The organism is Ruminococcus sp. AF20-12LB (assembly GCF_003478985.1).
GTDB lineage: Bacteria > Bacillota > Clostridia > Lachnospirales > Lachnospiraceae > Blautia_A.
This window is the reverse complement of sequence record NZ_QUGH01000003.1, coordinates 19,323-76,993: the sequence shown is the minus strand read 5'-3', so window position 1 is coordinate 76,993 and position 57,671 is coordinate 19,323. Positions and strand designations below refer to the sequence as shown.

The following is a 57,671-nucleotide window of genomic DNA, read 5'->3' as shown; positions in this document are numbered from 1 at the left end:
CTGTAAAAGCAAAGGAAGTCTGGTTCAGGACCGCTGCCAGCTGGGTATAGACCGGATCGGAAAGATCGATATCCCTGTTATCAAACAATGACTGAATAAAGCCCGGACCATAGGACATCAGTGCAAGGCAGGGATGAGATTCCAGTGCAAAATTTGTTGAGATCTTTGTCTGCATGATAGAATCAAAGATATTAAGGATCCTGTCCGGAGAATCCGATTGCAGGAAGAATTGACTGGAATTCTCAAGAACCCGCCGGAATTCCTGCTGATATGCGTGGATCGCTTCTGGATTTTCGGTAAAAATACAGGTCATCATATCTGAGGATAACAGCAGCAGTTTTTTTTCAGTGAGTAAGAAAAAAGGAAACAGTTCATAGCTGGAAAACTCTCGGCCTGCCTGAGTATAGTAATAATATGGCTGGTAGCCCGCAAAACCTGACAGGATCGGAAGGAGTGTGCAGAGAAAGGTTTCCAGATTCATGTTGTAATCCGGTGAGGCGGACGGGTTCTGGTGAAGCGGCAGGATCTGGATCACCGGTGGCAGTTTCTCATATTTGGGATAAAGATGGGAAAAAATCTGTACAAGAAGCCGGCAGTTGGCCGGAAGGTTGGTACGGATCGTTTCGGAAGAACCGGAAGACAGGATGTCCTCAAAAAGGCTCAGGACCTTCTTTTCCACATCAAGAGAAAAAGTTCCACGGTAAAAGGGAAAGGATGGAAGCCTGAGAAAACCTTCCCGGGAAATGACCTGCCGGGAGCTGATAACACCCAGAAGTTCCTGTATATATTTGCGGTTGTAATAAATTTCTTTTCCGATTTTTTCTATTTTATATAATTCCATCAGTTCCCGGCGTTGGGAAGGGTTGATCCGGAGGGAATCGCAGAACTGGCGCACAAAATCAATACCGGGAAGACGTTTCCCTGTGATCATACGCTGCAGAGAGGTACGGTCAAGTCCCGAATAAGCAGATAACTGATAAACGTTTTCTCCTGTATCCTTTAGGTATTCCCGGCATTTGCTGCTGAAATCAGACATGATAGTACTCCTTTTTGTGCTTATATGGCATTATTATACGAAAACAGATCATGAATTGCAATAATTTGTAAAAAAACAAGGCACAATTAGAAGCACATATTGCGCAGGTCTTTCTTTGAAAATAAAATGTTAAATATCAGAAAGAGCATGATGGAGGAAAACTCGGCAATGGCAGTGATGACGATCGCGATATGTGATGAAATACGAAAGGATGCACAGAGGCTGTACAGGCAGCTTTCCACACTGGTTCCTGATGCAGAGCTCCTTCTGTATCGGACCAGGGAGAGTCTTCTGAAAGGACTGGCAGAGGGACATAAGATCTGCGATCTGATATTTTTGGGACTGGATGGTGATCAGGGCAGGAGTCTGGAAACTGTACGGACAATGCGTCTGAAAGGACATTATATCCCGGTTGTACTGGTGGCAGAGAATGAGAAATTCTATAAAGAAGCATTTGAAGTGTTTGCCTATAACTATCTGGTCAAACCGGTTGAAAGTGGAGAACTGGAACATGTTCTGGAACATATCCTGGAGGTATGCAGGCGTGAAGACGGAAGAGCGCTGTATTTTCGTTACAGGACACAGGTTTATACACTGCAGCACGATCATCTGGCGTATATATCCAGTAGTCTTCACAGTGTGACATTTCATCTTACCGATGGAAAAAAGATCAGCTGCAGAGCCAGGCTGGGGGATTTTTCAGGACAGCTGTCAGACAGCAGCTTTCTGAGATGCCATCAGAGCTTTTGTATCAACATGGAGAAGGTAACTTCACTTAAGAAGAACAGTTTTGTGGTCGGACAGACGGAAATCCCAATTTCCAGAACATATTTGAAAACGGCCAGAAAGAAATACAAAGATTATTTGGCGGAGCAGAAGGTTTGCTCTTGACAGCTCCTTTTGGGTATGTTACTATAACCATACACTTTCACGTGGTAGAGTGACCATGTGATAAAGAGATAGCCGAAAAAAGGAGAATGACCATGAAGAAGAGAACAGTTGCAGTAGTAATGGCGGCAGCGATGACAATAGGAATGATGGTAACAGGAGTGAGTGTACAGGCAGGTGTTGAGGATAAGAACCTGATCGTAGGATTTGATGCTGAATATCCTCCATTCGGATATAAGGATGATAATGGAGAATATGTAGGATTTGACCTTGACCTTGCCCAGGAAGTATGTAATAATCTTGGCTGGGAACTTGTTAAGAAGCCTATCAACTGGGATTCCAAAGATATGGAGCTGAACTCCGGAACGATCGACTGTATCTGGAATGGATTTACTATCAACGGACGTGAGGATGACTATACATGGAGTGATCCATACATTAACAATGAGCAGGTGATCGTAGTTGCCAAGGATTCCGGAATTGAGAAGCTTGCGGATCTTAAGGGCAAGAACGTAGTTGTACAGGCTGCATCCGCTGCGCTGGACGCACTGAACAACGATGACAATAAGGAACTGAAGGACAGCTTTGCATCTCTTACAGAGAATCCGGACTACAACACTGCATTTATGAATATTGATTCCGGAGCTGCAGACGCTGTCGCTGTTGATATCGGTGTTGCTAATTATCAGCTTTCCCAGAGAGGCAAGGATAAATATGTGATCCTTGACGAGCCGATCCAGAACGAACAGTATGGCATCGGATTCAAGAAGGGAAATGATGAACTGAAGGATCTCGTATGGGATGAGGTCAAGAAGCTTGACGAGTCCGGCGAGGTTGACAAGCTTGCAGATAAGTATGAATTGGATAAGAGCATGCTCTGCATCAGTGAGGATAAGGATAAGACAGAGGATTCTGATTCTGCAGAAGCTGAAACAGAAGAAAATGCAGACAGCACAGAGAAAGAAACCGATTCTGAATCCAAATGATCCGGTGCAGATCCGGCACAGTAAAAACTGTGAAGATGTTTTTTTAGCTATCCAACAGCAGTAGAAATAAGAAACATAGCAGAAGCTTTTGAAGCTTCCGCATAAAAAGGAAATGAGGGTGCTTCGGCGCAGAAAGAGCTGCCGTGCACGCTCATTTCCTGTTGTTTACAGGAATTACAGGTATCAGTCCGATAAATAGGACTGATACTCCGAACCAGGAGGAAAAAAATGAGTTTTAGTGTAATGCTCCAGCAGCTGGCAGGAGGAATGCTGGTCTCTATTGAGATCTTTTTTATAACCTTGCTGTTTTCTCTGCCGCTGGGACTTCTGATCTGTTTTGGCAGAATGTCCAGAAACAAAGTAATCCGTACCATTGTATCCGGGTACATATCCATCATGAGAGGAACGCCGCTGATGCTGCAGCTGATGGTTGTATATTTCGGTCCGTATTTTATCTTCGGGATCCGTATTTCCATGGGATATAGTCTGATCGCTGTATTTATCGCATTTGCTATCAACTATGCAGCTTACTTTGCAGAAATCTACCGTGGCGGCATTGAATCCATGCCGGTGGGACAGTATGAAGCTGCAAAGATCCTTGGATACAATAAGGTACAGACATTTTTCCGCATCATCCTTCCACAGGTGATCAAGAGGATTTTGCCGTCTATTACAAATGAGGTCATTACGCTGGTCAAGGATACTTCTCTTGCGTTTGTTGTGGCAGTTGCGGAGATGTTTACCATTGCCAAGCAGATCGCAAGTGCACAGACAACAATGATGCCACTTGTGATCGCTGCGATATTTTATTATGTGTTCAACCTGATCGTGGCTGTTGTGATGCAGAAGGTTGAGAAAAGCATGAATTACTACCGCTGACCGAAATGGAGAGTATAAAATATGAAATTATTTGAAATGAAACACATCAAAAAAAACTTTGACGGACTGGAAGTTCTCAAAGATATCTCTCTTGACGTGGAAGAGGGAGAGGTTTTAAGTATCATCGGTCCTTCCGGTTCCGGCAAGTCAACCATCCTGCGTTGTGCCACAGGACTTGAGACGCCGGACAGCGGCGAGATCATCAAAAATGGTGATGTGGGACTGGTGTTCCAGCAGTTCAATCTGTTTCCGCATTTTTCTGTACTGAAAAATATAGTGGATGCACCTCTGAAGGTGCAGAAGAGAAAGAAAGATGAGGTTTACGCCCAGGCAAGAAGCCTTCTTAAGAAAATGGGCCTTGCAGACAAGGAGAAGGCATATCCTTTTCAGCTTTCCGGAGGACAGCAGCAGCGAGTTTCCATTGCCCGTGCGCTCTGTATGAATCCGAAGATCCTGTTTTTTGATGAACCTACATCTGCACTTGATCCGGAACTGACCGGTGAGATCCTGAAGGTTATCAAGGATCTTGCTCAGGAGCATATCACCATGGTGATCGTTACTCATGAAATGAATTTTGCAAGAGATATTTCCGACCGTATCATCTTTATGGATAAGGGTGTGATCGCAGTGGAGGGAACGCCACAGGAGGTATTTTCTTCCGAAAATGGCAGAATGAAGGAATTTTTGGGAAAATTCCATCAGGGTATGGAGTAACAAACGGTTGCTTTTAAAGAGGCAATGTTATATAATTTCAAGAGGCGTGAATTAACCAGAACCGGGCAGATAACGGATCTTTCGCCATTCCGGCCCGGAGGTATGTGATCAGGAGGTAGTAATGAATACAGACAGATATGTAAGCCCGCTGTCAGAGCGGTATGCAAGTAAAGAGATGCAGTATATTTTTTCTCCGGACATGAAGTTCCGCACATGGAGAAAGCTGTGGATCGCACTTGCTGAGACGGAACGTGAGCTTGGCCTTAACATTACCCAAGAGCAGATCGACGAAATGAAGGCTCATGCGGATGATATCAATTATGATGTGGCTAAGGAGCGTGAGCGTCAGGTTCGCCATGATGTAATGTCTCACGTGTATGCGTTTGGCGTACAGTGCCCGAAGGCAAAAGGCATCATCCATCTGGGAGCAACCTCCTGTTATGTAGGAGATAATACGGATATCATCGTTATGACAGAGGCACTGAAGCTTGTCCGCAAGAAACTTGTGAACGTGATCGCAGAGCTTTCCAAGTTTGCAGCGCAGTATAAGGATCAGCCAACTCTGGCGTTTACTCATTTCCAGCCGGCACAGCCGACAACCGTAGGCAAGAGGGCAACTCTCTGGACTCAGGAATTCCTGATGGATCTTGAGGACCTTGAGTATGTATTAAGCACTATGAAGCTTCTTGGCTCAAAGGGAACAACCGGTACACAGGCCAGCTTCCTGGAACTTTTTGACGGGGATCAGGAGACCATCGACAAGATCGATCCGATGATCGCAGAGAAGATGGGATTCAGATCCTGCTATCCGGTTTCCGGACAGACCTATTCCAGAAAGGTTGATACCCGTGTGCTGAATATCCTTGCGGGAATCGCTGCAAGTGCACATAAGATGTCTAACGATATTCGTCTTCTTCAGCATCTGAAGGAAGTGGAGGAGCCATTTGAGAAATCCCAGATCGGATCTTCTGCTATGGCATATAAGAGAAATCCGATGAGAAGTGAGAGAATCGCTTCCCTGTCCAGATATGTGATGATCGATGCACTGAACCCGGCGATCACATCTGCAACACAGTGGTTTGAGAGAACTCTGGACGACTCTGCAAATAAGCGTCTCAGCGTTCCGGAAGGATTCCTTGCGATCGACGGAATCCTGGATCTCTGCCTCAATGTTGTAGACGGACTGGTTGTTTATCCGAAGGTTATCGAGAAGAGACTGATGTCTGAACTTCCGTTTATGGCAACTGAGAATATCATGATGGATGCGGTTAAGGCAGGTGGAGACCGTCAGGAGCTTCATGAGCGTATCCGTGAGCTTTCCATGGAAGCAGGAAAGAACGTGAAGGTAGAGGGTAAGGATAACAATCTTCTTGAGCTGATCGCGGCAGATCCGGCGTTTAATCTGACTCTTGAGGATCTTCAGAAGGCCATGGAACCGTCCAGATATACAGGACGTGCCAAAGAGCAGACAGAAGCTTTCATTGCAAATGTGGTACAGCCGGTGCTGGATGCGCATAAAGATCTGCTTGGCGTTAAAGTTGAGATCAATGTATAATGCTGTAAGCATAAAAAGAACACAGACAGGAATGTCAGTCTTCTGTGGATGATATACAGATAACGTGGCATTCCGAATAATAGAGAAAGACACAAGGAGGAACTGTGTTATGGTAACTGCAGTAGTAGGAGCAAACTGGGGAGATGAAGGTAAAGGCAAGATCACAGATATGCTTGCTGAGAAAGCTGATATCATCGTGAGATTTCAGGGTGGAGCCAATGCGGGCCACACCATCGTAAATGATTACGGTAAATTCGCACTTCATACGCTTCCGTCAGGTGTGTTTTACGGACATACGACCAGTGTCATCGGAAACGGTGTTGCACTGAATATTCCTGTATTCTTTAAGGAGTACAATGAAGTGGTAAGCCGTGGAGTACCTGCACCGAAGATCCTGATCTCCAACAGAGCACAGATGGTAATGTCTTACCACATTCTGTTTGATCAGTACGAGGAGGAGCGTCTTGGCGGCAAGGCTTTCGGTTCCACAAAATCCGGAATCGCTCCGTTCTATTCTGACAAATATGCAAAGATCGGCTTCCAGGTAAGTGAGCTCTTTGATGAGGAAGCACTGAAAGAGAAGGTTGTACGTATCTGCGAGACCAAGAACGTAACACTTGAGCATCTCTATCATAAGCCTCTTCTGAAACCGGAAGACATTATGAATGAGCTGATGGAATACAAGAAGATGGTTGAGCCATACGTATGCGACGTATCTCTCTATCTCTGGAATGCACTGAAAGAGGGAAAACAGGTTCTTCTTGAGGGACAGCTTGGAACTCTGAAAGACCCGGATCACGGAATCTATCCGATGGTTACATCTTCTTCCACACTGGCTGCTTATGGTGCCATCGGTGCAGGCCTGCCTCCATATGAGATCAAGAAGGTCGTAACCGTATGCAAAGCTTACTCCAGTGCAGTTGGAGCAGGTGCATTCGTTTCTGAGATCTTCGGCGAGGAAGCAGATGAGCTGAGAAAACGTGGCGGTGACGGTGGTGAGTTCGGTGCTACTACAGGCCGTCCGAGACGTATGGGATGGTTTGACTGTGTTGCATCCAAATACGGATGCCGTCTCCAGGGAACTACAGACGTTGCTTTTACAGTACTGGATGTTCTGGGATATCTGGATGAGATCCCGGTTTGCACAGGCTATGAGATCGACGGAGAGGTAACAACAGAATTCCCGACAACTGTGCAGCTTGAGAAAGCAAAACCGGTTATTGAGAAGCTTCCGGGATGGAAATGCGATATCCGTGGAATCAAAAAATATGAGGATCTTCCGGAAAACTGCAGAAAATATGTAGAGTTCGTAGAAAAACATATTGGATTCCCGATCACAATGATCTCTAACGGACCAGGAAGAAGCGACATCATTTACAGATAATTATTTTTACAGTATCAGGATTATGCCAACAGGAAGCGCCGGGGAAGAATTTCTCCGGCGCCCTTTTGGTTCAAAGGGATATTCAGTTAAAATAACAGATAGAATAGCTGATGTATCATGTGAAAGGAAGTTCAATGAAAAATTTTAAAAGAATCGCGGCTCTTGCAGGTGTTATTATACTACTTCTTGTATTTTGCCTTCCCATGGTATTTGCCTGGGGAAGCAGTGAAGACGCCCAGACTTTGTTCAGGGGATCTTTTGCAGCAGCAGTTTTGGTACCGATCGTGGCATATGTTTTCTGGATGTCGTACCGGATCTGGGGAAATAAAAAGCCGAGGGAGGATAAAAACCGTATGATCGAGAATATTATTTTTGATGTGGGAAATGTGCTGATGGGCTATGACTGGGAAGAGTATCTTCGAAGCTATGACTTCCCGGAAGAAAAGTATCAGAAAATCGCAGATGCAGTATTTCGAAACCCGATCTGGGAGGAACAGGATCGTGGACAGCATGAGGAATCCTGGTATGTAGATAAATTTGTGGAAAGTGCACCGGAATATGAAGAAGATATCCGTGAGGTGGTACGACGTGATCCGGAATGTATGCATCTGTATGATTATGCGGAAACCTGGGTGAAATATCTCAAAAATCAGGGATATCATCTCTATGTCCTTTCCAACTACGGAACTTATATGCTGGATCGTACAAAGCAGGATATGTCTTTTCTGAAATATATGGACGGAGCGGTATTTTCCTGTGATGTGCAGCAGATTAAGCCGGAAGTGGATATTTACAAAACACTTCTGAAGCGTTACAGCCTGAAACCGGAGAAATCGGTATTTCTGGATGATCGTGCCGTGAATTGCGAGGGAGCCGGAAGAGCCGGTATCCATACCATCCGGTTTGAGAATCTGAAGCAGGCGGCGAAGGAGCTTGAGAAGCTTGGTGTGAAATGACCTTCAGTGTGAAAAGAGAAACGCAGAGGACCTGCACCATCGCGAAGCCCTCTGCATTCTAAAGGGGAGGATATGATAAGTATATCCCGGAACGGCATCTGTTATACAGAAAATATATAAGATTTATTCCCTGTTCTTCTTCCGATATTCACCAGGAGTCATTCCATATGCTTTTTTAAAAGTACGCATAAAATGTTCCGGACTTTCATATCCTACAAGTTCGCAGATCGCAAGATTGCTGAGAGATGTTTCACGCAGGGCGCGGCATGCCTGGTCCAGCTTGATATCCCGGATGATCTGCAAAAACGTGCGCCCGGTACTCTCTCTGATCAGAGTACTGAAGTGAGAAATACTGTAGCCAAAATGCCTCGCAGCGTCACGTAAAGTGACGCTTTGATAGTTGCAGTTCAGGTAGTTTAGGATTTCCGTCACAGATTTCCCGGTGCTGTTCTTTGTAAGGATGGATTCAATATCATTTTCGTGAAAACGCAGCAGCATGGCCCAGAACATGACCAGCATGGAGTTGAGAAAGGTGCAGCTGTATTTGGCGTGGCCGAGATATTCGATATAGAGATTTTCCAGCATGTCATGGATCTGTGCATCATTTCCACTGTGAAAGATCAGATAATTTCCCACGGTCTTGCGGTACAGCACATGGGCAAAAAACTGCGTCAGGGCACTGTCTGCCGTCAGTGACTGGAAGAATGTGGACTGAAAGGTGGAGCTACGTACCAGAATATTAAAAGCAACACTGTCATCAAAGATCCCCACACTGTGAGTGGTATGCGGTGGGATGATACAGATATCTCCGGTATGCAAAGTGTGTTCAATCCCCTGTATCGTAGTGTGGGCAGTTCCGTCATACAGACAGAGGATCTCAAAAAATTCATGTTCATGGGGAAAAACAGGGGTATAGCGGTAATGCTTGGAAAGCACGATATTGCCATTTATATCATGAAAAAGATCGGTTTCTTTCATATAGGGATACCAGGCTTCGGTCTGAAGCTCCGGTACATAAAGCCGGTGTTCATAAATCTTTTTACGGTCCAGTGTCAGGCAATATTCATGAAAAGTCTCCGGATGTTCCTTCTCCTGCAGATAAAGTGTCTTATAAAAAGTTTCATCGTCGTTGTAGGAATAAATATATTTCTGAAATTCTTCTCTGGTAAACTTCATGACTGTCCTCTTTCCATGTAACTTTTTCATAACAGGTGAGTAAAGTATATCATAATCACCCAAAAAAACATCAGTGTTTTATAAAAAAAATCACAATTGGAAGAAAAAGTGAAAAAGTGTATAGTGATGCAGAAAGAATCATCGAAGAACTGGATGAAAGGAGAATATCCATATAATGGCAGAGGTAAGTATTGATCTTAATATGGTCCGTGTGACCAATGAGGATTTTGTAAAAAAAGCAGAAGCATGTACACCGGAGTTACTGAAAACGGTAGTTCGTCCGGTTTCTATTGTAGACATCGTAAAAACAGAGGAGGTCTATCCGGAGGTTCACAAAAAGGATGAGATCAAAAATCTTTCAGGCTATCATCTTGCAAAGGGAGACAAGATCTGTCTGGATTTTGGAGATCATCAGGTAGGATACGTGACCCTGAAGCTGAACTCTGTAGGAAGTCCTCAGGACGCACCGGCATTTTTTAGATTGAAGTTCGGAGAGATCGCCAAGGAGATGACCGAGGATTCTGCAGACTATGACGGATGGATCAGCAGAAGCTGGATACAGGAAGAATTTATCCATATCGATGTTCTTCCGGCAGAGCTGAAGCTTCCGAGAAGATATGCCTTCCGTTATATGGAAATCGAAGCTATAGACACTTCCATGAAATGGCAGATGGTAGTGGAAGATGTATTCTGTACCAGTGTTTCTTCTGTCAGAATGGAAGATGTGAAGCCGGTGAAAAGTGAGGATGAAGTGATCCGCAGACTGGATCGTGTCAGTCTTCGTACCCTGCAAAACTGCATGCAGACCGTATTTGAGGACGGCCCCAAGAGAGACCGCCGTCTGTGGCTTGGAGATTTAAGACTTCAGGCGCTTGCAAATTATGAGACATTCCACAACATGGAGCTGGTAAAAAGATGCCTGTATCTGTTTGCAGGCCAGACAAAGGACAATGGACAGGTAAGTGCCTGCCTTTTCACAGAACCGAAATTTATTGTGGATGATACCTTCCTTCTGGATTACTCCATGTTCTTCGGAGCAACCCTCTGTGACTACTACGAAGCATCCGGTGACAAGGAGGCCTTAAAGGATTTAAGTGCCTGTGCATACCGTCAGATGGAGATCGCAAAAGAGCAGTTCGATGAAAACGGACTTATGAAAAACGGAGATGGTTTCTGGGGCTTTATCGACTGGACAGAGGGTCTGAACAAGCAGAGCGCAATGCAGGGTGTTTATATCTACTGTGCGAAGAAAGTACAGAAGATCGCAGAACTCCTCGGAGATATGGAAAAAGCAGAAGAACTGAAAAAAGAGGCTGAGGCAAAAACAGCATCTGCAAAAAAATATCTTTTTGATGAAGAGAGCGGGCTGTTCGTCAGTGGCGACGAAAAACAGATCAACTATGCAAGTCAGGTATGGATGGTCCTGGCGGAAGCAGTCAGCGGCGAAGAAGGAGCGGAAATACTGGATCGTCTGGTGGAACTGAAACCGGAAAAAGGAATGGTTTCTCCGTATATGAACCATCATTTTGTGGAAGCACTTCTGATGTGTGGTAAAAAAGACCAGGCAATGAAATATATGAAATATTACTGGGGCGGAATGATAAGCCACGGTGCGGATACATTCTGGGAGCTTTATAATCCTGAAAATCCTGCAGAATCTCCATATGGAAGCAGCATTGTCAACAGCTACTGCCACGCATGGAGCTGCACTCCGACTTATCTTCTCAGAAAATATTTTAACTGAAGCAGGTAAGTCCCCTGCGGGGGGGGCGCGAATTTATGCGATCAGCATAAATTCTGTGCATCGCGAAGCGTGTTATTGAGAACGGAGTGAACAGTAACTCAGTGTGATAAAATAACTCGGATATGAAACAGATATATTTGATTTCTTCGCCAAAAGATGATATAATAAGTAGAAATTGCGAAGCGGAATATAAATCTCCGTCTTATTTATCTAAAATTTTGGAAAAGAGGATCAGACAATGAGCGATATGACAATTCTTGAGCAGTGGCGTTCCATTGCTTATAATCAGAATGCAGATAAGAATAAGCTTCAGCGCTTCTGGGCAAATTATTTTAACATTGAAAAGAATATTTATGAGCAGCTTCTTGAGAACCCGGATGAGGTTGTTTCCGGAACTGTAAAAGAGCTTGCTGAGAAATACGGTCAGGATGTTATGACTATGGTTGGTTTCCTTGACGGAATCAATGACAGTCTGAAGGTTCCGAACCCGATCGAGACCATGGATGAGAATACCAAGGTAAACCTTGCATTTGATAAAGAGGCACTCTATAAGAACATGGTAGATGCCAAGGCTGACTGGCTTTACAACCTTCCTCAGTGGGACAAGATCTTCACAGAAGAGAAAAAGAAAACTCTCTACATGGAGCAGAAGAAATCCGGCACAGTTGTGAAACCGCACAAGGTCGGAAGAAACGATCCGTGCCCATGCGGAAGCGGCAAGAAATACAAACACTGCTGCGGAAGATAATGAGCGTAAAGAAGAATCTGGATTACATTATCGTGTTAGGTGCCCATGTGGACGGAACACGGATGACACTTGCCCTTCTGGAACGAGCCAGAAGGGCTCTTCTTTATCTTGAAGAAAATCCGGGGACGAAAGCAGTGCTCTCCGGAGGAAAAGGTGATGGAGAAAATATTTCCGAGGCAGAGGCTATGTATCGCTATCTTACCGGTCACGGAATAGACGGGGACAGACTGATACGGGAAGAGGAATCCACCAGTACGAAAGAGAATTTGGAATTCAGCTGCAGAAAGATTGGAAACACAGACTGTTCCGTAGGCGTGGTGACGAACAATTTTCATGTATGGAGGGGCGCGGCCATTGCGAGAAAATGTGGCTTTCGGGAAGTGATAATGGTACCTTCCCGGTATCGAAGCTGGCGTCTTTTTATCTACATTCCCCGTGAGATTCTGGCCATTATCAAAGATAAACTCATGGGAAATCTGTAGATCTGTGCGAGAAGAGAAATCTCAAAAATTTTGTCAACATGCGTTGACAAATAAAAATACTGCGCTTATAATGAACCACAGAAAAAGAAATAAAAAACACGCTGACGAGACGAGTAAGCTGTGAAACGTTACAGAGAGAGATGTGAAGTGCTGGAAACATCTTATCGGGAAACAGCCGAAGACTACCTCTGAGTGGCCCCAATCCGGTCCGGTGATTCCGTTATCATCATAATTGAGAGGCTTTGTATCCTGGCATGACCGGGCAGCAGAGCAAGCAGGGTGGAACCGCGAGAATGAATGAACTCGTCCCTTACAGTATGTGATGTACTGTGAGGGATTTTTTTATTGCAGAATCTCTTGCAAAAGCAGACACATGCTGTGTATCATAGAAACTTCATTTAAAATGAAAGGAGAAAAAAACAATGATCATTACATTAAAAGACGGCTCAAAAAAAGAATACGCAGAAGCAAAATCTGTGATCGATATCGCCTATGACATCAGCGAAGGTCTCGCACGTGCAGCATGTGCAGGAGAGGTAAACGGAGAGGTTGTAGATCTTCGTACCGTTCTTGACAGTGACTGTGAACTGAACATCCTCACAGCGAAAGACGAGAAGGGCCTTGCAGTTCTCCGCCATACAGCATCTCACGTAATGGCACAGGCTGTACAGAACTTATACCCGGAGGCAAAGGTTGCCATCGGACCATCCATTGATACAGGCTTCTACTATGATTTCGACCACGAGCCATTTTCCCGGGAGGATCTTGACGCCATCGAAAAAGAAATGAAAAAGATCATCAAAAAAGGCGCTAAGATCGAGCGTTTCACAAAATCCCGTGAAGATGCTATTGCATACTTTAAGGAGAAAAACGAGCCATATAAGGTTGAGCTTATCGAGGATCTTCCGGAGGGCGAAGAGATTTCCTTCTATTCCCAGGGAGACTGGACAGATCTTTGCGCAGGACCTCATCTGATGAGCGTAAAAGGTGTGAAAGCATTTAAGCTTCTTTCTTCTTCCAGCGCATACTGGAGAGGCAGCGAGAAGAATGCAATGCTCACACGTATCTACGGAACTGCCTATGCTACAAAGGATGAGCTGAAAGAGCATCTGGAGCAGATGGAAGAGGCAAAGAGACGTGACCATAACAAGCTTGGTCGTGAGATGAAGATCTTCACAACTGTAGATGTGATCGGACAGGGACTTCCGCTTATCATGCCAAACGGTGTGATCATGATGCAGGAGCTTCAGCGCTGGATCGAGGATGAGGAGACAAAGCGTGGATATGTAAGAACAAAAACTCCTCTTATGGCAAAGAGTGATCTTTACAAGATCTCCGGACACTGGGATCATTACAAGGACGGTATGTTCGTACTTGGTGATGAGGAGAAGGATAAAGAGGTTTACGCACTTCGTCCGATGACATGCCCGTTCCAGTACTATGTATACAAAGCAGAGCAGCACAGCTATCGTGATCTGCCAATCCGTCTTGGAGAGACCTCCACATTGTTCCGTAACGAGGATTCCGGTGAGATGCACGGCCTGACACGAGTTCGTCAGTTTACGATCTCTGAGGGACATCTGATCGTAAGACCGGATCAGATGGTAAAAGAGTTCAAGGATTGTATCGCACTTGCCCAGTACTGTCTCCAGGTACTTGGTGTTGAGGAGGATGTAACCTATCATCTTTCCAAATGGGATCCGAAAAATAAAGAGAAATACATCGGTGAGCCGGAAGTATGGGAGGAGACAGAAGGTCATATCCGCCAGATGCTGAACGAGCTGAATATTCCGTTTACAGAAGATGTAGGAGAAGCTGCTTTCTACGGACCGAAGGTTGATATCAACGCAAAGAACGTATACGGAAAAGAAGACACCATGATCACAATCCAGTGGGATGCACTTCTTGCAGAGCAGTTTGATATGTACTATATCGATGAGAATGGCGACAAACAGCGTCCGTACATCATCCACCGTACATCCATGGGATGCTATGAGAGAACACTGGCATGGCTCATTGAGAAATACGCAGGAATGTTCCCGACATGGCTGTGTCCGGAGCAGGTTCGTGTGATCCCAATCTCCGAGAAATTCAATGATTATGCGCAGAAGGTTGAGGCCGAGATGAAAGAAGCCGGAATCCGCTGCTCCGTTGACGGACGTTCCGAGAAAATGGGTTACAAGATCCGTGAGGCACGTCTTGAAAGAGTACCGTACATGCTCATTGTCGGTGCAAAAGAGGAAGAGGAAGGCAAGGTTTCCGTAAGAAGCCGTTATCTTGGAGATGAAGGCATGAAAGATCTCGGAGAGTTCATTACCTTTATCAAAGAGGAGATCAAGAATAAGACTATCCGTAAGATCGAGGTTCAGGAAGAAAAGAAATAAATCATAAACGAAAAAGATCCCGTCGGCAGATTGTTAAAACTGTCGGCGGGATTTTTGACGCAGCAAATTATTTTGTAATGTTGCGACATAAAACACAGTTGAAGAATGCGCCTGCTGTAAAAAGAACCCAGAGACCTACGGTAATGCTCCAATTGGTGTGCTCTGCCAAGATTCCGATTCCCAGAGTAGAAATGGCAGTTCCCATATACGCAACTGCATTCAGAAAACCGGAAATGGTAGCCACACGACCCTGCTTTTCATATCGCAACGGATAGATGCTGACATATAGGGTGTTAACTGCCATCATGGAAGTGGTAGTAAGGGCAAAAAGAACAGTGGTGAGAAAAATGGAAATATGTCCAAGCATCCACAGTAAAGTGAGGGAAAGAGTAGAAATTCCGAAAAAAACAGCAGCAGCAAGCGTTTCGTTTTTCTGACATTTAATATATACATATCTTGCAAGATAAGCGCCGGCAAGATTGAAAATAGGAAGTAATGTGGTAATTAGTACAGAAAAAGAAGGGGAAGTAAGAAAATTCTCGGAAATGTATGTGGGAACCCAGGTGGTAACTCCGTCTTTTAACATTCCATGGATCATGATAGGGAATAAAAGCAGGAAGATTCCACTGGTTCGGATCAATCCCAAGAATGGTGACTTTTCTGATACAGAAAAGTCGGAAATATTTTTGCCGACGATGTCTGTTTGTCTGCATACAGCGGAAAAACCCACTTTCCAGACCAGCGCAACGATAAAAAGAAGTATGGAAGCAACGGTAAATACAGATTTCCATCCGGACAGATGAAGGATGATAGCAGAAAGGAGATAGGAAGCCAGAGTTCCGGATGCTTGTGAAGAAACAATATCAATAGAGTATTTAAGCTTTCTGCGACTATCCAGCATTTCCGAGAAGATACGGATGATGGGAGGCCAGATCATAGCCTGAGCGTAACCGTTGATTCCCCAGACTGCGGCCATGAAAGGATAAAGAGAAATCAGAGGCATGAGAAAATTCATAACCGCAGCTAGAAAAAGACCGGTAAAGATCATTTTCTGAGGCGGCAGCCAATCTCCGAGAATGCCGTTGAGGAGCTGACCAAAGCCGTAGGAGAAAAAATAAAGCATACTGATAAAACCGGCATGACTTTGGGTAAGAATTCCGGTTTGAATCATATCGGACATTGCAGAGGAATAATTCAGTCTTCCGATATATGCTGTAAAATAGGCAATCCAGCACAGCAGGAAAAGAAAAAATGCTGTGCTGGAATTTTTTATTTTGCCAAGTTTGTTCATGAGATACCTCCGGAAAAATAAAGGAGTATTTAATGAAGGTGAAGAATATCTTCTTTTAAAATCTGGAGATGAAGGAGTTCGCCGGTCTTTCGCTGTCTGTTGGTTTCGAACAGGGCATCTGCGCGAAGCTCAATGCCGTTGCAGTCAATTGTATAGGAAATAGTGGTTCCGCGAAGCATTACGCCGGTGATTTTTCCTTGGAATCGAACTGCATCATCCAGAATTTCGGAAGTAATCAGAATAGCTTCCGGGCGGATGGCAACAAAATCACAATCTGAGGAACATCCGCATAGTTTCTGAAGATCAGTGCGGCTTAAAATGTTGTAATGCCCAATAAAGTTTGCGGCAAATTTTGTCTGAGGATGTGTATAAATATCTGCAGGAGAACCGGATTGTTCAATTTTTCCAACGTTAAAAAGATGGATAGTATCAGACATAACCATGGCTTCTTCCTGATCATGTGTAACAAAAATAGTAGTCATTTTCAGATTTTGCTGGATTTTTCGGATTTCTACCTGCAGATTTCTTCGAAGAAGCGCGTCAATGGCACTTAACGGTTCATCAAGTAGAAGAACTTTTGGTTCCATTATGATGGCACGTGCCAGTGCAACACGTTGCTGCTGCCCTCCGGAGAGCTGACGTGGATACTGATCCAGTTTATCGGATAGACCTACAGTACAAAGAACATCTTTTACTTTCTCGGCGATGAAACGTTTATCTTTTTTTTGCATTTGAAGACCAAAGGCAACATTCTGGCGTACGGTCATATTTGGAAAAAGGCTGTACTGCTGAAAGACCATACCGATTTTTCTCTGCTTTGGGGTGAAATCCGTAATGTTGGTTCCGTCAAGATAAATTTCTCCGTCTGTAACTGTTTCCAGTCCGGAAAAGCAGCGAAGAAGGGTGCTTTTTCCACAGCCGGAGGGTCCGAGAAGGGTAACAAATTCTCCCTCATCAATAGAAAAATCAATGCCCTTGAGGACTTCGTTATTTCCAAAACTTTTATGAATATTTCTGAATTCAATATATGCCATTTTATACCACCCTTATCTCTTTCTGTTTTGAAATTTAAAAACCAGCTGTGAAATGATCAGAGTAACTGTAAACATGATGATTACGATTACGCATTGATACTGAAGCACGATCAGTCGGCTGTTGTACAGTAACATCTGAACGGTTTCGTATTTGTTTCCTGCGATGATCTTAATGACGGCGAAATCACCGAAAACAGTAGAAAGTGCCAGAAGTGAGGAAACCAGAATACCGGCCAGCATATTTGGAAGAATAATACGGATAAAAGCATACAGCTTTCCGGCACCGAGAATCTCGGCTGCTTCCAGAAGGCGGGTAACATTGATTCCGTGAAGGTTGTTACGGATTCCCTGATAAACAAAAGGCAGAATAGAAATGCTGTAGATACATACAAGCATGACCATACGATTGGAAAAGAAGGTAACGCCACCGGCGTAAAGCGCCAGAACCGGAATCGCGATGGTTACACCTTTCAGGGAGTTGGGAATCATGCAGATCGTCTGGATGTACTTCTCAAGTTTTGGATAATAAACAACGGAGGTATACAGTGCCAGAATCACAACAATGTTGCAGATCAGGATTGGTGGAATACTGATCAGAATTCCGCGCAGGATAGCCGGCCACAGAGTGGGTTCTGTAAATGCCTGTATCCAGTATTTGAATGTCCAGCCTGCGGGAAACAGCTTTGTCCATCCTATGGTAAAGGAATAGATAAGCGTTGCTGCAAACGGAATCAGAAGGAAAATGCTGGCAAGGGTAATGATAACATAGGGCATTTTTTTCTTACGTTTCATACCTGTTCCCCTCCTTTACAAGCGAGTTTTTTCAGAAGATTACAGATACAGATAACAGCTAGCATGATCAGGATCATCCATATGGCAAGTGCAGATCCCATTTCTTTCTGCGGTGTCATTTCGCCGGTAAACATGGTTGTGATCTTTACCGGAAGAAGCGGGATGCTGGTAGTTACCAGAAGAAGAACAGTGGCGTAAGCTGTGATCGCATTTGCAAAAAGCAGGGCAAACGTATCGAGAAGACTTGGAAGCATTACAGGAATACCAATCCTTGTCCAAAAATGAAAAGGAGAGGCTTCCAAGATTTCGGCGGCTTCTTTCCAGGAAGAATCCACTGCTTGAAAAGCGGGAACCAGCATCAGACTGCCCAGGGGCAGCTGAAAGTAAATAAACATCAGCAAAAGCCCCTGAATAGAATACAGACGGAAAACCGTGGACAGCTGTATACCGATCGCACGCAGTGCAAGTACAAAAATTCCGGTATTTCCGAGAATAACGACAAATGAAAAATAAAGTGGTAATCCGGCAAAATTTGATACCATATTCAGCATGGATAACATCCGGCTCTGGCCATTTTTGCCTAGTTCATTAACTGCCCAGGCAATGAGAAAAGAGAGAACCAGACCGATAATCGTAGAAGTAAAGGACAAATACAGACTGTTGCTGGTTGCTACCTGATAAATGGAATCCGTAAAGATGTTTTTGTAATTATTTAATGTAAAAGCGCCCGTTTCCGGTGATAAAAAACTTTTCTGGATCATGCTTATAATTGGCAGAAAGATAAACAGTATGGCCAGCAAAAGCAGCGGAAGAAGCGGTATCAGCTTTTGAAGGTTACGAACTTTTTTCATTTGGCAGTCCTCCATATTACTGAACCAGAGGAAGAACTTCTCTTTCCCACAATTCAGCGATTTTTGCACAGGCATTGTTTAATGCATCCACATCAGAAATGTTTGTGCAGTTTTTATAAAGATCATCATCAAGAAGTTTGGATTTAACATCATTAGGAAGAGTTACATCCTGTTTAGTTGGGCGGGCATAGCCTTCTGCACGGTTGATGGCACCTTCATCACTACAGAGATATTCGATGGCAAGACCGGCTGCGTTTGGATGAGGAGCATATTTGTTGATGATCTGGGCGTAACCGTTTGTTACAGAGCCATCGGATGGAATCGTAATATCAAGCTCCATGGATGGATTTTCCGCAATGATATTATCTCTCCATGCAAGAACCGAGTAATCATAGTTTCCTACGCAGCATACCATTTCACCACTTGCCAGACGGGCAGAAGTTGTATCACCGGTGTCGAGACGTCCGGCTTTTGCAAGCTCTTTGAAATAATCAATGCCGGGCTGTACATTGTCCATGGATCCGCCATTTGCGATGGCGCAGGATAAAACTGCAACCTGTGATGCCGCGCCACCAAGAACATTTCCGACAGATACGAGATAATCTCCGCTCTTTACTTCTTCCCAGGATGTCGGGCATTTGCCATCGGTGAATTCTGTGTTTGCGATAAATGCAAGGGATCCTGTGTAAGTCATGATCCAGCGTCCGTCCGGGTCTTTTGCCCAGTCAGGGAAGGAATCCCATGTGGAAGCTTTGTAAGTACCGATGACATCCTGTTTGATGGCTTCCGGGGTCATGGAAAGACCGATGTCACCGATATCTTTGGTAGGGTCGTCCTTTTCAGCTGCAAACTGTGAAAGCTCTTCTGCAGAAGTCATATCCACATCTCCGTGAGAGATGCCATAAGTATCGGTGATCGCTTCCCAGGAACCTTTCCAGTTTGCCCAGTCATCAGGCATTCCGACAGACTGAAGATTTCCTTCTTTCTGCGCATTTTTGATCAGATCGTCAAGACTCATTTCCTCGCCGTTTAAAACAACTTTTGCGTTGTCAGCGGCGCTGACGGGAACGGCACAGATCAGCATGGACGCGGAAATAGCTGCGGTTAATGCGGTACTCAGTAAAGATAAAGTTCGTTTTTTCATGGGTAAACCTCCTTTGTTATGGTATGTGGTTATTTAAATGGTCTCGGCCATTCTGATCGGAATTTCAGTCATCATGTCCGGAGAGGACGGGATGTTCAGAAGCCGGCATAGAAGAGGTGCAATGGAAAGCTGGGAAATATAATTACTTTCAAAACGTCCGGAAACTACCTGATCACTGAAAATGTAAAGAGGTACATCCCGTTGAGGTGAATCTGTTCCACCGTGGATTCCAAATTCATTGATTCCGTGATCGGCAGTAATGACAATGTTATATCCTGAATCCAGCCAAAGAGGAAGCAGATTGGCAATCATATGTCCGGCAATAGCGACGGCTTCTTCGTATTCTCTGGAGCCTGCTCCATGTTTGTGCCCCTGATCATCAATGGCCATGGAATGGATCAGCAGAAAATCAGGATTCTGGTTCTGACGAAGAAATTCTCCGTCTGCAAAAAGGTGGGAATCCGGATAGCTGTCATCCCAGTAGTAAATTCCGGAATCGATGGTCTCAGAAGACTGAAGCTGTATTCTGTCATGCTCTATGCAGAATGGAATATGGTTATAGAGCTCTCCGAACCAGTGGTATGCGGCGGCGGCGGTTTTTCCTCCATGCTTTTTGCAGAGAGAAAACACATTGTCGCAGTTCAGGGTTTTTAGAACATCGTTGGTAGTTATGCCATGAGAATATACAGGAGTTCCGGTAAGCAATGTTGCATATATTGGCCGGGAAAGAGAAGGAAGCTCTCCTTTTACTTTGTATTTGGCACCTTTCTGATAATCAATCAGGTGTTCCAGATATCCGAGATTTCGTGTGCCGGCTTCGTACTGGCAGGCATCCAGAAGGATAAACACTGTTTTATTCATAGAGACCTCCTTTAACAGTCCTCAATCGTGGAAAATGAAGTGGTAGTTTCTCTGGAATCGTTGATTTCCCGTATTTTCTGAGGGTCAATTTTAAACTGATGATCTTCATTTAGAAGCCCGTTTTGTTCCTGCTGGATATCTGCCAGCTGTGTGTAACAGAAACCGCACAGCAGATCAGAAGAATAAATGGACTGAATTACGTGTCTGTAGGCAGTGAGAAAATCTTCTTCGCTGTCTGTGTCAGAATATCCCCAGCTGTCAGGGTTACATCTGGTACCAAGAGAAATCCCGCCTGCTTCCGTGAGCATGACCGGTTGATTTTCATACACAAATCCTTCTGCAAAAAGTGGTTTTTCCACCAGCTTTTCCAGACCGGAAAGAGATTTCAGGCCTGTAGAAAAAGCAAGCAGGGAATCAGAATCATTGGAGGAACCGTGTTTGTAGGAGTGAAAAGCACAGATATCATTTTCGGTCATTTCCCATCCGTCATTGGCGATTACAAGCCGGGTCGGATCAAGGCTGTGGGCCAGGTGATACAGGGAACGGGTAAAATGTTGTTGCTGAGGGTTGCTGTAAAGAGCGGGAACTCCCCAGCTTTCGTTCAGCATATTCCATAAGATAATACAGGGATGATTGTAATCCCTGTGAATGGTGCGAGCCCATTCCTGTGAAAAAATGGCGGCGGACTGTGTCGAAAAACTCCAGAAGCTGGCGGTGCTTTCCCATACAAGAAAACCAAGTTTGTCAGCCCAGTAAAGAAAAACGGGATCTTCTGTTTTTTCATGTTTACGGCAGCCGTTAAAGCCCATTTCTTTGGCTTTTTTAATATCCTGGATATAGTTTTCCTGGGAAGGTGCGGTGATCAGACCGTTTTTCCAGTAGCCCTGATCCAGCAGTAATTTCTGATAATAAGGCTGATTGTTGAGATATACTTTACTGTTCCGGACCTGGATCTTACGCATTCCGAAATAAGAAACAATGTGATCCAGAAGTGTGTTTCCGGATTTTAGAAAAATGTCTGCGGTAAACAGGTTCGGATGTTCCGGGGACCAGTACCATCCGGTAAAATGGAAAGAACCACGTAAAGCTTTGCTTTTGAAAATATCAACGATGATCTTTCCACGCTTTTCTGAAACAGTAAGGCAACCATGTGAAACAGGATGTTCACGAAAGGTAATATTCCATTCTAAATCGCAGGGGAAAGAAGCGGCGTCAGAAACAGAATATGCAATTTCAACAATGCCCTTATCAATGTCCGGAGTGAAATGTATCCATTCCAGATGGGAGTCATTTACCGGTTCAAGCCATACCGACTGCCATATGCCACTGGACTGTGTATACCAGATAAATTCGCTGGAAGATTTCCAAAACTGTTTTCCCCTTGGAATGGTTTCGTCATGAAGGTAATCTGTTACAGCTACCTGGAGTACCGTATCCTTGTCGGAAAGAAAATCTGTGATGTCGAAAGAGAAGGAAGACTGTCCGCCTTCATGGAAACCGATACAGTGATTGTTGATAAATACGTTGCATTTGTAATCGACTGCACCGAAATGAAGGATGATCCTCTGGCCGGCCCAGTCTGCCGGAATGCGAAAAGTACGCTGGTATACGATTTTGTCAGAGATAAGTTCTTTTTCAAATCCACTGAGTTTGCTCTGAGGTGGAAATGGAACCTGAATCTGAACGGGAGTATCTGATGTTCCGTCCAGGAATTCCCAGGAACCGTTTAAAGTCATCCATTTATCCCGGACAAAGTCGGGACGCGGATATTCATTTCTCATAGGCAGATCCTTTCTTCTGGTAAAATAATGCTGAAATATCCGTAATGGGTGTTGTCAGGTTACGTTGGCTGCCATATAATAGGGTTGATAGAATTTATTACATAATTACTGAAAAAGGATGAAAAACAAAATAATAAATATGCTTTCCTCTTTTTTATATTTATAATTGTAGCTATAAAATCCGGAAAAATCAATGATTTTAATGCAAAATGACAAAAATCTCTAATTATAACAAGAATATATAATGCAATTTGTATATATTTTTGTAAAAATGAATATTGTTTCAAAATAATTGTAACAAAAGAAAAGATAAGCAGATATTCATTACATGAATCCTGAAATTGAAAAAAGGGCAGAATATTTACTAAGGAGGGAAAAAATGTCAGAAGAAAAAATAAATCAGAGAATCACAACAGAAAAAGAACTGGAGTTAAATCTGTCAACAGAAAGTCATAAACCTTGGATTACGGCTATCGGTAAGGCACTATCATCACCGGTTCGGATTGATATCCTTAATCTGATTAAAGTACATCCGTTGTCATTACAGGAAATTTCCAGACGACTGGGAATTCCCCTGTCTTCTACAGCTATGCACATTAGCTGCTTAGAAAAAGCGCATCTGGTTTCTACGGAAAGTCAGCCGGGAATTCATGGTTCCATGAGAATATGTATGTGTGATTTTATTTCGTTTCATCTGGAAGCTTATGATACGGATATCAATGCGACAGAAAATACGCTGGTGTATGAAATGCCCATTGGAAATTATGCGGATTTTCAAGTGGAACCGTCCTGCGGTCTGGCGGGAATGGATGGTGTGATCGATACCTTTGATGATCCCAGATCCTTTTATTCTCCGGACAGACATAAAGCACAGTTGATCTGGTTCTGTCAGGGGTATATAGAATATCGGTTTCCAAACAAGATCAATCCGCTGTGGAATATCCGGGAACTGAGTTTTTTCATGGAAATATGTTCGGAAGCACCGGGATATAATGCACAGTGGCCCTCCGATATCACAATTTCTGTCAATGAAAAGACAGTGGGAATTTATACATGCCCGGGAGATATGGGGGCAAGAAGGGGAAGGCTAACTCCGAATGTGTGGCCGATGGGGCTGACACAGTATGGGTTTATGACGAGCGTTTCTCTAAGGGAAGATGGATGTTATATAAACGAAATTAAAGTAAATAATGAAAATATACTGGAAATGATCCGCCTTTCGGGAAAACCGTATATTTCGCTGAAACTTGCAGTGCGCCCGGATGCTGGAAACAAAGGCGGCTTGAATCTTTTTGGAGAAAAATACGGGGATTTCCCTCAGGGAATCAATATGAGAATCGTATATTAATTTATTTAAAATATTTCTCCCGGACGAGCTCAACCGGCATGTCCAGTCCGGTCCAGATGTGGAAAGCCTTTACACCCTGGTGGAGCAGCATGTACATTCCGTTAAAGGTTGGACATCCGGCTTCCCGGGCTTCCCGAAGGAGTCTGGTTTCTCTTGGTTCATACACAACATCGGCTACGGTAAGTTCCGGATGGAACAGAGTCTTATCCGGGATCACGGTGCCTGTCACATCCGGAACCATTCCCACAGAAGTTGCATTGATGAGGAGATTGCTTTCCTCCAGTGCATCCTTCAGCGCAGTGTGATCATCCATCTCATGAAGTATCATCTCACATTCTGTCATATGAGACATTTTTTCTGCCATGGCAGCGGCGCGCTCCCAGTAACGGCTGGTAGGACGTGCAAAAACATGGATCTTTTTTGCCCCCTCCAGGGCGGACTGGCCGCAGATCGCCATTCCGGCACCACCGACGCCCATAACGGTGATGGTTCGTCCTTTTACATCACAGCCGGCATCTCTGGCAGACTGGGTAAATCCATAACCATCAGTATTAAACCCCTTTAATTTTCCATTGTCGTTGCGTACGGTATTTACCGCTCCGATCAGCTGGGCAGTGGGAGAAAGCTCGTCCAAAAGCTCCACGATCTTATTCTTGTTTGGCATGGTCAGGTTAAAGCCCTTGATCCCACAGGCTTTCAGTCCTTCCACAGCCTGGGGAAGGGTCTCCTCTGTTACATCAAAACAGAGATACACATAATCAAGTCCAAGATAACGGAATGCCTCATTGTGCATTAAAGGTGATACGCTGTGTGCGACGGGGCTTCCCAGAAGGCCGGTAAGCCCGGTATGTCCGGTAATATTGATCATTGTTCGATTCCCTCCTGTATCTCATAAAATAGAATTTCTTTACGAAATATAATAAAAAATATTTTAGCACTATAAAGTGCGAAAATCAACAAATACAAATATTGTACGGAAATTTATACATTTTTGTCGCTGATTCATAGAAAAAAACTATAAATGTCGAGACAGACAGAAATGACCCGATAAGTTTGAAGAATCGACATCCGGATTTGACAAAATATGCAAAGAGCCTGCCCTATAATAAATGCACTTACCAAAGTTGAGAATCGATGGCAGACGAAACAGCAGTGGGGGAAGCTTATGTATCAGAGGATATACATAGATATCGTTTTTATGACGAATTTCCTTATGGATTACATGCTTTTAAGACTTGTAGGAAAATTTCTGCATCTTGACGGGAAACGCAGAAGATGTGTGATATCCGCTGCCTTTGGATCTTTTGTATCCTGCCTGCTTGTATGTGCACCTTTTAAGATCATTTTTCCTGCCGCTGTACTGATCCATGGCGGCTGCGCTTTTTTTATGGCGTCGTTTGCTTTTCGACTGAAAAAAGGCGGCCTTCTTGCAAAAACCATTCTGGCTCTGTATTTCACAGCTTTTGTGGTTGGCGGGATCTATCAGGCACTGGAAACGGAAAGAACCATGACAGTGAAAATATTTCTGCTTTTTCTGTCAGGGATTTATGGCACACTTTATACCCTGGGATGTGTGACCGAGACCTTCCGGTTTGGAAGAAGAAATATTTTCCCGGTCACTTTGAAATATCAGGGGAAGCTGAAGCAGACATACGGCTTTTATGATACCGGAAATCTCCTTATGGATCCTGTGAAAAAACAGCCGGTATCGATCATCAAACAGGAACTTTTGGGAAGCCTGATATCGAAAGAGCAGGTGAAAAAACTGATGGATATAAAAGATAAACCAGAGGAACTGGAAAATACAGGATTTGTCAGCCTGCAGCCGCATTTTCTGAGCTGTCATACCGCAGATGGAAAAAAGGGACTGCTGCTGGCAGTGATCCTTGATGAACTTCTGATCCAGACTCCCGGAAGGGTGATACATGTAGGAAAACCGGTGCTTGCCATAACATCCGAGCCCTCAGCTTTGGGAGAAGAGTACGAGATACTTTTGAATTCCAGACTATTAAATTGAGAAGGGGGCTTTTGTTATGAACAGAGCAGCTGCAAGATCCTATCCGTTTCAGGTGATCCGGAAATTTATGTTCAATCGTCCGGGAGAGGTTTTTTATATTGGTGGAAATGATATCCTTCCGGCGCCGTTGTCAGCAGAACGGGAGGCTGAAGTGATCGAAATGCTGGGAACAGAAAAGGAAAAAGAAGGAAAGTCGGTTCTGATCGAGCACAATCTACGGCTGGTGGTTTATATTGCAAAGAAATTTGACAATACAGGGGTAGGTGTGGAGGATCTGATCTCCATCGGAACCATAGGGCTCATAAAGGCTATCAATACCTTTGATCCGGTAAAAAATATCAAGCTTGCTACCTATGCATCACGATGTATCGAAAATGAGATTCTGATGTATCTGAGGAGAAACAGTAAAACAAAGATGGAGGTTTCCATTGATGAGCCGCTGAATGTGGACTGGGATGGAAATGAGCTGCTGCTTTCGGATATCCTGGGAACGGATGACGATGTGATCTCCAGACGTCTGGAAGATGAGGTGGAGATCTCACTTCTTGGAAAAGCCATCAGCAAACTGACAAAGCGGGAACAGATGATCATCCGTCTGCGATTCGGGATCGGAAACCGGGAAGGAAGAGAGAAAACACAGAAGGAGGTAGCGGATCTTTTAGGAATTTCGCAATCCTACATTTCCCGCCTGGAAAAGCGGATCATGAAGCGGCTGCGGAAAGAAATCGTAAAGTATGAATAGAAGAAACCGGAAAAAACAGTTTACCGGACAGGGACAACGTGTTATATTGGAAAAAAGAGCGGAAACAGTCATTTTCCGGTAAACGAGGAGTTTGAAGAAATACGATGGACAGAGAAGAGCTTGACCGTTATCTGAGAAAGATAACACCAAGAGAAAAAGAAATTTTGGAAGGGATTTCCCTGGAGGAACTGCAAAGGCCGGCCAGGGAACTTATCTTTTTGAGGGAAGCCTGTTTATGGCACCGGGAGAAAAAATCGTGGTAAGCAGGCAGGACCGCTATGTGAAAGTCCTGCCCCACCAGCATGATTATATAGAGCTTTGTTATCTCTGGTCAGGAAGCTGCAGTCAGACCATAGAAGGGAAGAAGATCGTTACCAGCGAGGGAGATGTCTGTATTTTTGATACCCAGGCAGTGCACGCGATCGAGGCGGGCGGTGAAAACGATATTCTGGTAAATATCCTTATGAGCCGGGAATTCTTTGACACTGCCTTTCTGAGCCGGATGCCGCGCCAGGGAATAGTTTCGGAGTTCCTTGCGGAATCGGTGACCAGAAGCAGGAAGAAAAAGCATTATCTGTATTTTAAAACTCATGGGAACAACCGGGTGGGTGAGATCATGGAGCAGATCATATCTGAGTATTATGCCCGGGATATCGGTATGGAAGAGGTGATGGAAAGCTATGTGATCATTCTGTTTACAGAGCTTCTCAGGACCTGGCGTGACGAGACAAAGAAACAGGCATCTGTTGCAAAGGAGGTACAGATCCTGGAGCTTCTTTCCTATATCGAAAAAAATTACGAAACATGCACACTTCCGGAAATGGGAAGGGCATTTGGAATGCATGGAAATTATCTCACAGCTCTTCTGAAAGAAAAAACAGGAAGAAGCTTTGTGGAACATGTTCAGGAACAGCGCCTGAAAAAAGCAAGGATGCTTCTGGAAACAACGGAACTGCCGCTTTCAGAGCTGATTCCACTGTGTGGTTACAACAATATGAATTTCTTTTACCGGAAATTCCGTGAGGCAGAGGGATGTACACCGGCGCAGTATCGGAAAGAATATCGAAACACCTTATAAATGGTTAATATTTTGATGAAAAAGCGTTATTGAAGGATGACGCTTTTTTTGTTACCATCTCTGTAAGAACTGATAATATCATGGAAGATCGGGGGTAGAACCTATGTTGAAAATCAATGAGATCCGTATGGATTATGAGAAAGAACAGATTGGAATCACACATATTCCGGAGTTCAGCTGGACATTAGAAAGTGATAAGAGAAATGTGCGCCAGGATACCTGGGAACTGGAAATTGCTGAGGATAAGGCTTTTGAGAAAAAAATCTATAAAAGCGGAAGAGTGAACAGTGATGCATCTGCGCAGATCATTCCTGAGGATGTGAAACTTGAATCCCAGAAGAAATATTTTGCTCGTGTAAAAGTAACTGCCAACGGAGAAGAAACAGAATGGGCAGAGACATCGTTTGTCACAGGAATTCTGGATAACAGTCAGTGGAAAGCGGTGTTTGTATCCGCAGAGGAAGAGGCAGATAAAGATAACTCCAAGGGTACCTATGTAAGAAATGAATTTACAGTGAAAAAACCTGTAAAAGAGGCCTATGTATCTGTAACTGCACTGGGACTGTATCATTTCTATCTCAATGGCAGAAAAGTTGGAAATGATGAACTGACACCAGGATGGACATCCTACCGTAAACATCTTTGCTTCCAGACTTACGAAGTAACGGATTACCTGAAAGAAGGCAAAAATGCGGCAGGTGCCGTGCTGGCAGCAGGCTGGTATAAAGGTAAAATGGGATTTGAAGGCCTTGAAAAGAACAGAAATCACTATGGAGAGAATACGGCACTTCTGGCGCAGATGGTGATCCGTTATGCGGATGGGACCGAAGATCTTTTTGTGACAGATGAGAGCTGGAGCGGTGCAGATGCACCGGTTGTGTTTGCGGAGATCTACGATGGTGAGATCTACGACGGAGCAAAAGAGATCAAAGGATGGGCAGAGGCCGGATGTACAGCCGGACAGTGGAAGCCGGTCCGTAAACTGGATTACGATTTTTCCGTTCTTACCGGACAGGGAAGCGGAAAGGTTTCCCTTATGGATGAAGTAAAACCAAAAAAAATTTTTGAGACACCACAGGGAGATATGGTGATTGATTTCGGCCAGAATATGAGTGCTCTTATTCAGGTTACCGCAGCAGGTAAAAAAGGTGATGTAATCCGTCTGGACTGCTTTGAGGTGCTGGATTCCAAAGGAAATGTATATCTGGATAACCTGAGAGGGGCAAAGGAATCTCTTCAGTATACATTCGGGGAAGACGGAACCATCACATACCGTCCGTCATTCACATTTATGGGATTCCGCTATGCGAAGATCGTTTCCTTTCCAGGTGAGCCATCCCTTGACAATTTCACAGCAAATGCCATCTATACCAAGATGGAGCGTACAGGATTCCTTGAGACATCGAATCCGGATCTGAATCAGCTTGCACATAATATTCTCTGGGGACTGAAGAGCAATTTTGTGGATGTTCCCACAGACTGCCCGCAGAGAGATGAGCGTCTTGGATGGACCGGTGATGCAGAGATCTTCTGCCGTACGGCATGTTTCCTTGAAAATACCTATTCCTTCTACCGAAAATGGCTCCGTGATGTGGAGGCAGACCAGACAGAGGAAGGCGGTGTTGCCCATGTTGTTCCGGATATCATTTCCGGAAACGAAGGGGATAACTGGCTCCTTGAGCAGGGAAGTCATTCTGCAGCAGCTTGGGCAGATGTGGCTGTGATCAATCCCTGGACCATGTATCTGACGTTTGGTGACAAAGAGATTCTGAAGATCCAGTACAACAGCATGAAGAACTGGATCAACTTTATGAGAGAATATTCTGTGGATTATATCTGGAACTACAAGCTGCAGTTCGGTGACTGGGTAGCTTTGGATGCTGAGGAAGGCAGCTATTTCGGTGCAACACCGAATGATCTGACCTGTACGGCATACTTTGCATATTCCACAGGTCTGTTTGTAAAAGCAGCAGAAGCCCTGGGATGCACTGAGGACGTGAAAGAGTACACAGATCTTTACAATAAAGTTGTAGATAAATTCCAGAGAACCTTCTTTGATGAAAACGGTGAGATGACAGCACAGACGCAGACCGCACATATCGTGGCACTGTACTTCGAACTGGTACCGGAAAAATATAAAGAGAAAACCGTTCAGGGGCTTTTGAGACTTCTGAAAAAAGAGAACGATCATCTTGTAACCGGATTTGTGGGAACTCCGTATTTCTGCCACGCATTAAGCCAGAACGGACATGTAAAAGAAGCTTACGACTTGCTTCTGAAAGATGATTTCCCATCATGGCTGTATCAGGTAAAAATGGGCGCAACTACAGTCTGGGAGCACTGGGATGGCCTGAAGCCGGACGGAACCATGTGGAGTGCAGATATGAACTCCTTCAACCACTATGCTTACGGTTCTATCGGAGAGTGGCTGGTTCGTGTGATGGCAGGTCTTGAGGTGGATGAGAAGGAACCGGGATACAAACATGCAGTAATCTATCCGAGAATGGGTGGAAACCTGGACTATGTAAAGGTTGAGTATCGTTCTGTATACGGACCGGTAAGAAGCTTCTGGGAAGAAAAACCGGGAGAGACGGTTCTGCATGTTTCCATACCTGCAAATACAACTGCAACTATCTGCCTGGACGGTGCAAAGGAAGTGAAAGCCGCAGATGGACTTAACTTCACAGCCGCAGACGGATTTATGCAGGCAGAGACCGGATCCGGAGATTATGAGATCCATTTTGTGAGATAAGAAAAAAGAGAGGTATTTTTTAGAAAAGGCGGCTGCCAGGCCTATCCGGAAGATAGGCTGTGGGCAGCTGTCTTTTTTGACCAGAGCAGGAGGCAGAGAGAAGATTTAAAATTCCGGGAAATACAGTAGAATTCGTCAGAGACCTTCGGTATAATAAATACAGAGTGTTTACAGAACTACAGAATGAACAAAAGAAGGGATGTGGCAGAATGATCGACATTGCACATGCAAAACAGGAATTCGAAAAATATCTGGATGAGTACGACCGGGAGGATGAACAGATCTATCTGAAGATCGTACATACTTATGGAGTGGTGAAATACGCAGGAGAGATCGCCAGAAAAATGGAATGTTCCGATGAAGATGTGGAACTTGCGGAGCTGATCGGTCTGCTTCATGATATTGGCCGTTTTGAGCAGATCCGTAGATTTCACAGCTTTGAGCCGGGAACCATGGATCATGCAGTGTTCGGTGCAGAACTTCTTTTCGGGGAGGAGAAGCTGATCCGGCGCTTCGTGAAGGATGATAAATTTGATGAACTGATCAATGCAGCAATTCGGAAGCACAGTGATTTCAAACTGGAAGGAATCCACGATGCAAGAACGCTTTTCCATGCAAAATTGATCCGTGATGCCGATAAGCTGGATAATTGCCGGGTGAAGCTGGAAGCATCAATAGAAGCCATGCTTGGTGTATCAGAAGAGACTGCCGGGGAAGGGCTGATCTCACCGGCAGTGTGGGAATCCTGTCTCAGAAGAGAATCCGTATTATCCTCAGACAGACATGTGCCGGTGGATTACTGGGTATCTTATCTTGCTCAGTATTATGATATTAATTTTCCTGAGACCTGTGAGATCATCGAAGAAGAGGATTATATCACCAGGATCGCAGGCCGGCTGACTTACCAGGAGCAGGATACCAGAACTAAGCTCCATATTCTCACAGAAGATCTGAACAGGTATCTGGAGATGCCGGCTGTGTCTGTGAAGGAATAGGATTATAGAAGTTACTGTTCACTGGCAATGTTCCGCGAGGTGTTTTTTGTGAGCGAAGGTCACAGAAAACCCGAGACATACCGCGCGAATTTATGCGATTAGCATAAATTCTGTGCATCGCGAAGCGTGTTACTGAGAACGGAGTGAGCAGTAACTCATAGCAGAAAGACTTGTTATATTTTTTTGTTTGGGGTTGACTTTGAGGCGGTTTTCACCTAAAATATATCAAAGATACGGCGATGATGAGAATAGTACACAGGGAATTATCTCAGAGAGGGATCTGCTTTGGTGGAAGGATCCTGTGCGTGAACTGTGGAACCGGCCTCGGAGCTCTGCGTGATTGAAGCGTGGCGTGTGTTTCCGGCGTTAACGGGTGTTGAGAGAACAGCTTTTCTGGCTGTTAACTGGGGTGGTACCGCCGAAGTCATTCGGTCCCTTGTGAGGGATCCGGAGGGCTTATTTTTTTGTCCGTAAAACGGGACTGTAAATGTAGTGTACGGTTTATGGGACAGAAGAGCAAGCTGGAAGGATTCCGGATTGCTGTGGCTGCCTGACAGCCGGCAATATGTAACAGATCACAAGAAAAAGGAGATTTATCATGGCAAAAGAAAAGAAATTAGTACAGGCCATCACATCTATGGATGAGGATTTTGCTCAGTGGTATACAGACGTTGTTAAGAAGGCTGAGCTTTGTGGCTATACAAGTGTTAAGGGCTGTATGGCAATCAAACCTGCAGGTTATGCGATCTGGGAGAATATCCAGCATGAGCTTGACCGCAGATTTAAAGAGACCGGTGTAGAGAATGTTTACATGCCGATCTTTATTCCGGAGTCTCTTCTTGATAAAGAGAAAGATCATGTAGAAGGTTTTGCTCCGGAGGTTGCATGGGTGACTCATGGCGGCCTTGATCCGCTGCAGGAGCGACTTTGCGTGCGTCCGACTTCCGAGACTCTGTTCTGCGATTTCTACCAGAAAGAGATCCAGTCCCACAGAGATCTTCCAAAGGTATATAATCAGTGGTGTTCCGTTGTACGCTGGGAGAAGACAACACGTCCCTTCCTTCGTTCCAGAGAGTTCCTGTGGCAGGAGGGACATACTGCTCACGCAACAGCTGAGGAAGCGGAGCAGCGCACCATCCAGATGCTGAACATCTATGCAGACTTCTGCGAGGAAGTTCTTGCGATTCCGGTCATCAAAGGCCAGAAGACAGATAAAGAGAAATTTGCAGGTGCTGAGGCTACTTACACCATCGAATCTCTGATGCACGACGGTAAGGCTCTCCAGTCCGGTACAAGCCATAACTTCGGAGATGGCTTTGCCAAAGCATTTGGAATCCAGTACACAGATAAAGATAACACCCTGAAATATGTTCACCAGACATCCTGGGGAATGACAACTCGTATGATCGGTGCTATCATCATGGTTCACGGTGATAACAGCGGACTTGTTCTTCCTCCGAGGATCGCTCCGGTACAGACTGTGATCATCCCGATCCAGCAGCGTAAAGAGGGCGTTATGGAGAAGGCTGACGAGCTTCTTGCAGCACTGAAGGCAGCAGGTATCCGTGCAAAGGTTGATGCGACAGACAAGAGCCCGGGATTCAAGTTTGCTGAGCAGGAGATGCGTGGTATCCCGCTTCGTGTGGAGTGTGGACCGAAGGATATCGAGAACGGCCAGGCAGTTCTCTGCAGAAGAGATACCCGTGAGAAATACACAGTATCCTTCGAGGAGCTTGCAGATAAGGTAAAAGAGCTTCTGGATACCATTCAGCATGATATGCTGGAGCGCGCACGTGCACACAGAGAGGCGCATACTTATGTAGCAAAGAATTATGAGGAGTTTGGCGAGATCATCAACAGCAAGCCTGGCTTTATCAAAGCTATGTGGTGCGGAGATCGTGCGTGTGAGGACAAGATCAAGGAAGATTTCCAGGCAACATCCAGATGTATGCCGTTTGAGCAGGAGCAGTTAAGCGACGTTTGCGTATGCTGTGGAAAACCGGCTAAGAAGATGGTTTACTGGGGACGCGCATACTAAAAAATATAGCAGGCCACTTCAAAAAAGTGGGACGATCATATTGTAGAAACAACGGCGGGGCAAAATATGCTCCGCTGTTTTTATGAATCTATGTTATAATAGCGTTAAGGAAAACATATCAGAATATTATTCGGCTGCTGACATGGAGATAATACAGCGAAATGTAAACGTGTTTTGAACGCAGATCGCGAAGCGACTGCGTTCATGAGCAAGTAGCGAAGCGGATTGCGAATGTCCGCTTTACCGGACAGCAGCGATCATCAAGAGGAGTTATTATGACGATTAACATACCACAAAAGGCAGAACAGATCCTGCGTACTCTCAATGAAGCCGGCTATGAGGCATATGTTGTTGGCGGCTGTGTCCGGGATTCCATCCTGAACCGGGTGCCTGGGGACTGGGATATCACTACCTCCGCACTTCCGGAGCAGGTGAAGGCGCTTTTTCACAGAACTGTAGATACGGGGATTCAGCATGGAACAGTAACTGTAATGATGGGCAAAGAGGGCTTTGAGGTGACAACCTACCGTGTAGACGGAGAATATCATGACGGCCGCCACCCGGATGCTGTGACCTTTACCAGAAGTCTTGAGGAAGATCTGAAACGAAGAGATTTTACCATTAACGCCATGGCTTATCATCCGGAGCATGGACTGGTGGATCTGTTTGGCGGAATGGAGGATATCAATAGGAAGATCATCCGTTGTGTCGGGGATCCGGTGGAACGTTTTACAGAGGATGCTCTTCGGATGCTCCGTGCAGTGCGTTTTTCCGCACAGCTTGGTTTTACTGTGGAAGAGAATACGAAAGCGGCACTGGCACGGATGTCGGGGAACCTGGAGCATGTCAGTGCAGAGCGTATCCAGACAGAGCTTGTAAAGCTCCTGGTATCAGATCATCCGGATTACCTTCGGACAGCCTGGGAGACAGGCCTTACCCGGGAATTTCTTCCGGAATTTGATGCTTGTATGGAAACAGCGCAGAATACCCCCCATCACTGCTGCAACGTAGGCGAACACATTCTGAAAAGCCTTACGGAGATTGAGAATGACAGGCTTCTTCGTATCACCATGCTTCTTCACGACATTGCCAAGCCGGTTGTAAAAAAGACAGACGAGAATGGAAGAGACCACTTTAAGACTCACGGACCGGCAGGCGAAAAGCTGGCAGGAAAGATCCTGCGCCGTCTGAAATTTGATAATGTAACGATCCGAAATACCTGTCGGCTGATCCGATATCATGATCTTCGTCCCACACCGGATGCCGAGGATGTGCGGAGAGCTGTGAATCTTATCGGAGAAGATCTTTTTCCGCTGTATCTGAAAGTACAGAAGGCAGATCTTTTATCCCAGAGTACTTACAAGAGGGAGGAGAAGCTGGCACGGTTAGGCGGTGTGACGGAAGCTTATCAGGGGATCCTTGAAAGAGGAGAATGTACATCCCTGAAAACCCTGGCAGTTTCCGGAAAGGATCTTATAAAGGCAGGACATCCGGCCGGGCCGGCACTGGGAGCACTGCTCGAAAGACTTCTAGACTGTGTGCTGAAAGATCCAACCCTTAATACAAAAGAAAAACTTCTTGAAACAGCAGAAAAAGACAGCATAAAAACCGAATAGAATAACAAAAATCCCCCCTGCATAAGATAGAACGTAAAATAAGGCAGGGGGGAACTTTTTTGTATGATTATGGTTTGAGCGTGCTGGAGCAGTATGGGCTTACGGCTTCATTCTCCGTCAGGGTGCGGGGGGCACTTCTGTGCCGGACAGAAAAAGGTCCGGTGATACTCCGGGAATTTCATGGCTCGGAAAAAAAGCTTTCCATGCAGCAGCAGCTTCTTGAAAAAATGAAGGAACAGAACTGTCTTGTGGACGCCTATCTCAGAAACAGGGAAGGTGTACTGGTAAGCAGGGACAAAGATTCTGTTCCATATACTGCACAGTTCTGGTTTGAGGGACGGGAATGTGACACGAGATCCGAAAACGATATTTTAAAAAGCATCCGGACTCTGGCACAGATACACAAGATCATGCAGCTTCCTGTGGAAATGGATTATGCGGGAAGAAATCTGCAGGAAGAATATATCCGGCATAATCAGGAAATGAAAAAAATACGCCGTTTTATCCGAAAAAAAGGAGCGGTCAATTCTTTTGAGAAAGATTATCTGAAAAGCGTGGAATGGTTTCTGCAAAAAGGAGAAGAAGCGGCAGCTATGCTGGAAACCACGGATTATAAAAATCTGCGGCAGCAGTCTCTTCAAAGCGGCAGTATCTGTCATGGCGAATATAATCAGCATAATGTGCTGATGCTTGGGAAAAACACAGCGGTGACGAATTTCAGCCACTGGAGCTTTGATGTGCAGATGGCAGATCTGTACCGCTTTATGCGGAAAATCCTGGAGAAATACAGCTGGGATCTGCACCTCGCGCAGAAGATGCTTTCTGAATATGATTCCGTGCGGCCGCTCTCAGAGTCTGAGTGGCAGAACCTGAGAGTCCGGTTCTGTTATCCGGAAAAATACTGGAAACTGGCAAATCATTATTATACACATAACAAGGCTGTGATCTCCGGAAAAAATGTGGAAAAGCTGAGAACCCTGATTTATCAGAAAAAACAGTGGGAGGAATTTTCAAAACAGTGCTTCAGACAGTAATGATTCTGAATGTAACGAAAACAAAACTTCCCTTTTTCTGAAAATTGTTATATAATACTAAGTATCTTATATAAAGAAACAGGGAGGTATTTTGGAACATGGATTATAAAGAAATCTATAATCAGTGGCTTGAAAACCCATACTTTGATGAGGCGACAAAGGAAGAACTGAAAGCGATCAAAGACGACGAAAATGAGATCAAAGAGCGTTTTTATATGGATCTTGAGTTTGGTACGGCAGGCCTGCGTGGTATCATCGGCGCAGGTACCAACCGTATGAATATTTATGTGGTAAGAAGAGCGACCCAGGGGCTTGCCAACTATATTGCCAAGGTTGACAAGAAATCTCAGGGAGTTGCCATCGCATATGATTCCCGTCATATGTCACCGGAGTTTGCCCAGGAAGCAGCACTTTGCCTGGCAGCAAACGGAATCAAGGCTTATATCTTTGAGACACTTCGTCCGACACCGGAGCTTTCCTTTGCAGTACGTCATCTGGGCTGTGTGGCAGGTATCAACGTAACAGCCAGCCACAATCCTCCGGAATACAACGGATACAAGGTTTACTGGGAGGACGGCGCGCAGATCACACCACCTCATGATTCCGGTATCATGGGCGAGGTAAAGGCAATCTCCGACTGGAATACCGTAAAGACCATGGATAAGGAAGAAGCAGTAAATGCAGGACTTTTCGAAGTGATCGGACAGGCTGTCGATGACGCTTACATGGCAGAGCTTAAGAAACAGATCATCCATATGGATGCGATCCAGGCAGAGGGCAAGAACCTGAAAATCGTTTACACACCTCTTCACGGAACCGGCAATATTCCGGCCAGAAGGATCCTTAAGGAGCTTGGATTTGAGAATGTATATGTAGTACCGGAACAGGAGCTTCCGAATGGGGATTTCCCGACAGTCAGCTATCCGAACCCGGAGGCAGCAGAGGCATTTGAGCTTGGCCTGAAGCTTGCGAAGGAAGTTGATGCAGACATCGTACTTGCTACAGATCCGGATGCAGACCGTCTTGGCGTTCGCGTAAAGGACAAAAACGGAGAGTATCATGATCTTACGGGCAACATGTCCGGATGCCTTCTTGCAAACTATGAGCTGAGCCAGAGAAAGGCTGTAAACGGAAGCCTTCCGGAGGACGGAGCTCTTGTAAAGACTATCGTTACAACAAACCTGGCAGATGCCATTGCCAAGGGATACAACGTGAATCTTATCGAAGTACTTACCGGATTCAAATACATCGGACAGCAGATCCTCGGATTTGAGAACAGTGGCAAGGGTACATATCTTTTCGGATTTGAGGAGAGCTACGGCTGCCTGATCGGAACCTATGCAAGAGACAAGGATGCCATTGTTGCTACCATGGCACTTTGCGAAGCTGCTGCTTACTATAAGACACAGGGCAAGACTCTCTGGGATGCAATGATCGATATGTATGAGGAGTTCGGCTACTATAAGGATGCCATCCAGGCAGTTACCATGAAGGGTATTGAGGGACTTCAGAAGATCCAGGAGATCATGACAACACTTCGTCAGAATCCGCCTGCCGAGTTTGCCGGACATAAGGTGACTGCTGTACGTGACTACAAGCTGGACGAGATCACAGATCTTGCAACAGGTGAGAAGAAGCCGACAGGACTTCCGAATTCCAATGTTCTCTACTATGAGCTTACCGATGATGCATGGGTTTGCGTAAGACCGTCCGGAACAGAGCCTAAGGTTAAATTCTATTATGGCGTTAAGGGAACATCTCTTGCAGATGCAGACGAGAAATCCGATGCAATGGGCAAGGCTGTTCTTGAAATGGTTGATTCCATGAAATAATAAAATGGGTCACATTCCGCCTGTAATATGCGAAAAACCTTGACATTATAAGCCAAAAGCGGTATATATATAAAGCAAAGTCAAAAATAAGAGAACATCAATTATAGGAGGAAACACCATGAATAAAACAGAGTTAGTGGCAGCAATGGCGAAAGACACCAATCTTTCCAGAAAAGATGTAGAAGCTGTTCTGAAATCTTTTATCGATGTTGTAACAGACGAACTGAAAAAAGGCGAGAAGATTCAGCTGGTTGGATTTGGAACTTTCGAAGTAAGCACAAGAGCTGCAAGAGAGGGAAGAAATCCTCAGACTGGTGAGACCATGACGATCGAGGCTTCCAAGTCTCCGAAGTTCAAAGCAGGAAAAGCTTTAAAGGACGTTGTCAACGGCAAATAATCTGTTGGTTCAGAGTGATAACGGCAGGGGAAACCGGTTTTTGGTTTCCCCTGCTTTTTTAGGAGGAAAAATTATGCGTCTTGATAAATATCTGAAGGTATCCAGACTGATCAAACGCCGTACGGTGGCAAATGAAGCCTGCGATGCAGGAAGAGTTCTGGTCAATGACAAGCCGGCTAAGGCTTCTGTACAGGTAAAGACCGGTGACACTGTGGAGATTCAGTTTGGAAGCCGTAATGTAAAGGTTGAAGTCTTGGAAGTTAAGGAAACGGTAAAAAAAGATGAAGTGGAAAGTATGTTCCGCTATATCTGATGCAGGGACAGCTGCCGTTTGGGCGTGATGGTCTATTCCGGATGGATTTTTCATAAAATAAAAGAGAAATCATCCCCAGGGAGGTATGGATTGGACGAGAAGAGAACGGCAGCATTTCACAGTCTGATGCTGGAGCGGCAGAAAGGTGGCACCATAACGGGAATCCGGGAGGTGATCTCTTTCGATGAAAAAGAAATACTGCTGCATACAGAGGAAGGAAAGTTATCCATAAAAGGCGAAGGACTTCATGTAAAACATCTTGATCTGAAAAGCGGGCAGCTTAGCCTGGAGGGAAAAATCGACAGTCTTACCTATCTTGGCAGGAAAAAAGACAAAAAAGAAGGATCCCTTTTAAAAAGACTGTTCCATTAAAGCTAAAAAGACAGCAAACCGGTTGATATTTTTTTGAAGAAGTTGTAAAATCTGGATGTATAAGCTCGTAAAAGGTAAAGAGATCAGATCGTGTAAAAAAGGAGCAGCAGATTGAAAAATCCAAAAAAGGGAAAAGAAAAAAAACGGATCGGATATAATTATCTTGGCATGGCGGGGATCATGGTGATCGCACTGGTGTTGCTGGGAAGCCTTATGCTGCAGAGTAAGACTCTGGAACGGCGCAGGGATTATTATGATTCCAAAGCTACAGCACTGGAGAAGTCGATTGAAAGTGAGAAGGAACGTACCAAGGAGATCGAAGCAGAGAAAGAATATATGAAGACCGACGAATATGTGGAAGAGGCGGCTCGTGAGAAGCTGGGACTTGTGAAAGACAACGAGATCGTGTTTCAGGAAGAAAAATAGCTGAAAATCAAAGGTTTCGACGAAATTTTTTTTGACATTTTCGTGCGGCTTTGACAGATATTTCAGGGATCTTCCTTTATAATGTTCAGTCAGTGAAGGTTATAAGGGGAGGGGAAAATATGCAGGAATGGATCATTGCCATGCTCGTAGTCAGCATATTGCTGATACTCCGGGACATGGCAAAAACTGTCTTTTCGGGAAAAACGAAGGAAAAAGAAGAAATGCTGCCGCTTTGTGAAAGCCATCCCCAGAAGGAAAAAGTGGAACGGTATGCAGCATCCTTCCGGAAGCTTGCGGATACATTCTACGGAATGCCTTACCGTAAGGAATTTTTGAGCGGAGGACAGCTGAACCGTATCATATCGGACACCAGTGCGGCTGTATGTTCCAGATGTTATCAGAGAGAGATCTGCTGGGGAGAGCATGCGGGGGAAACCATGCGGGGCAGTGAGAATATGATCCGTACCATGGAGGAAGGCAATGAGGAGAATATCCAGAGAGCCCGCAGTGAATGGATGAGAGCATGTGGCCGTTCCGCCCAGTATTTTCAGGTCCTGAATGAGGGATTTCGGGAAGAAAGGCAGAATCTCGTGTGGGACAACCGGATGATCGAAAGCCGGCTTGCAGTTGCACAGCAGCTGACGGAGATCTCGAGGATTATGGATCATATGGCAGAAGAGCTGTATGATATCATGCCGGCAGATCAGCAGTTTCAGGAAGATCTGAAAAAGGCTCTTCGTAAAAAGCATGTACTTGTAAAAAATGTCTGGGTCATGGATAAGATCGAAGGAAGACGGCAGATATTTTTGAATCTGAGAGCCAGGAGCGGACAGTGTGTCTCCACGACGGAAATCGCACAGATCCTGTCCAGAATCTGCGGAAGCTCCATGACGCCGGACACCGGCAGCCGCAGTATTGTAAATGGAGATTTTCGTATGGTTCATTTTGTGGAGGATGTCAGTTATCAGATGCTTTACGGAGTAGCGCGGCTTACAAGAGAAGCGGAAAAAGTTTCCGGAGATAATTATATCTGTCGTCAGGAAGAGGATGGCAGGTTTTTTCTCTGTCTGTCTGATGGGATGGGTTCCGGAATAGAAGCGTTTAAAGAAAGTGAGATCGTGGTAGAACTTCTGGAACAGTTTCTGGAATCCGGCTTTTCTCAGGAGACAGCTGCCAGAATGGTGAATTCCGCATTGCTGTTGAAAGGACGGGAAGGGATGTTTTCTACTGTCGATATCTGTGCGGTGGATCTTTATACCGGGATTTGTGATTTCCTGAAAGCAGGGGCGTCTTCCACATTTATTAAAAGAGATCACTGGGTGGAATCCATTGCTTCGGAAAATCTTGCCGCAGGCCTGGTTCAGCAGTTGGATTTTGATACTGCATCAAGGAAGCTTTATCATGGAGATTATCTGATCATGATGACAGATGGAGTTCTGGATGCACTTCCTGCAGAACGGGAAGAAGAAACTATGAAGGAGATCATTATGGATGTCCGGGAAAAAGAGCCCAGGGAGATGGGACGGGGAATACTGGAAAGGGTCCTGGGATACAGCGATTATCATGCCAGGGATGATATGACAGTAGTTGTGGCAGGATTGTGGAAAAAATAGAGTATTTTTGGTTACAGGAGAAAAAATGATCACACGTGTAAGAAAATATATCAGAGACCATCAGATGCTGAAAGCAGAGGATATGGTTGTGGCAGGGGTTTCCGGAGGGGCAGATTCCATAGCAATGCTTCATATTCTGAAAAATCTTCAGAAAGAGATCGGTTTTTCCATGGAAGTGGTTCATGTCCATCATGGGATCCGGGGCCAGGAGGCGGACCGGGATGAGCAGTTTGTGGAAAAAATCTGCCGGGATTGGGGAATTCCTTTCCGGTCCAAGCATTATCCGGTTCCGGAGCTTTCCGGAAAGTGGAAGCTGGGAGAAGAAGAAACCGGAAGGATCGTGCGAAAACAGGCGTTTCAGGAGGAAAAAAAGAGACTTGGTTTTTCCGGGGAACAGTCAGAAAAGAACGGACAGTTCCGGATCGCACTGGCACACAACCGCAACGATCTGGCAGAGACTATGCTGCATCATCTGGCAAGGGGAACCGGTATCCGGGGACTTTCCGGGATACAGGCGGTAAACGGTGAGATCATCCGGCCGGTTTTGTGTTTAGAACGGAAGGAGATCGTCAATTATCTGAAGGAGAGAGGTATTTCCTATATCACAGACAGTAGCAATCTTTCAGATGACTATACAAGAAACCGGATCCGTAACCATATTCTTCCGGCTATGGAACAGAAGATCAATGCAAAAGCGGTGGAGCATATGGCAGAAACCGCACGGGTTCTGGCAGAAGCAGATTCGTATCTTCAGAAAAAGGGAAGGGAGCTTCTGGCAAGCTGCCGGAAAGAAAATGGCTATCTTCTGGATGAAAAATTTTTTGCACAGGATCCTATCCTTCAGGAATATGCGGTGATGGAGGCATTTGAGATACTGGCAGGAAAACGTAAGGACTTTACCTCTCTTCATGTGGACCAGGTCCTTTCGCTTCAAAAAAAAGAAAACGGTCGTTATATCAACCTTCCGGAATCGCTGCGGGTAATACGACAGTATGGAGGGGTATGTCTGAAAAACAACTCTGCATCAGACAGAGAGAACGCTGCTTCCACTGAAAAAAAAGTATCGGCAGGTCTCAGAGAAATGTCTATGGAGCTTCCGGTACCTGGGATTCTGGAAAGTCCTTTCGGAGTTTTTGAGTCGAAAATTTTTTCTTATAAGAAACAGAAGATTGAAGAAAAAAAGTATACGAAATGGTTTGATTATGATAAAATAAAAGATAGTCCATGCGTTCGGACCAGAAGACAGGGAGATTATCTTACTGTAAACAGTGAAGGCGGAAAAAAGAAGCTGAACCGGATCTTTATTGATGAGAAGATTCCGGCGGAGATGAGAGACAGGATTCCGGTTGTTGCGGCAGGATCTGAGATACTCTGGATCCCGGGAGGACGGATGAACGAGAAGTATAAGATCACTTCCACTACAGGGAGAGTGTTAGAATTACATTACCAAGGAGGAGCTTTAGCATGAGCGAAAAAATCAGGGTTTTACTCAGTGAAGAAGAGGTAGATGCCCGTATCCAGGAAGTTGCAGACATGATCAACAAGGATTATGAAGGAAAAGATGTACACATGATCTGCGTTTTGAAAGGCGGCGTTTTCTTTATGTGTGAGCTTGCCAAGAGGATCACACGCCCGGTAACACTGGATTTCATGTCTGTGTCCAGTTACGGTGATGATACGAAATCCAGCGGTGTTGTAAAGATCGTCAAGGATCTGGATCAGCCACTGGAAGGGAAAGATGTTCTGATCGTAGAGGATATCATTGATTCAGGCAGAACCTTAAGCTATCTGCTGCGTATCCTGAAGGGCAGACATCCGGCAAGCATCAAACTCTGTACACTTCTTGACAAACCGGAGAGACGTGTGACAGATGTAGAGGTAGATTACTGCTGCTTCAATATTCCGGACGAGTTTGTAGTAGGATACGGACTTGATTATGCCCAGAAATACAGAAACCTTCCTTACATCGGAGTAGTGGAGCTTCAGGACTGAAAGGAGATTTAACCAAGTGAGCAAGCATTCAGGTAAGATAGGCCTGTACCTTCTGCTTATTGTGGCACTGATCGCAGGATATCTGTATCTCAATGACCAGGTATCTACCCAGGGCAGCTACACAATGGGCCAGCTGGAAAAGGCTCTGGAAGAAGACAAAGTGACGGATGCGGTGATCCATCAGAACAGAGAAGTGCCCACCGGTTATGTAACAGCAAACATTGTTTCAGACGGTCAGAAGACAGTCTACGTAACCGATGTAAAGGAAGCGGAGGAGCTTCTTGAAGAACATGGTATCGATCCGACGATCCGCAATGTACCCAAGGACAGCTCCATGATCGGAACGGTACTTCCGGTAGTGCTTACCGGCGCGATCCTTATCTTTTTCTTTATGATGATGAACCGGCAGATGTCCGGAGGCGGCGGAAGCAATGCGAAGATGATGAACTTCGGAAAAAGCAGAGCAAGGATGTCATCCCCTGATGATAAGAAAGTAACATTCAAAGATGTTGCAGGTCTTCAGGAGGAGAAGGAGGATCTGGAGGAGGTAGTTGACTTCCTGAAATCCCCTCAGAAGTATACGAAGGTAGGTGCCAGGATCCCGAAGGGAGTGATCCTTGTGGGCCCTCCGGGAACAGGTAAAACCCTTCTCGCGAAGGCAGTTGCAGGAGAGGCCGGAGTTCCGTTTTTCTCCATTTCTGGATCCGATTTCGTGGAGATGTTTGTTGGTGTCGGTGCTTCCCGTGTACGAGATCTTTTTGAAGAGGGCAAGCGTCATGCACCGTGCATCATCTTTATTGATGAGATCGATGCGGTAGCCCGTCAAAGGGGAACCGGTATGGGCGGCGGCCACGATGAGAGAGAACAGACGTTGAACCAGCTTCTTGTAGAGATGGATGGTTTTGGAGTAAATGAAGGAATCATCGTAATGGCAGCGACCAACCGTGTGGATATTCTGGATCCTGCGATCCTCCGTCCGGGACGATTTGACCGTAAAGTCGGTGTGGGACGCCCGGATGTCAAGGGCAGAGAAGAGATCCTTATGGTCCATGCCAAGGACAAACCGCTGGGAGATGATGTGGATCTTCGCCAGATCGCCCAGACAACCGCAGGATTTACAGGCGCAGATCTGGAGAACCTTCTTAACGAAGCTGCCATTGATGCTGCAAAAGAGGGTCGTCCTTATATCATGCAGAAGGATATCAAGAAAGCATTCATCAAGGTTGGGATCGGTGCAGAAAAGAAGAGCAAGGTCATCTCTGATAAAGAGAAAAAGATCACAGCTTATCATGAAGCAGGCCATGCGATCCTGTTCCATGTACTTCCTCATATGGATCCGGTATACACCATTTCCATTATTCCTACGGGAATGGGAGCTGCCGGCTACACCATGCCGCTGCCGGATAATGATGAGATGTTTAATACAAAGAACAAAATGCTGGAGGATATCACCACGCTTCTTGGCGGACGTGTGGCTGAGGAGATCATCTTCGGAGATATCACCACCGGTGCCTCCAATGATATCAAACGTGCCACAGAGACTGCACGCTCTATGGTAATGAAATACGGCATGTCTGAAAAAATCGGTCTGATCGCTTACGGCAACGATGACGATGAGGTATTTATCGGCCGTGATCTGGCACATACCAGAGGCTACAGTGAGGAAGTGGCAAGAGAGATTGATGGGGAGATTTCCCGTATCATCCGTGAGTGCCATGAGAATGCAGAGAGCATCATCCGTGAGAATATCGGCGTTCTTCACAGCTGTGCGGCCCTTCTTCTCGAGAAGGAAAAGATACATCGTGAAGAGTTCGAAGCACTTTTTACAACAGAAAAAGAAGAGGTTGCAAAAACAAACGAATAAAATGCACAAAAAAATATATTGAATTTTGTGAACTTTGTGCACACTTTTTGGTGGACACATGGTACTATAAATACCGTAAAAACCCCCCAATACATTATATAGTTTTTGCTACACCCCATAAGAAGAAATACCTTCTCCAAAAAAGGCAGCCTAACCAGCTGTCTTTTTTACTTTGTCTAAAACAGGCCTTTTGGCTACGGCTAATAAAAGTGGACAGCAGGTGGACAGCCCCCCCCTTAAACACGGACAGCAGTGTTGACCATAAAAAGTGGTCAGTGCTGCTGTTTTTTTCTCAGATAATTTTGTATAGTATATATGAGGAGATAAGACGTGAATGAAATATTTTATACGAGATAGAAAAGAACTGCTTGTGAGGGCTTGAAATACCTCGTATATGCTGCAAATATGTAAGTTACGTTTGAGTAGATAAAAGCCGAAATAGGGCGAATTACAAGGCATTAAAGCAGGAATAGACAGAGAGATATCTGCCTTGAAGAATGGAAAGAGTATGTAGACAAAGTATTATTAATGTCCAGGAGAGGTAAAATATGATAATTGATGATAGAACATTTATAGTAAATCCTGCAGTTGAGGGCAGTCTCATTTATATAATAGCCAAAAAATGGTAATAAAAAGAAAAGTGTTGCCTGGCAGACTACAGTTGGTTTTCATCCGTGATTAAATTATTCATATGGATACACTCATTGTTAATATCAGATAAGAGATATATAGATTAGCGTTAAAATAGACGGAACGCTGTCTATTTTTATAGTGGTATGTTAAAATATAATTATGAGGTAAGGTGAGGAGGCATCATTATATGGGGAAAATAGTTCGAAAAAGATATGTGACAGAGGAAGCGGTTAAAAAAGCTTTGAAAATAGATTCTTTTAGGAATGTGTCTAAGGATAAGTTGATGCAGTTTGCTTCAATGATTCCATATATGGATAAAGATGTGGCCATTGCGATAATAAATCAATTTCCTGAATTTGCAGATTTTGGGAAAATATTAATCGCGAATTATATGCATATATGTGATAATATTCTTGAGAAAAACCATGAAGGTCACATGGCTGCTGTTCATGGATATCAGACCATATTGGATGCAAATGCAAAGAAATTGGAAAAAGATGAAATAACAGAAGAGGAAAGAAAAGCGATTACAGAGGACATGATTGCAGTTGCAGACAAAATTGCTGAGCTTGATTTAAGAAATAAAAAATTCTATGAAAGAATGGGATCTAAAGCATTAATTGCAGTCATTGCAGTTGCAGGGGTTGTTGGGGCTGCTATTGGCGTAAATTGTGCATTTGGGAATAATAGTGGTGAATTACCAGATATTGATGATGATAATGAAGAAGATGAATAAGATTTTTATAGCAGTTATAATACTATATTTAGAGAGAATGAATGGGTGATGTAATGGTAATTAAAAATATTCCAAAATCTGAAGCCGAAAAGTATAGATTATTGCTTTCGGAATTACGACCAGAGTGGAGAACTGAAATCATAGCTGAGGATTACAATCTATATAAATTAGGGTTAATAGATGAAATTCCTTGCTTCCTTAATATAGAAGCATCTTACGAACAGTTAATCGAATTGCATATGGATATTATGGATATGGAAATTGCTGTATATCACAATGAAGATTTGAAGTGCAAAAGTCCAGTGAATATGACTCCTGAGGAAAAAAGAGAATATAATCTATGGAAAGAGGCTGAAAGTGAATACAAAAGATATGCTTCTATTGCTTCAATAGTTGATTATTGGTTACCGAGACAATCGAAATGATAATGAAAGAGAATTGTTTTAGACTTGTAGTATCATAGATTTATATTTAATGTATTTGTTAAAAAAATGGTTATATTTTCTATTAACCATTGAGAATGTTGAAAAACAAGAATAAAATAATCATATAAAGTCTTTTGACATAAAACAGCTATAAAGTGAGATGAGAAATACAAGGGATAGAAAAGTAAATATTGTTAAAGACCATGAAGGAACGATTTTAATAAGTAAGTAATGCTAAAAGAATGATTGCCCCACAAGATTTCTTGTGGGGCTAAAGAAAAAATATGTGAAAAACTCAAGAAATGAGGATCGAATGTATGAAAGAGATTAAAAATATTTTAAAAGAAGTGTTATTGATATGCTGTATAGCAGGACTCATTTTTTCGTTGACGTCTTATGAGAATTATTCAGAAGTGTCTGCGGCATCAAAAGCTTCATATAAAATTGTTAACAAAAGACAAATAAAACAGTATAAAGATCATAAGGCAGAATATCTCTATCAGCTTCCGCAATTGAAGGGGAAGAGTGCTGCCATAAAGAAAATTAACAAGTCAATCATGACTGATTACAAGAATACATTTAAATATAAAAGAAGATTGTTTGATTACTTTGAGGTTTTAAAAAAGTCATCACATAATTATATTTACTGTACATATAAATGTAAAGTTACATATAATCAAAAGGGATATGTTTGTTTTAAATTTACGAGTAGTTGGTATGCCGGAGGTGTTGGTAATACAAGTGAATATGGCTTAACTTATCGATTAAGAGATGGCAAGAAAATGGGGATTCAAGATGTAGTTTATGGTAAGAGATCGTCTGTTAAGAAAAAGATAGCGGACACTTATGCAAGAAAAATCTCTAGAACAGGGTATAGACCAATTATGAAAATGAATTATTCGGATTTTGATTATTATATCAAACCAGGTAAAAAAGTAATCGTATGTTTTGGTCCATATAAGCCTAATAGAGGAAATGGACATGTATCGATTGCTGTGAAGGGTAAAATCTGAAATTTTGAATGATTTCAAAAGTATAATAGTATTATATAGAAGGGATATTAAGAGGTTGTGATATTGTAAATTTTGTGTCACAGCCTTTTATGTTTGGTTTTATGAGAAATATGAGGAGACCATTAGTGACATACGTGTATATAGATTAATAGCAAAGTAGTTGTAATGTTGTAAAAGAAGAGTATAGTGTATATTATATCATACAGATATAATATATAAGAAAAGGGGTGTATTACTTGAAAGCTGTATCGAAGTCTGCAAGGGTAAGTCCAGAAGCAAAGCGTATTATTAAGGAATTGAAAAGCGGAGAATTGGAAGTGAGAAATGTTCCAGAAAAATTTGCTTTAGATTCTAATGTTGTAAAAGCAGAAAGAAAATTGGGATTGAGAAAAAGCGGTCATCGAGGTTTTGATGTAATCACACAAACATTTTTTGTAGAAGAAGATTGGTTTCATAAAGAGTCGTCAGGTAATCTTGTTTCAAGATTGCATAAGATGACCTTTGATTCTTTTGAGGAATATTATGGATTTTTGGATGGTGATATATACGAAGATGCTTGTTATTATCAGTATGCATTTGAAGATGAATTTTCCCAAAATCTTAATCTTGATATAGATCGATTGACAAAAGTAAAAAGTTTTGTGACAGAAACCGTAGATGATTATTTGTGTGAATGGTCAAAGGATGAAATTGAATCATATAAGCGTTGTGAAAAAGTAAATAAGAAATGCGTAAAACAGTGGTTGGATAAATTCAATACTTGTGATACATATGAACAATTCAAAAAGGTATGCGGTAATTATAAAAAATCAACGGTTTCACAATATAAATGTGTAGAATTCTTCTTTTTCCAGTATGCTTTTGATGCTCAGTGTAACAAAAAGCATTTGGATGTGCTTATGGAATATCTGTCAAAGGATTATTATATTGGTGGTAATGTAGTATTGGGCTTGTGCTTGATTCATACGCCAGAAGTCATTCTTGATAAATATGATTTTTCACAAGGATCGATTACAACCAATAGGAAGCGAAAAAAAGAAGTAAAAGATTTTGTGGAAGACTTGAAAAATCAGGATGTTGAGAAGACTGTAGTAGGTTATTTTGATAGAGCAACACATTTTTATTGTGAAGAAACAAAAGTGTATCGCTATTATAGCTACCAAGGCAGAAAAACTTTGAATCAGTGGCATAGTGTAGATGTATGTCGAGCTTTTGAGACATTCGATGAATTTATCAAGTATAGAAATGGTAATTTGACAAATTGTGACTTATCAGGAGCCATTGATTTGAATGATGATTTTTCAAAATATATAACTGATGATACAACAAAATTACCGATTAATGAAGATGCAAATCTGAGTTGCAAGGTATTGAAAGTATATAAGAATGGGGAATTTGCAGTATGTCAATTTTGGAGTAATGAAGATAAAAAAATTGTAAAACAGAAGGTACATAGATTTCCATATTTCTTTGATTTTGTGACATTTTTGAAAGGCGATTTATCTGGTGCAGATATGTTATTCTGTACTGGCATGAAAAATCTTTCCGATATAGACGGAATTAACTTGAGTGACGTGAAAATGACCAGTGAATTATGCAAACAATTTAATGTTCAATATAAAACATATGATTATGATGAAAAACTCATTGGTGAGTTCCCAACAGTTGAAAAGAATGAAGAAGAAACGGCATTGGTATTACAATTGTCAAGGGAAATTGTTGCATCTGACAGCAGTATACTTTTCGAAAATCTTGGAAGTATGTTTTTATGGGATTCTAACAGAATTAGCTACATTTCTGATTTACATTTAATGCATAGAATTAAAAATGCAGGATGTAAATCAAAGGAAGATGTTGTTTTTACAATACAAAAAATTATTGATGACATTTTGGCTGAAAGTACGAATTTAACACTTATCGGTGGAGATATGTCATCAGAATTTTCGCTATTTGAATTGTTTGTGAAAATGCTTAGAAAATCAGCTGGCTCAGGAAGACGAAATTTTGTATTTGTTCTTGGTAATCATGAACTATGGGATTTTCCGGGACTGTCAGTGGATGAGATTGTTGATAAATACAGAACCGTATTAAAGGAAAATGGAATGTACTTATTGCATAATGATTTGTTTTATAGAAATGAATCTGATGACATGGGGATTATTCCATATAATGAATTGATACAGTTAGATAATCAGGCTATTCTGGAAAAATTGAGATGTACAAGATTGGTGATTTTGGGTGGTCTTGGATTCTCTGGTTACAATGAAGAATTCAATGCAAATGATGGTGTGTATCGAGAAACTGTTGATAGAAATACAGAGATTCAGGAGAGTAAAAAGTTTGAACAGTTATATGATAAATTGACAGATGTGTTAGCAAGGAAAAATACAGTCATCTTTACGCATACACCAAAGAAAGATTGGTGTGCAGATGCAAATTGTCATGATGATTTTGTATATGTCAGTGGTCATACACATAGGAATATGTTCTTTGACGATGGTGTAAAAAGGATATATGCTGATAATCAGATTGGGTACAGAAATGAAAGTCCGTATCTGAAGAATTTTTTGATGGATGGAGAGTATGATTATTTTGGTGACTATGAAGATGGCATATATGAAATTACATCTCAGGAATATCAAGATTTTTCTCGTGGAAAGAATATATCAATGACATTCAATAGGCAAGTTAATATTCTTTATATGTTGAAAAAGAATGGGTATTATTGCTTTATTCATAAAACAAAGACAGGTTCGTTGGCGATATTGAATGGTGGAGCATTGAAAAAATTAGATGTGAAAGATGTGAATTATTATTATGATAATATGGATTCAATGATTGCATCTATTGAAACACCTTTGAAAAAATATACAGCTTATCAGGAAAGTATTGCCGATGAAATTAGAAAAATTGGTGGGCGTGGATGGATTCATGGCTGCATCATTGACATTGATTATTATAATCATGTATATGTGAATCCAGTAGATATGACAGTACGAAGTTATTGGGCATTGGATATTATTAACAAGCTTGTATATCCAACTGTACCAGCATTGTTGAAAAATAACTGTCCGGAATTATATGTTAACTATTTGAAATTGATTGAAGGGGAAAAATCAAATCCTTTAGCAATGAAACGGACAAAGAAAAAAGTATCATTGTTGCCACAAGAATATTTGGAAACAGATATTTATAAAGCATCTCGTGAGATAAAAAAGATGCAGAAATTGAATTCAAATGTTCTGACAACATGGTATGATATTGTTCCGCAGTCGGTGTAGAATATAATCCAACGCATGCCTGGGTAGTGTAAATTATTCTATAAACCTATGATTTTATCATCAATCTGAGAGGTTTACACAGAATAATTTACACTACCTAAATAGCCTTGATTTTGGCTTTTACTGATTCCCGACGCTTTTCAGCATTGGAAGGAACATGTTTCAGCCATGCGCGATAACCAGAACGTGAAACGCCAAGTATTTTCAACATTCCGGAGACAGAAACACGGCGTTTAGCCTTGCGGGCTGCTTCTGCCTTCTCAGTAACTTTGAGGTAAATGGCTTCCGTCATTTTCCCAGAATGTTGGTGGCTTTTTTTAATACATCAAGTGCATCCTGTGCATCACGTAGTTCACGCTTTAAACGTGCAATTTCTTTTGCTTCATCAGAAGCATAGTTGCCGGAACCACGGCTCTCAATGTCTCCGGTATCACGCAGTTCTTTCTGCCAGCGAGACAGTGTCTGATGACTGATTCCTAAGTTTGAAGCGCAACCCCGCAATCCTAATTCTCTGTGATCATGATAATACTGGATTGCATCCAATTTAAATTGTTTGTCATAGTGCTTTGCCATAATGAGATCCTCCTTCAGTGCGGTAACTACATAGTACCATAAAATTTGTAATTAGGGATTCTCATTTTGACTTATACTATTTATATTCTAGCACCAAGTGTGTTATTAGATGGAGGTGTGCCAGTGACGGAGGTTGCCCGAGATTTGGGACATAAGAAAATTACAACAACAATGGATTCATACTACAAACCGAGAGCCGTAGCTGGAATTACTAGCCAAAAAAGTAGTGTATTTGCAGCAACGGTGACTATGTCAGGTTGGACAGCAGTAGGTAAGGTACCGTGAACCGCATAAAATAAGGGAAAATTGGGTGATGTTCCATAACCAGCTGCCTTTTTTACTGCCCAAAAATAAAAGGCGAATTACGGAGAAAACATATATATATATATGCTTGCGGGATGGAAAAAATTAAGATAATATATTTAAAAACATGGTACTAAAAACGGAATGAGGAAAATAGAATGTTATATGAAAGCATGGAGACTGCAAAGAAGATGCGGTATATACTCAATATGAGTCCGGTATTAAATAAAGACGCAATGTTCAGTGACGGGACGGAATATTACCGTACACCTGTGGATCCACGGGAAGGTGATACAGTTACGATCCGTTTTCGTACCCAGAGAAATAATGTGGACAACGTCTGTCTTGTGCATGACGGAGAATATCTGGAAATGAAGTGGGAAAAAACTTCCGGAAGCTTTGATTATTATACTGCACAGATCGTAATGGGAAAAAATCCTGTACGATATTACTTTGAGATTCATTCAGGACTTGTTACCTGTTATTATGATACAAATGGTGTAAGCACCAGACATGAGGAAAGGACAGAATTTGAGATCTATCCCGGATATCATGTGCCTGAGTGGCTGAAGGGTGCTGTGATGTATCAGATTTATGTAGATCGTTTCTGTAACGGAGATCCTTCCAATGATGTGGAAACAGGGGAATATTTCTATATCGGGGACACTTCCGTAAAAGTGGATAACTGGGAAAAGGTTCCGGCTGTGATGGGTGTCCGGGAATTTTATGGCGGCGATCTTCAGGGAGTTATGGATAAGCTGGATTATATTCAGGAGCTTGGAGTGGATGTGATCTATCTGAATCCGATCTTTGTCTCTCCCAGCAACCATAAGTATGACTGTCAGGATTACGATCATATCGATCCGCATATCGGAAGGATCGTAGAGGACTGTGATGGTCTGTTAAGTCCCGGAGACAGTGACAACAGTCATGCCCTTAAGTATATCCGCCGTGTGACCAATAAACGGAATTTGGAGGCCAGTAATAAGCTTTTTCAGGAGCTTGTGGAGGAAATTCACAGAAGAGGAATGAAAGTGATCCTGGATGGGGTATTTAACCATTGCGGATCCTTTAATAAATGGATGGACAGGGAACGGATCTACGAAAATCAGGAAGGCTACGAAAAGGGGGCCTATGTTTCGGCGGACAGCCCTTATCGTTCTTTCTTCTGCTTTCAGGATCAGAACCGCTGGCCCTATAATCCAACCTATGACGGCTGGTGGACCCATGATACCCTGCCAAAGCTGAACTACGAAGAATCTGAGGAGCTTTGCCGGACGATCCTTGATGTGGGCAGAAAATGGGTTTCGCCGCCGTATAACGTAGACGGATGGAGACTGGATGTAGCTGCAGATCTGGGCCACAGCAATGATTTTAACCATCACTTCTGGAAAGCGTTCCGGAGGACAGTAAAAGAAGCCAATCCTGATGCAGTGATCCTTGCAGAACACTACGGAAATCCGGAAAGCTGGCTTCGCGGTGATGAGTGGGATACAGTTATGAACTATGATGCTTTTATGGAGCCTGTAACGTGGTTCCTGACCGGAATGGAGAAGCACAGTGATGAGTACCGGGAGGACCTTTATGGCAACAGTGAGGCCTTTATCGGGGCGATGAAGCATCATATGCAGTCTTTGCATATGGGAGCGCTTTATGGAGCCATGAATGAGCTTTCAAACCATGACCATTCCAGATTTCTGACAAGAACCAATCACAGAGTGGGAAGGCTTTCCTACGCAGGCGCAGAGGCAGCATCTGCAGGTATCAATCCTGCTATCATGAGAGAGGCTGTTGTGATCCAGATGACGTGGCCTGGTGCGCCCACGGTATATTACGGGGATGAAGCCGGTGTCTGCGGCTTTACAGATCCGGATAACCGCAGAACTTATCCCTGGGGAAAAGAAGACCAGGAGATGCTGGACTTTCACAAACGTATGATCTGCATACACAAGGCATATCCGATTCTTGCAAAGGGGTCCCTGGAATTTCTGTGGAACGATCATCAGGGCTTGAGCTATGGTCGTTTTTCTGATTCTGAACAGATCATAGTGATCCTCAATAATCAGGATCAGGAGAGAGACATAAGGGTAACAGCCTGGAAAACCGGTGTAAGCCGGAAAGAAGCAACGGCTTTTCAGCGCCTGATGCTTTCTTCCGGAGAGGGTTATACGGAAATGCCGGAAGAATATATTGCAGATGCAGGGATTCTTCAGGTGAAGATGCCTGCATACGGAGCGATGGTGCTTCACCACAGGGCAAGGGATAAATACAAATGATGTACGAGTAAGGCAGAGAAAAAAGCCAATCTGTTCTTCCATTAGGAAGCGGATTGGCTTTTTTCATTGTGTTTTATGGGTTATTCTTCTGTAACGTGTTCAAGTCCCTGATTCATGATGGTTGCCACATGGCTGTCTGCCAGGGAGTAGTAAATGGTTTTTCCATCTCTTCGAAATTTGACCAGTGACATCTGCTTCAGTACCCGGAGTTGATGTGAAATAGCACTCTGGGTCATGGAAAGACGATCGGCAATATCCTGAACACAGAGCTCTTCTACAGAAAGTACGTACAGGATACGGATCCTGGTAGGATCACCGAAAACCTTGAACAGGTCGGCAAGCCGGTACAGTGTATCATCATTGATCGGGTAATCTATATGTGTTTTCTTCATTTGCGCATCCTCCAAACTGTTAACTTCTATTGTAGCTGAAAAAAACGCACCGGTCAAATTCTTTTCTGCATCACTGGGGAGTTGTATGGATCCGCTGCAGGATATCTGCCCTGCAGAACGGATCTTATTTTTTATACAGGATACGAATGGAATTCAGCACGCAGATCATGGCAACGCCAGTGTCTGCAAATACGGCCATCCACATGTTGGCATGTCCGGCAAGACCAAGGATCATAACTGCGATCTTGATCACCAGGGCAAATATTACGTTCTGCCATGCAATACGGTTTGTGCTTCGTGCAATGGTGATGGACTGAGGGATCGCATCTACATTGGAATTCATAAATACGGCATCTGCGGCTTCAATGGCAGCATCTGCACCGCTTCCCATGGCAGCGCCTACATCAGCACCTGCAAGAACAGGAGCGTCGTTGATACCGTCACCAACAAACATAACAGTTCCATGTGCCTGGCGGACCTTTTTCAGGGCATTGAGCTTATCCTCCGGAAGAAGCTTTGCATAGATCTCATCAATCCCGGCATCTTTTCCTACAGCCTGTGCACTGTCTTCGGAGTCTCCGGTAAGCATAACAGTGTGGAGACCAAGTTTTTTCAGAGAAGCAATGGCTTCCTTTGCGTCAGGTTTGATGGTATCGGAGATCAGCATATATCCTGCGAAGGTTCCGTTTACTGCCATAAATACTTCAGAGCCGTAAGCGGCTTCCTTTAATTCTCCGATTGTAACTCCGAATTTATCCATCAGCTTGCGATTTCCGCAGAGAACTTTTCCCTCCGGCATTTCCGCAACGATCCCGTGACCGGAAATTTCTTCCAGGGAGATCGGTTTTTCAAATTGGATCTCACGTTCCTTTGCGGCAACAACGATGCTGTTCGCAATAGGATGTGTGGAGTTCTGTTCACAGCCTGCACACATGGAAAGGAGTTCATTTTCCGTGTATTTACCGGTGGCAACAACCTTCTGAAGCTGGAAGTTGCCTTCTGTGATAGTGCCGGTCTTATCCATGATCACAGCGCCGAGCTTACTTAATCCTTCGATGGAAAGGCCACCCTTGAAAAGGATGCCCTTTTTGGAACCGGCACCGATCCCGGAGAAGAAGGCCAGCGGGATACTAAGTACAAGAGCGCAAGGGCAGCTCATTACCAGGAAAGTAATAGCTGTGTAGATCCAGTAATGCCAGTTTCCGGTAACAAGGGATGGGAGTATGGCAGTTGCCACTGCGATTCCTACAACACAAGGAGTATAAACCCTGGCAAAGCGTGTGATAAAGCGGTCGATCTTCGGTTTGCTTGCTGCCGCGTTTTCTACGGAATCCAGAATACGAGTGACCATGGATTCTTCCAGAGGTTTTTCCACGCGGATCTTAAGCTGTCCGGAGGTGTTGACGCAGCCGGAAGTGATCTCATCACCTTCATTTACAGCAACCGGTACAGGCTCTCCTGTGATCGGAGAAGTGTCGATACGGCTGTTTCCCTCAATTACGATACCATCAAGAGGAATGCGGTCTCCGGGACGGACCAGAAGAATGTCTCCGATCTGAGCCTCTTCAGAGGGAATTACCTGGATATCATCGCCCGTGACTAGATTTACTACTTCCGGACGAAGGTCTACGGCATCCATGATCTGTCCGCGGCTTCGTTCAACGGCTTTTTCCTCAAAAAGCTCTCCGATGCGGTAGAAGAGCATAACGCCTACGGCCTCAGCGGAATCATTGATGGCAAAAGCGGCAAGTGTTGCAATGCTCATGAGAAAGTTTTCGTCAAAAATCTGTCCGTGAGAGATGTTTTTGGCAGCTTTTACAACGATAACACCACCAAGTGCCAGGTATGCGATCACAAATACAGGAAGAGTGGCACTGGTGCCGAAGCCTTTGTGTTCCATGATCTCTCCGGCAACGAAGAGTACTGCACCGATGATAATACAGATGATATCTACGTTTTCCCTGGAGAAAAATTTCTTCTTGTAAGCGGTTGGGTGAGTCACTGCTTTTGTGGACTGAGCCTTTGGTTTCGGATCCTTTTCTTTTACAAGAACTTCGGATTCAATGGATGTACAGATCTTACGGATCTGATCCAGGTATCGGTCCGGATTCTTTGCAGTTAAGCGAAGCTGTTTTGTTGCAAAAGTGATGGTTGCTTCGGAAATGCCTTCAAGGTTTGCGATTTGTTCCTCCATTTTGGAAGCGCAGTGAGCGCAGCCCAGATTTTCCAGAAGATAGGTCTTAGTTGTTGTGTCAGTGGAAGCTGCCGGAGCTGGATTTCTCGGAACAACTTTAACTTCAGACTCAATGGATGTGCAGATCTTGCGGATCTGCGGAAGCAGAGCGTCTGGATCTGCAGCCCCTAAGCGAAGCTGTTTTGTCGCAAAAGTAATGGTAGCGCTTTCTACGCCTTCAAGAGCCTGGATCCGTTCCTCCATTTTGGAAGCACAGTGAGCGCAGCCGAGGTTCTCCAGAATATAGATACGCTTTGCGGTGAGAGCATTGTGGGAGTGAACGTGGTGCTCATGATCATGATCCCCGCAGCCACAGCCGCAGTGCTCGCCATGGTGGTGATGGTGCTCGTGTTCATGATGTTCGTGCTCGTGCTCCTCGCAACCACAGCTACAGTGTTCATCGTGGTGCACATGCTCGTGTTCATGGTGTTCGTGTCCGTGCTCCTTGCAACCACAGCTACAGTGTTCATCGTGGTGCTCATGTTCATGATGTTCGTGCTCGTGCTCCTCGCAACCACAGTTACAGTGTTCATCGTGGTGCACATGCACATGCTCATGTTCATGATGTTCGTGCTTATGCTCCTCGCAACCACAGCTACAGTGTTCACCGTGGTGCACATGCTCATGTTCATGGTGTTTGTGCTCGTGCTCCTCGCAACCACAGTTACAGTGTTCATCGTGGTGCACATGC

The 57,671-nt window shown here is 43.9% G+C and carries 49 protein-coding genes and 1 other annotated feature (1 of these 50 only partly in view); of the genes, 35 read left to right on the top strand and 14 right to left on the bottom strand.

Going from position 1 to position 57,671, the window contains the following annotated elements; all coding sequences use genetic code 11:
- On the bottom strand, positions 1-1,036 hold the 5' portion of the coding sequence (locus tag DWX61_RS04720; protein ID WP_118624089.1) for a helix-turn-helix transcriptional regulator. It extends 404 nt beyond the left edge of the window; only the first 1,036 of its 1,440 coding nucleotides appear in the window; its start codon is at positions 1,034-1,036; its stop codon lies beyond the left edge, outside the window.
- Positions 1,037-1,204: 168 nt separating this feature from the next.
- On the opposite strand from DWX61_RS04720, the gene DWX61_RS04715 reads away from it, so the two are divergent.
- The 7 genes from DWX61_RS04715 to DWX61_RS04685 all read left to right on the top strand — a co-directional run bounded on the left by DWX61_RS04715 (position 1,205) and on the right by DWX61_RS04685 (position 8,398).
- On the top strand, positions 1,205-1,927 hold the full coding sequence (locus tag DWX61_RS04715) for a LytR/AlgR family response regulator transcription factor (protein ID WP_182433950.1): 723 nt from the start codon (positions 1,205-1,207) through the stop codon (positions 1,925-1,927).
- A 92-nt stretch (positions 1,928-2,019) separates the two neighbouring features.
- Complete coding sequence (locus DWX61_RS04710) at positions 2,020-2,910, top strand: amino acid ABC transporter substrate-binding protein (protein ID WP_118624085.1); 891 nt, start codon at positions 2,020-2,022, stop codon at positions 2,908-2,910.
- A 228-nt stretch (positions 2,911-3,138) separates the two neighbouring features.
- The gene (locus DWX61_RS04705) at positions 3,139-3,789 is read left to right on the top strand and encodes an amino acid ABC transporter permease (protein ID WP_118624083.1); all 651 of its coding nucleotides are present in this window, start codon (positions 3,139-3,141) and stop codon (positions 3,787-3,789) included.
- Positions 3,790-3,810: 21 nt separating this feature from the next.
- Entirely contained in the window at positions 3,811-4,503 is a 693-nt protein-coding gene (locus DWX61_RS04700; RefSeq protein WP_118513100.1) for an amino acid ABC transporter ATP-binding protein, read from the top strand.
- A 121-nt stretch (positions 4,504-4,624) separates the two neighbouring features.
- Positions 4,625-6,058, top strand: coding sequence for an adenylosuccinate lyase (gene purB, locus DWX61_RS04695; RefSeq protein ID WP_118624081.1), 1,434 nt, complete (start codon positions 4,625-4,627; stop codon positions 6,056-6,058).
- A gap of 109 nt (positions 6,059-6,167) precedes the next feature.
- Positions 6,168-7,442: an adenylosuccinate synthase gene (locus DWX61_RS04690; protein WP_118513102.1), complete on the top strand. Its 1,275-nt coding sequence runs from the start codon at positions 6,168-6,170 to the stop codon at positions 7,440-7,442.
- Between the two features lie 134 nt (positions 7,443-7,576).
- Complete coding sequence (locus tag DWX61_RS04685) at positions 7,577-8,398, top strand: HAD family hydrolase (RefSeq protein WP_118624079.1); 822 nt, start codon at positions 7,577-7,579, stop codon at positions 8,396-8,398.
- A 123-nt stretch (positions 8,399-8,521) separates the two neighbouring features.
- Here DWX61_RS04685 and DWX61_RS04680 read toward each other — a convergent pair whose 3' ends face one another.
- Positions 8,522-9,574, bottom strand: a complete 1,053-nt coding sequence (locus DWX61_RS04680; RefSeq protein WP_182433949.1) for a helix-turn-helix transcriptional regulator — start codon at positions 9,572-9,574, stop codon at positions 8,522-8,524.
- A 175-nt stretch (positions 9,575-9,749) separates the two neighbouring features.
- On the opposite strand from DWX61_RS04680, the gene DWX61_RS04675 reads away from it, so the two are divergent.
- The 4 genes from DWX61_RS04675 (at position 9,750) to thrS (ending at position 14,932) form a co-directional block, all read left to right on the top strand.
- Positions 9,750-11,318, top strand: coding sequence for an alpha-L-rhamnosidase-related protein (locus DWX61_RS04675; RefSeq protein WP_118624075.1), 1,569 nt, complete (start codon positions 9,750-9,752; stop codon positions 11,316-11,318).
- A gap of 247 nt (positions 11,319-11,565) precedes the next feature.
- Positions 11,566-12,066 (top strand): SEC-C metal-binding domain-containing protein, encoded by a 501-nt coding sequence (locus tag DWX61_RS04670; RefSeq protein WP_227573728.1) that lies wholly within the window; start codon positions 11,566-11,568, stop codon positions 12,064-12,066.
- Positions 12,066-12,548: a YdcF family protein gene (locus DWX61_RS04665; protein WP_118513106.1), complete on the top strand. Its 483-nt coding sequence runs from the start codon at positions 12,066-12,068 to the stop codon at positions 12,546-12,548. Before DWX61_RS04670 ends, DWX61_RS04665 begins: the two co-directional genes overlap by 1 nt.
- Before the next feature lie 422 nt (positions 12,549-12,970).
- Positions 12,971-14,932 (top strand): threonine--tRNA ligase, encoded by a 1,962-nt coding sequence (gene thrS, locus DWX61_RS04660; RefSeq protein ID WP_118624073.1) that lies wholly within the window; start codon positions 12,971-12,973, stop codon positions 14,930-14,932.
- Between the two features lie 67 nt (positions 14,933-14,999).
- Here the strand turns inward: thrS and DWX61_RS04655 are convergent, their stop codons facing one another.
- Genes DWX61_RS04655 through DWX61_RS04625 form a run of 7 tightly spaced genes read right to left on the bottom strand, consistent with a single transcriptional unit; the run spans position 15,000 to position 22,686 of the window.
- The gene (locus tag DWX61_RS04655) at positions 15,000-16,223 is read right to left on the bottom strand and encodes an MFS transporter (protein ID WP_118624071.1); all 1,224 of its coding nucleotides are present in this window, start codon (positions 16,221-16,223) and stop codon (positions 15,000-15,002) included.
- A 29-nt stretch (positions 16,224-16,252) separates the two neighbouring features.
- Positions 16,253-17,257: an ABC transporter ATP-binding protein gene (locus DWX61_RS04650; RefSeq protein WP_118624069.1), complete on the bottom strand. Its 1,005-nt coding sequence runs from the start codon at positions 17,255-17,257 to the stop codon at positions 16,253-16,255.
- Between the two features lie 12 nt (positions 17,258-17,269).
- Complete coding sequence (locus DWX61_RS04645) at positions 17,270-18,049, bottom strand: ABC transporter permease (protein WP_118624067.1); 780 nt, start codon at positions 18,047-18,049, stop codon at positions 17,270-17,272.
- The gene (locus DWX61_RS04640) at positions 18,046-18,900 is read right to left on the bottom strand and encodes an ABC transporter permease (RefSeq protein ID WP_182433948.1); all 855 of its coding nucleotides are present in this window, start codon (positions 18,898-18,900) and stop codon (positions 18,046-18,048) included. Before DWX61_RS04640 ends, DWX61_RS04645 begins: the two co-directional genes overlap by 4 nt.
- Before the next feature lie 16 nt (positions 18,901-18,916).
- On the bottom strand, positions 18,917-20,044 hold the full coding sequence (locus DWX61_RS04635) for an extracellular solute-binding protein (protein WP_118624063.1): 1,128 nt from the start codon (positions 20,042-20,044) through the stop codon (positions 18,917-18,919).
- A 33-nt stretch (positions 20,045-20,077) separates the two neighbouring features.
- Complete coding sequence (locus tag DWX61_RS04630; RefSeq protein ID WP_118624061.1) at positions 20,078-20,905, bottom strand: alkaline phosphatase family protein; 828 nt, start codon at positions 20,903-20,905, stop codon at positions 20,078-20,080.
- 11 nt (positions 20,906-20,916) lie between these two features.
- Complete coding sequence (locus DWX61_RS04625) at positions 20,917-22,686, bottom strand: glycoside hydrolase family 2 protein (protein ID WP_118624059.1); 1,770 nt, start codon at positions 22,684-22,686, stop codon at positions 20,917-20,919.
- A gap of 379 nt (positions 22,687-23,065) precedes the next feature.
- Between DWX61_RS04625 and DWX61_RS04620 the strand changes: the two genes are divergently transcribed.
- Positions 23,066-24,034 carry an ArsR/SmtB family transcription factor gene (locus DWX61_RS04620; protein ID WP_118624057.1) on the top strand — a complete coding sequence of 323 codons (969 nt, stop codon included), beginning with the start codon at positions 23,066-23,068 and terminating at the stop codon, positions 24,032-24,034.
- A gap of 1 nt (position 24,035) precedes the next feature.
- Here the strand turns inward: DWX61_RS04620 and DWX61_RS04615 are convergent, their stop codons facing one another.
- On the bottom strand, positions 24,036-24,902 hold the full coding sequence (locus tag DWX61_RS04615; RefSeq protein WP_022427354.1) for a shikimate dehydrogenase: 867 nt from the start codon (positions 24,900-24,902) through the stop codon (positions 24,036-24,038).
- Positions 24,903-25,199: 297 nt separating this feature from the next.
- On the opposite strand from DWX61_RS04615, the gene DWX61_RS04610 reads away from it, so the two are divergent.
- The 21 genes from DWX61_RS04610 to DWX61_RS04510 all read left to right on the top strand — a co-directional run bounded on the left by DWX61_RS04610 (position 25,200) and on the right by DWX61_RS04510 (position 51,203).
- Positions 25,200-26,051 (top strand): sigma-E processing peptidase SpoIIGA, encoded by an 852-nt coding sequence (locus DWX61_RS04610; protein ID WP_173753892.1) that lies wholly within the window; start codon positions 25,200-25,202, stop codon positions 26,049-26,051.
- Between the two features lie 16 nt (positions 26,052-26,067).
- A complete protein-coding gene (gene sigE, locus DWX61_RS04605) occupies positions 26,068-26,793 on the top strand; it encodes an RNA polymerase sporulation sigma factor SigE (RefSeq protein WP_118624055.1) in 726 nt (241 codons plus the stop codon).
- 235 nt (positions 26,794-27,028) lie between these two features.
- A complete protein-coding gene (locus DWX61_RS04600) occupies positions 27,029-27,871 on the top strand; it encodes an AraC family transcriptional regulator (protein WP_118624053.1) in 843 nt (280 codons plus the stop codon).
- Between the two features lie 103 nt (positions 27,872-27,974).
- On the top strand, positions 27,975-30,623 hold the full coding sequence (locus DWX61_RS04595) for a family 78 glycoside hydrolase catalytic domain (protein WP_118624051.1): 2,649 nt from the start codon (positions 27,975-27,977) through the stop codon (positions 30,621-30,623).
- A 209-nt stretch (positions 30,624-30,832) separates the two neighbouring features.
- Positions 30,833-31,618 carry an HD domain-containing protein gene (locus tag DWX61_RS04590; RefSeq protein ID WP_118624049.1) on the top strand — a complete coding sequence of 262 codons (786 nt, stop codon included), beginning with the start codon at positions 30,833-30,835 and terminating at the stop codon, positions 31,616-31,618.
- 230 nt (positions 31,619-31,848) lie between these two features.
- Positions 31,849-32,058 (top strand) — a binding site (T-box leader).
- 158 nt (positions 32,059-32,216) lie between these two features.
- Positions 32,217-33,656 (top strand): proline--tRNA ligase, encoded by a 1,440-nt coding sequence (gene proS / locus DWX61_RS04585; RefSeq protein WP_015527114.1) that lies wholly within the window; start codon positions 32,217-32,219, stop codon positions 33,654-33,656.
- 275 nt (positions 33,657-33,931) lie between these two features.
- On the top strand, positions 33,932-35,272 hold the full coding sequence (locus tag DWX61_RS04580) for a CCA tRNA nucleotidyltransferase (protein WP_118624047.1): 1,341 nt from the start codon (positions 33,932-33,934) through the stop codon (positions 35,270-35,272).
- A 59-nt stretch (positions 35,273-35,331) separates the two neighbouring features.
- A complete protein-coding gene (locus DWX61_RS04575) occupies positions 35,332-36,306 on the top strand; it encodes a YutH/CotS family kinase-like spore coat protein (protein ID WP_118624045.1) in 975 nt (324 codons plus the stop codon).
- Between the two features lie 98 nt (positions 36,307-36,404).
- A complete protein-coding gene (locus DWX61_RS04570; RefSeq protein ID WP_118624043.1) occupies positions 36,405-38,138 on the top strand; it encodes a phospho-sugar mutase in 1,734 nt (577 codons plus the stop codon).
- Between the two features lie 100 nt (positions 38,139-38,238).
- Positions 38,239-38,535 carry a non-specific DNA-binding protein Hbs gene (hbs, locus tag DWX61_RS04565; protein WP_227752323.1) on the top strand — a complete coding sequence of 99 codons (297 nt, stop codon included), beginning with the start codon at positions 38,239-38,241 and terminating at the stop codon, positions 38,533-38,535.
- Between the two features lie 73 nt (positions 38,536-38,608).
- Positions 38,609-38,848, top strand: coding sequence for an RNA-binding S4 domain-containing protein (locus DWX61_RS04560; RefSeq protein ID WP_015527118.1), 240 nt, complete (start codon positions 38,609-38,611; stop codon positions 38,846-38,848).
- Positions 38,849-38,938: 90 nt separating this feature from the next.
- On the top strand, positions 38,939-39,220 hold the full coding sequence (gene yabP / locus DWX61_RS04555; RefSeq protein ID WP_173753898.1) for a sporulation protein YabP: 282 nt from the start codon (positions 38,939-38,941) through the stop codon (positions 39,218-39,220).
- A gap of 111 nt (positions 39,221-39,331) precedes the next feature.
- Entirely contained in the window at positions 39,332-39,646 is a 315-nt protein-coding gene (locus DWX61_RS04550) for an FtsB family cell division protein (protein ID WP_227752318.1), read from the top strand.
- A gap of 119 nt (positions 39,647-39,765) precedes the next feature.
- Positions 39,766-41,259 (top strand): SpoIIE family protein phosphatase, encoded by a 1,494-nt coding sequence (locus DWX61_RS04545; protein ID WP_118624041.1) that lies wholly within the window; start codon positions 39,766-39,768, stop codon positions 41,257-41,259.
- Positions 41,260-41,284: 25 nt separating this feature from the next.
- Positions 41,285-42,727, top strand: coding sequence for a tRNA lysidine(34) synthetase TilS (gene tilS, locus DWX61_RS04540; RefSeq protein ID WP_118624039.1), 1,443 nt, complete (start codon positions 41,285-41,287; stop codon positions 42,725-42,727).
- Complete coding sequence (gene hpt / locus DWX61_RS04535; RefSeq protein ID WP_118513120.1) at positions 42,724-43,251, top strand: hypoxanthine phosphoribosyltransferase; 528 nt, start codon at positions 42,724-42,726, stop codon at positions 43,249-43,251. The genes tilS and hpt overlap by 4 nt, the downstream gene beginning before the upstream one ends.
- Before the next feature lie 16 nt (positions 43,252-43,267).
- Positions 43,268-45,115 carry an ATP-dependent zinc metalloprotease FtsH gene (gene ftsH, locus DWX61_RS04530; protein WP_118624037.1) on the top strand — a complete coding sequence of 616 codons (1,848 nt, stop codon included), beginning with the start codon at positions 43,268-43,270 and terminating at the stop codon, positions 45,113-45,115.
- A gap of 820 nt (positions 45,116-45,935) precedes the next feature.
- On the top strand, positions 45,936-46,484 hold the full coding sequence (locus tag DWX61_RS04525; protein ID WP_118624035.1) for a hypothetical protein: 549 nt from the start codon (positions 45,936-45,938) through the stop codon (positions 46,482-46,484).
- 41 nt (positions 46,485-46,525) lie between these two features.
- On the top strand, positions 46,526-46,909 hold the full coding sequence (locus tag DWX61_RS04520; RefSeq protein ID WP_118624033.1) for a hypothetical protein: 384 nt from the start codon (positions 46,526-46,528) through the stop codon (positions 46,907-46,909).
- A 317-nt stretch (positions 46,910-47,226) separates the two neighbouring features.
- A complete protein-coding gene (locus tag DWX61_RS04515) occupies positions 47,227-47,922 on the top strand; it encodes a hypothetical protein (RefSeq protein ID WP_118624031.1) in 696 nt (231 codons plus the stop codon).
- A 236-nt stretch (positions 47,923-48,158) separates the two neighbouring features.
- Positions 48,159-51,203, top strand: coding sequence for a metallophosphoesterase (locus tag DWX61_RS04510; RefSeq protein ID WP_118624029.1), 3,045 nt, complete (start codon positions 48,159-48,161; stop codon positions 51,201-51,203).
- 97 nt (positions 51,204-51,300) lie between these two features.
- On the opposite strand, the gene DWX61_RS04505 is transcribed toward DWX61_RS04510, so the two are convergent.
- Together DWX61_RS04505 and DWX61_RS04500 are read right to left on the bottom strand one after the other, a co-directional pair.
- Positions 51,301-51,495: a hypothetical protein gene (locus DWX61_RS04505; RefSeq protein ID WP_118624027.1), complete on the bottom strand. Its 195-nt coding sequence runs from the start codon at positions 51,493-51,495 to the stop codon at positions 51,301-51,303.
- On the bottom strand, positions 51,492-51,776 hold the full coding sequence (locus DWX61_RS04500; protein WP_244790309.1) for a transposase: 285 nt from the start codon (positions 51,774-51,776) through the stop codon (positions 51,492-51,494). The genes DWX61_RS04505 and DWX61_RS04500 overlap by 4 nt, the downstream gene beginning before the upstream one ends.
- 461 nt (positions 51,777-52,237) lie before the next feature.
- Here DWX61_RS04500 and DWX61_RS04495 point away from each other — a divergent pair, with 461 nt between their 5' ends.
- Positions 52,238-54,355 carry a glycoside hydrolase family 13 protein gene (locus DWX61_RS04495; RefSeq protein WP_118624023.1) on the top strand — a complete coding sequence of 706 codons (2,118 nt, stop codon included), beginning with the start codon at positions 52,238-52,240 and terminating at the stop codon, positions 54,353-54,355.
- 80 nt (positions 54,356-54,435) lie between these two features.
- Here the strand turns inward: DWX61_RS04495 and DWX61_RS04490 are convergent, their stop codons facing one another.
- Both DWX61_RS04490 and DWX61_RS04485 read right to left on the bottom strand, forming a co-directional pair.
- Positions 54,436-54,747, bottom strand: a complete 312-nt coding sequence (locus DWX61_RS04490) for an ArsR/SmtB family transcription factor (protein ID WP_022427364.1) — start codon at positions 54,745-54,747, stop codon at positions 54,436-54,438.
- 124 nt (positions 54,748-54,871) lie between these two features.
- Positions 54,872-57,184 carry a heavy metal translocating P-type ATPase gene (locus tag DWX61_RS04485; protein ID WP_244790311.1) on the bottom strand — a complete coding sequence of 771 codons (2,313 nt, stop codon included), beginning with the start codon at positions 57,182-57,184 and terminating at the stop codon, positions 54,872-54,874.
- A gap of 12 nt (positions 57,185-57,196) precedes the next feature.
- Here DWX61_RS04485 and DWX61_RS19170 point away from each other — a divergent pair.
- On the top strand, positions 57,197-57,671 hold a 475-nt coding region (locus tag DWX61_RS19170; protein WP_182433955.1), incomplete at its 3' end, for a hypothetical protein.

Excerpts from the sequence above, each read along its gene's own strand:
- DWX61_RS04715 (WP_182433950.1), top strand. The coding sequence starts at position 1,205 with ATGGCAGTGATGACGATCGCGATATGTGATGAAATACGAAAGGATGCA.
- DWX61_RS04710 (WP_118624085.1), top strand. The coding sequence starts at position 2,020 with ATGAAGAAGAGAACAGTTGCAGTAGTAATGGCGGCAGCGATGACAATA.
- DWX61_RS04705 (WP_118624083.1), top strand. The coding sequence starts at position 3,139 with ATGAGTTTTAGTGTAATGCTCCAGCAGCTGGCAGGAGGAATGCTGGTC.
- DWX61_RS04700 (WP_118513100.1), top strand. The coding sequence starts at position 3,811 with ATGAAATTATTTGAAATGAAACACATCAAAAAAAACTTTGACGGACTG.
- purB (WP_118624081.1), top strand. The coding sequence starts at position 4,625 with ATGAATACAGACAGATATGTAAGCCCGCTGTCAGAGCGGTATGCAAGT.
- DWX61_RS04690 (WP_118513102.1), top strand. The coding sequence starts at position 6,168 with ATGGTAACTGCAGTAGTAGGAGCAAACTGGGGAGATGAAGGTAAAGGC.
- DWX61_RS04685 (WP_118624079.1), top strand. The coding sequence starts at position 7,577 with ATGAAAAATTTTAAAAGAATCGCGGCTCTTGCAGGTGTTATTATACTA.
- DWX61_RS04680 (WP_182433949.1), bottom strand. The coding sequence starts at position 9,574 with ATGAAGTTTACCAGAGAAGAATTTCAGAAATATATTTATTCCTACAAC.
- DWX61_RS04675 (WP_118624075.1), top strand. The coding sequence starts at position 9,750 with ATGGCAGAGGTAAGTATTGATCTTAATATGGTCCGTGTGACCAATGAG.
- DWX61_RS04670 (WP_227573728.1), top strand. The coding sequence starts at position 11,566 with ATGACAATTCTTGAGCAGTGGCGTTCCATTGCTTATAATCAGAATGCA.
- DWX61_RS04665 (WP_118513106.1), top strand. The coding sequence starts at position 12,066 with ATGAGCGTAAAGAAGAATCTGGATTACATTATCGTGTTAGGTGCCCAT.
- thrS (WP_118624073.1), top strand. The coding sequence starts at position 12,971 with ATGATCATTACATTAAAAGACGGCTCAAAAAAAGAATACGCAGAAGCA.
- DWX61_RS04655 (WP_118624071.1), bottom strand. The coding sequence starts at position 16,223 with ATGAACAAACTTGGCAAAATAAAAAATTCCAGCACAGCATTTTTTCTT.
- DWX61_RS04650 (WP_118624069.1), bottom strand. The coding sequence starts at position 17,257 with ATGGCATATATTGAATTCAGAAATATTCATAAAAGTTTTGGAAATAAC.
- DWX61_RS04645 (WP_118624067.1), bottom strand. The coding sequence starts at position 18,049 with ATGAAACGTAAGAAAAAAATGCCCTATGTTATCATTACCCTTGCCAGC.
- DWX61_RS04640 (WP_182433948.1), bottom strand. The coding sequence starts at position 18,900 with ATGAAAAAAGTTCGTAACCTTCAAAAGCTGATACCGCTTCTTCCGCTG.
- DWX61_RS04635 (WP_118624063.1), bottom strand. The coding sequence starts at position 20,044 with ATGAAAAAACGAACTTTATCTTTACTGAGTACCGCATTAACCGCAGCT.
- DWX61_RS04630 (WP_118624061.1), bottom strand. The coding sequence starts at position 20,905 with ATGAATAAAACAGTGTTTATCCTTCTGGATGCCTGCCAGTACGAAGCC.
- DWX61_RS04625 (WP_118624059.1), bottom strand. The coding sequence starts at position 22,686 with ATGAGAAATGAATATCCGCGTCCCGACTTTGTCCGGGATAAATGGATG.
- DWX61_RS04620 (WP_118624057.1), top strand. The coding sequence starts at position 23,066 with ATGTCAGAAGAAAAAATAAATCAGAGAATCACAACAGAAAAAGAACTG.
- DWX61_RS04615 (WP_022427354.1), bottom strand. The coding sequence starts at position 24,902 with ATGATCAATATTACCGGACATACCGGGCTTACCGGCCTTCTGGGAAGC.
- DWX61_RS04610 (WP_173753892.1), top strand. The coding sequence starts at position 25,200 with ATGTATCAGAGGATATACATAGATATCGTTTTTATGACGAATTTCCTT.
- sigE (WP_118624055.1), top strand. The coding sequence starts at position 26,068 with ATGAACAGAGCAGCTGCAAGATCCTATCCGTTTCAGGTGATCCGGAAA.
- DWX61_RS04600 (WP_118624053.1), top strand. The coding sequence starts at position 27,029 with ATGGCACCGGGAGAAAAAATCGTGGTAAGCAGGCAGGACCGCTATGTG.
- DWX61_RS04595 (WP_118624051.1), top strand. The coding sequence starts at position 27,975 with ATGTTGAAAATCAATGAGATCCGTATGGATTATGAGAAAGAACAGATT.
- DWX61_RS04590 (WP_118624049.1), top strand. The coding sequence starts at position 30,833 with ATGATCGACATTGCACATGCAAAACAGGAATTCGAAAAATATCTGGAT.
- proS (WP_015527114.1), top strand. The coding sequence starts at position 32,217 with ATGGCAAAAGAAAAGAAATTAGTACAGGCCATCACATCTATGGATGAG.
- DWX61_RS04580 (WP_118624047.1), top strand. The coding sequence starts at position 33,932 with ATGACGATTAACATACCACAAAAGGCAGAACAGATCCTGCGTACTCTC.
- DWX61_RS04570 (WP_118624043.1), top strand. The coding sequence starts at position 36,405 with ATGGATTATAAAGAAATCTATAATCAGTGGCTTGAAAACCCATACTTT.
- DWX61_RS04560 (WP_015527118.1), top strand. The coding sequence starts at position 38,609 with ATGCGTCTTGATAAATATCTGAAGGTATCCAGACTGATCAAACGCCGT.
- DWX61_RS04545 (WP_118624041.1), top strand. The coding sequence starts at position 39,766 with ATGCAGGAATGGATCATTGCCATGCTCGTAGTCAGCATATTGCTGATA.
- tilS (WP_118624039.1), top strand. The coding sequence starts at position 41,285 with ATGATCACACGTGTAAGAAAATATATCAGAGACCATCAGATGCTGAAA.
- hpt (WP_118513120.1), top strand. The coding sequence starts at position 42,724 with ATGAGCGAAAAAATCAGGGTTTTACTCAGTGAAGAAGAGGTAGATGCC.
- DWX61_RS04525 (WP_118624035.1), top strand. The coding sequence starts at position 45,936 with ATGGGGAAAATAGTTCGAAAAAGATATGTGACAGAGGAAGCGGTTAAA.
- DWX61_RS04520 (WP_118624033.1), top strand. The coding sequence starts at position 46,526 with ATGGGTGATGTAATGGTAATTAAAAATATTCCAAAATCTGAAGCCGAA.
- DWX61_RS04515 (WP_118624031.1), top strand. The coding sequence starts at position 47,227 with ATGAAAGAGATTAAAAATATTTTAAAAGAAGTGTTATTGATATGCTGT.
- DWX61_RS04505 (WP_118624027.1), bottom strand. The coding sequence starts at position 51,495 with ATGACGGAAGCCATTTACCTCAAAGTTACTGAGAAGGCAGAAGCAGCC.
- DWX61_RS04500 (WP_244790309.1), bottom strand. The coding sequence starts at position 51,776 with ATGGCAAAGCACTATGACAAACAATTTAAATTGGATGCAATCCAGTAT.
- DWX61_RS04495 (WP_118624023.1), top strand. The coding sequence starts at position 52,238 with ATGTTATATGAAAGCATGGAGACTGCAAAGAAGATGCGGTATATACTC.
- DWX61_RS04490 (WP_022427364.1), bottom strand. The coding sequence starts at position 54,747 with ATGAAGAAAACACATATAGATTACCCGATCAATGATGATACACTGTAC.
- DWX61_RS04485 (WP_244790311.1), bottom strand. The coding sequence starts at position 57,184 with ATGGAGGAACGGATCCAGGCTCTTGAAGGCGTAGAAAGCGCTACCATT.